The 57,671-nt window shown below is 50.3% G+C and carries 51 protein-coding genes (1 of these 51 running past the window's edge); 29 read left to right on the top strand and 22 right to left on the bottom strand.

Annotation, left to right across the window (positions count from 1 at the left end):
• Positions 1-497: 497 nt before the first annotated feature.
• The 9 genes from F4Y39_16715 (at position 498) to F4Y39_16755 (ending at position 7,542) form a co-directional block, all read left to right on the top strand.
• Complete coding sequence (locus F4Y39_16715; GenBank protein ID MYC15364.1) at positions 498-1,409, top strand: IS1595 family transposase; 912 nt, start codon at positions 498-500, stop codon at positions 1,407-1,409.
• A gap of 274 nt (positions 1,410-1,683) precedes the next feature.
• Complete coding sequence (locus F4Y39_16720) at positions 1,684-2,133, top strand: hypothetical protein (GenBank protein ID MYC15365.1); 450 nt, start codon at positions 1,684-1,686, stop codon at positions 2,131-2,133.
• Between the two features lie 341 nt (positions 2,134-2,474).
• A complete protein-coding gene (locus F4Y39_16725) occupies positions 2,475-2,936 on the top strand; it encodes an NUDIX domain-containing protein (GenBank protein ID MYC15366.1) in 462 nt (153 codons plus the stop codon).
• Between the two features lie 10 nt (positions 2,937-2,946).
• Complete coding sequence (locus tag F4Y39_16730; GenBank protein MYC15367.1) at positions 2,947-3,690, top strand: creatininase family protein; 744 nt, start codon at positions 2,947-2,949, stop codon at positions 3,688-3,690.
• A 34-nt stretch (positions 3,691-3,724) separates the two neighbouring features.
• Complete coding sequence (locus tag F4Y39_16735) at positions 3,725-4,162, top strand: DoxX family protein (protein ID MYC15368.1); 438 nt, start codon at positions 3,725-3,727, stop codon at positions 4,160-4,162.
• 44 nt (positions 4,163-4,206) lie between these two features.
• Positions 4,207-5,229 (top strand): aminoglycoside phosphotransferase family protein, encoded by a 1,023-nt coding sequence (locus F4Y39_16740; GenBank protein ID MYC15369.1) that lies wholly within the window; start codon positions 4,207-4,209, stop codon positions 5,227-5,229.
• Between the two features lie 123 nt (positions 5,230-5,352).
• Complete coding sequence (locus F4Y39_16745; GenBank protein MYC15370.1) at positions 5,353-6,015, top strand: hypothetical protein; 663 nt, start codon at positions 5,353-5,355, stop codon at positions 6,013-6,015.
• 65 nt (positions 6,016-6,080) lie between these two features.
• Positions 6,081-6,773: a 5'-methylthioadenosine/S-adenosylhomocysteine nucleosidase gene (locus F4Y39_16750; protein MYC15371.1), complete on the top strand. Its 693-nt coding sequence runs from the start codon at positions 6,081-6,083 to the stop codon at positions 6,771-6,773.
• A gap of 34 nt (positions 6,774-6,807) precedes the next feature.
• Positions 6,808-7,542: a hypothetical protein gene (locus F4Y39_16755; protein ID MYC15372.1), complete on the top strand. Its 735-nt coding sequence runs from the start codon at positions 6,808-6,810 to the stop codon at positions 7,540-7,542.
• A gap of 89 nt (positions 7,543-7,631) precedes the next feature.
• Here F4Y39_16755 and F4Y39_16760 read toward each other — a convergent pair whose 3' ends face one another.
• The gene (locus F4Y39_16760) at positions 7,632-8,099 is read right to left on the bottom strand and encodes a transposase (GenBank protein ID MYC15373.1); all 468 of its coding nucleotides are present in this window, start codon (positions 8,097-8,099) and stop codon (positions 7,632-7,634) included.
• Between the two features lie 256 nt (positions 8,100-8,355).
• Between F4Y39_16760 and F4Y39_16765 the strand changes: the two genes are divergently transcribed.
• Positions 8,356-9,515 (top strand): IS3 family transposase gene (locus tag F4Y39_16765; protein MYC15374.1). Its coding sequence is split into 2 segments (ribosomal slippage): positions 8,356-8,605 and positions 8,605-9,515, totalling 1,161 coding nucleotides; the frame shifts between segments, so codons are not numbered across the junction.
• Here the strand turns inward: F4Y39_16765 and F4Y39_16770 are convergent.
• Both F4Y39_16770 and tnpA read right to left on the bottom strand, forming a co-directional pair.
• Positions 9,500-9,994 (bottom strand): hypothetical protein, encoded by a 495-nt coding sequence (locus F4Y39_16770; GenBank protein MYC15375.1) that lies wholly within the window; start codon positions 9,992-9,994, stop codon positions 9,500-9,502. The genes F4Y39_16765 and F4Y39_16770 overlap by 16 nt on opposite strands.
• The gene (gene tnpA / locus F4Y39_16775; GenBank protein MYC15376.1) at positions 9,994-10,386 is read right to left on the bottom strand and encodes an IS200/IS605 family transposase; all 393 of its coding nucleotides are present in this window, start codon (positions 10,384-10,386) and stop codon (positions 9,994-9,996) included. The genes F4Y39_16770 and tnpA overlap by 1 nt, the downstream gene beginning before the upstream one ends.
• Positions 10,387-10,616: 230 nt before the next feature.
• Between tnpA and F4Y39_16780 the strand changes: the two genes are divergently transcribed.
• The 7 genes from F4Y39_16780 (at position 10,617) to hflX (ending at position 15,374) form a co-directional block, all read left to right on the top strand.
• Positions 10,617-11,462 carry an aminoglycoside phosphotransferase family protein gene (locus F4Y39_16780; GenBank protein ID MYC15377.1) on the top strand — a complete coding sequence of 282 codons (846 nt, stop codon included), beginning with the start codon at positions 10,617-10,619 and terminating at the stop codon, positions 11,460-11,462.
• A 52-nt stretch (positions 11,463-11,514) separates the two neighbouring features.
• Positions 11,515-12,135: a hypothetical protein gene (locus tag F4Y39_16785; protein ID MYC15378.1), complete on the top strand. Its 621-nt coding sequence runs from the start codon at positions 11,515-11,517 to the stop codon at positions 12,133-12,135.
• Positions 12,136-12,150: 15 nt separating this feature from the next.
• Positions 12,151-12,702, top strand: a complete 552-nt coding sequence (locus F4Y39_16790) for a GNAT family N-acetyltransferase (GenBank protein MYC15379.1) — start codon at positions 12,151-12,153, stop codon at positions 12,700-12,702.
• Between the two features lie 108 nt (positions 12,703-12,810).
• Positions 12,811-13,071, top strand: coding sequence for a helix-turn-helix transcriptional regulator (locus tag F4Y39_16795; protein ID MYC15380.1), 261 nt, complete (start codon positions 12,811-12,813; stop codon positions 13,069-13,071).
• Positions 13,072-13,089: 18 nt separating this feature from the next.
• Positions 13,090-13,557: a GNAT family N-acetyltransferase gene (locus tag F4Y39_16800; GenBank protein ID MYC15381.1), complete on the top strand. Its 468-nt coding sequence runs from the start codon at positions 13,090-13,092 to the stop codon at positions 13,555-13,557.
• A complete protein-coding gene (locus F4Y39_16805; GenBank protein ID MYC15382.1) occupies positions 13,554-14,057 on the top strand; it encodes an HIT family protein in 504 nt (167 codons plus the stop codon). Before F4Y39_16800 ends, F4Y39_16805 begins: the two co-directional genes overlap by 4 nt.
• Before the next feature lie 21 nt (positions 14,058-14,078).
• Positions 14,079-15,374, top strand: a complete 1,296-nt coding sequence (gene hflX, locus F4Y39_16810; GenBank protein MYC15383.1) for a GTPase HflX — start codon at positions 14,079-14,081, stop codon at positions 15,372-15,374.
• 91 nt (positions 15,375-15,465) lie between these two features.
• Here the strand turns inward: hflX and F4Y39_16815 are convergent, their stop codons facing one another.
• The 19 genes from F4Y39_16815 to F4Y39_16905 form a co-directional block, all read right to left on the bottom strand.
• Positions 15,466-15,963: a polymer-forming cytoskeletal protein gene (locus F4Y39_16815; protein MYC15384.1), complete on the bottom strand. Its 498-nt coding sequence runs from the start codon at positions 15,961-15,963 to the stop codon at positions 15,466-15,468.
• Positions 15,930-16,760, bottom strand: coding sequence for a M23 family metallopeptidase (locus F4Y39_16820; protein MYC15385.1), 831 nt, complete (start codon positions 16,758-16,760; stop codon positions 15,930-15,932). Before F4Y39_16820 ends, F4Y39_16815 begins: the two co-directional genes overlap by 34 nt.
• A gap of 59 nt (positions 16,761-16,819) precedes the next feature.
• Positions 16,820-17,314: a hypothetical protein gene (locus F4Y39_16825; protein MYC15386.1), complete on the bottom strand. Its 495-nt coding sequence runs from the start codon at positions 17,312-17,314 to the stop codon at positions 16,820-16,822.
• 80 nt (positions 17,315-17,394) lie between these two features.
• Positions 17,395-17,853 (bottom strand): hypothetical protein, encoded by a 459-nt coding sequence (locus F4Y39_16830; protein MYC15387.1) that lies wholly within the window; start codon positions 17,851-17,853, stop codon positions 17,395-17,397.
• 15 nt (positions 17,854-17,868) lie between these two features.
• On the bottom strand, positions 17,869-19,242 hold the full coding sequence (locus F4Y39_16835; protein ID MYC15388.1) for a TolC family protein: 1,374 nt from the start codon (positions 19,240-19,242) through the stop codon (positions 17,869-17,871).
• Between the two features lie 179 nt (positions 19,243-19,421).
• Positions 19,422-23,462: an efflux RND transporter permease subunit gene (locus F4Y39_16840; GenBank protein MYC15389.1), complete on the bottom strand. Its 4,041-nt coding sequence runs from the start codon at positions 23,460-23,462 to the stop codon at positions 19,422-19,424.
• A gap of 94 nt (positions 23,463-23,556) precedes the next feature.
• The gene (locus F4Y39_16845; protein MYC15390.1) at positions 23,557-24,807 is read right to left on the bottom strand and encodes an efflux RND transporter periplasmic adaptor subunit; all 1,251 of its coding nucleotides are present in this window, start codon (positions 24,805-24,807) and stop codon (positions 23,557-23,559) included.
• Between the two features lie 182 nt (positions 24,808-24,989).
• Complete coding sequence (locus F4Y39_16850; GenBank protein ID MYC15391.1) at positions 24,990-25,781, bottom strand: Mrp/NBP35 family ATP-binding protein; 792 nt, start codon at positions 25,779-25,781, stop codon at positions 24,990-24,992.
• A 102-nt stretch (positions 25,782-25,883) separates the two neighbouring features.
• The gene (locus F4Y39_16855) at positions 25,884-26,318 is read right to left on the bottom strand and encodes a type II toxin-antitoxin system HicB family antitoxin (protein ID MYC15392.1); all 435 of its coding nucleotides are present in this window, start codon (positions 26,316-26,318) and stop codon (positions 25,884-25,886) included.
• Positions 26,291-26,578, bottom strand: a complete 288-nt coding sequence (locus F4Y39_16860) for a hypothetical protein (GenBank protein MYC15393.1) — start codon at positions 26,576-26,578, stop codon at positions 26,291-26,293. The genes F4Y39_16855 and F4Y39_16860 overlap by 28 nt, the downstream gene beginning before the upstream one ends.
• A gap of 69 nt (positions 26,579-26,647) precedes the next feature.
• Positions 26,648-31,813, bottom strand: a complete 5,166-nt coding sequence (locus F4Y39_16865) for a RecQ family ATP-dependent DNA helicase (protein MYC15394.1) — start codon at positions 31,811-31,813, stop codon at positions 26,648-26,650.
• A gap of 50 nt (positions 31,814-31,863) precedes the next feature.
• A complete protein-coding gene (locus F4Y39_16870; protein ID MYC15395.1) occupies positions 31,864-32,982 on the bottom strand; it encodes a PLP-dependent aminotransferase family protein in 1,119 nt (372 codons plus the stop codon).
• A 74-nt stretch (positions 32,983-33,056) separates the two neighbouring features.
• Positions 33,057-34,790 carry a hypothetical protein gene (locus F4Y39_16875; protein ID MYC15396.1) on the bottom strand — a complete coding sequence of 578 codons (1,734 nt, stop codon included), beginning with the start codon at positions 34,788-34,790 and terminating at the stop codon, positions 33,057-33,059.
• A complete protein-coding gene (locus F4Y39_16880; protein MYC15397.1) occupies positions 34,687-35,730 on the bottom strand; it encodes a zinc-binding dehydrogenase in 1,044 nt (347 codons plus the stop codon). Before F4Y39_16880 ends, F4Y39_16875 begins: the two co-directional genes overlap by 104 nt.
• A gap of 160 nt (positions 35,731-35,890) precedes the next feature.
• Positions 35,891-36,109, bottom strand: coding sequence for a DUF2283 domain-containing protein (locus F4Y39_16885; protein MYC15398.1), 219 nt, complete (start codon positions 36,107-36,109; stop codon positions 35,891-35,893).
• Positions 36,106-36,369 (bottom strand): DUF4258 domain-containing protein, encoded by a 264-nt coding sequence (locus F4Y39_16890; protein ID MYC15399.1) that lies wholly within the window; start codon positions 36,367-36,369, stop codon positions 36,106-36,108. The genes F4Y39_16885 and F4Y39_16890 overlap by 4 nt, the downstream gene beginning before the upstream one ends.
• Before the next feature lie 7 nt (positions 36,370-36,376).
• Positions 36,377-37,261 (bottom strand): NAD(P)-dependent oxidoreductase, encoded by an 885-nt coding sequence (locus tag F4Y39_16895; protein MYC15400.1) that lies wholly within the window; start codon positions 37,259-37,261, stop codon positions 36,377-36,379.
• Between the two features lie 17 nt (positions 37,262-37,278).
• Positions 37,279-38,403 (bottom strand): GNAT family N-acetyltransferase, encoded by a 1,125-nt coding sequence (locus F4Y39_16900; protein ID MYC15401.1) that lies wholly within the window; start codon positions 38,401-38,403, stop codon positions 37,279-37,281.
• Positions 38,378-39,337 (bottom strand): TauD/TfdA family dioxygenase, encoded by a 960-nt coding sequence (locus F4Y39_16905; GenBank protein ID MYC15402.1) that lies wholly within the window; start codon positions 39,335-39,337, stop codon positions 38,378-38,380. The genes F4Y39_16900 and F4Y39_16905 overlap by 26 nt, the downstream gene beginning before the upstream one ends.
• A 113-nt stretch (positions 39,338-39,450) precedes the next feature.
• Between F4Y39_16905 and F4Y39_16910 the strand changes: the two genes are divergently transcribed.
• From F4Y39_16910 to F4Y39_16965, 12 genes are all read left to right on the top strand, one after another.
• Positions 39,451-40,353 carry a UTP--glucose-1-phosphate uridylyltransferase gene (locus F4Y39_16910; protein MYC15403.1) on the top strand — a complete coding sequence of 301 codons (903 nt, stop codon included), beginning with the start codon at positions 39,451-39,453 and terminating at the stop codon, positions 40,351-40,353.
• Positions 40,353-41,408 carry a hypothetical protein gene (locus tag F4Y39_16915; protein ID MYC15404.1) on the top strand — a complete coding sequence of 352 codons (1,056 nt, stop codon included), beginning with the start codon at positions 40,353-40,355 and terminating at the stop codon, positions 41,406-41,408. Before F4Y39_16910 ends, F4Y39_16915 begins: the two co-directional genes overlap by 1 nt.
• Before the next feature lie 2 nt (positions 41,409-41,410).
• Positions 41,411-42,496 carry a glycosyltransferase family 4 protein gene (locus F4Y39_16920; protein MYC15405.1) on the top strand — a complete coding sequence of 362 codons (1,086 nt, stop codon included), beginning with the start codon at positions 41,411-41,413 and terminating at the stop codon, positions 42,494-42,496.
• Between the two features lie 12 nt (positions 42,497-42,508).
• Positions 42,509-44,116: a thiamine pyrophosphate-binding protein gene (locus F4Y39_16925; protein MYC15406.1), complete on the top strand. Its 1,608-nt coding sequence runs from the start codon at positions 42,509-42,511 to the stop codon at positions 44,114-44,116.
• A 6-nt stretch (positions 44,117-44,122) separates the two neighbouring features.
• Positions 44,123-46,321 (top strand): PBP1A family penicillin-binding protein, encoded by a 2,199-nt coding sequence (locus F4Y39_16930; GenBank protein MYC15407.1) that lies wholly within the window; start codon positions 44,123-44,125, stop codon positions 46,319-46,321.
• Between the two features lie 54 nt (positions 46,322-46,375).
• Positions 46,376-48,160, top strand: a complete 1,785-nt coding sequence (locus F4Y39_16935) for a hypothetical protein (protein MYC15408.1) — start codon at positions 46,376-46,378, stop codon at positions 48,158-48,160.
• A gap of 396 nt (positions 48,161-48,556) precedes the next feature.
• The gene (locus F4Y39_16940; protein MYC15409.1) at positions 48,557-51,013 is read left to right on the top strand and encodes an FtsX-like permease family protein; all 2,457 of its coding nucleotides are present in this window, start codon (positions 48,557-48,559) and stop codon (positions 51,011-51,013) included.
• A 233-nt stretch (positions 51,014-51,246) separates the two neighbouring features.
• Entirely contained in the window at positions 51,247-51,513 is a 267-nt protein-coding gene (locus F4Y39_16945) for a helix-turn-helix domain-containing protein (GenBank protein MYC15410.1), read from the top strand.
• Between the two features lie 91 nt (positions 51,514-51,604).
• A complete protein-coding gene (locus F4Y39_16950; protein MYC15411.1) occupies positions 51,605-52,786 on the top strand; it encodes a cysteine desulfurase in 1,182 nt (393 codons plus the stop codon).
• Entirely contained in the window at positions 52,786-53,697 is a 912-nt protein-coding gene (locus tag F4Y39_16955) for a DUF4007 family protein (GenBank protein MYC15412.1), read from the top strand. Before F4Y39_16950 ends, F4Y39_16955 begins: the two co-directional genes overlap by 1 nt.
• Positions 53,687-57,034 carry a hypothetical protein gene (locus F4Y39_16960; GenBank protein ID MYC15413.1) on the top strand — a complete coding sequence of 1,116 codons (3,348 nt, stop codon included), beginning with the start codon at positions 53,687-53,689 and terminating at the stop codon, positions 57,032-57,034. Before F4Y39_16955 ends, F4Y39_16960 begins: the two co-directional genes overlap by 11 nt.
• A protein-coding gene (locus F4Y39_16965; GenBank protein ID MYC15414.1) for a phosphoadenosine phosphosulfate reductase family protein crosses the window boundary here: on the top strand, positions 56,994-57,671 show its 5' portion. The gene runs 135 nt beyond the window's last position; 678 of the gene's 813 nt are visible here — the first part of the coding sequence; its start codon is at positions 56,994-56,996; the stop codon falls past the right edge of the window. Before F4Y39_16960 ends, F4Y39_16965 begins: the two co-directional genes overlap by 41 nt.

Raw genomic sequence — 57,671 nt, forward strand, 5'->3', positions numbered from 1 at the left:
GGGAGGGTTTATCCCCAAATTTAAGGCTAATTTAAACATTGCTAATTAATACGTTTTACATCAAATTTAGTGGCAAGGGCAGTCCCATCAAACCACCCTTGCCGTATCCGCATAGCCATTTACCATCTAACCTGGAGTTGTCAGATGAAACAACAAGGAATGTCCATAGCTACGCAGGATTTAGCTAAAGTACTAATTAGCAGAATGGAAATTGAAATGCATTCAAAAGGGTCTATGACGGACGAAATCGAATATCAAATAAACACATTCAGGTATAAAATGCTGAAAGATCACGCAGAAAAGCTGAAAATAAAGCAATGAATTTCCGCTTAATTCGGGCTTGTTATCTTAGTTCTTTTCGCTGTTTGGGCACGTAGAAAAGTGTTGCTTCGCCAGTAATTATTTACTATAACAGCGAAAAGTGGCAAAGGGGCTATTACCAGTAGCCCCTCCGCCCAAACATTCATCCGCCGCAAACGAATGAAAGGAAACAAGCTATGAGCATTATTAAAGTGATGGAAAAGTTCAAAAGTCAAGAGGATTGTATAGAGTTCCTTGAGTATTTGCGATTCAACGGCAATCCTTACTGCCCTCTGTGCGGCAATCACAATGTAAGCAGGAAGAATCCGCAGGATGCGACAGAACGTTGGAGATGTCGAAGCTGTCGAAGTTCATTTAATGTCTTGAGCGGGACGATATTCAGTGGGACGAGGACACCTTTGAGAATCTGGTTTCTTGCAATCGTTTTGATGACGTACCAAAAGAAAGGCATTTCGAGCTACGCATTGGCAGAACTGCTTGATATATCACAAGATAACGCTTGGAGGATACAGGACAAGATAAGACAAGAGATGTATGCCGAAGCCAACGAAACGCTTGTGCAAGCAATCACAGGAATTGCTGAAATGGACGAGACGTATGTGAGCATCAAAACAGAGTATCCACACAGTTCTTGGACGGACAAGATGGCAATTCTCGGTGTGACTTCAAGAACAGGCAAGGTCGCTATGAGAAGAACATACAGTACTGATAACGAGTCTATGCAATGGTTTGTATCTCAATATCTTGATTTGAACAACGTGACGCTCTATACTGACCAATATAGAGGATACGCCAAAATGAAAGAAATTGTAGAACATGCATTTGTGAAAAGAAAATACGGTAAATTTATTGACGATATACATACGAATGGAATGGAGAGTCTTTGGACTGTCGTCAAACGTACGTTCAGAGGGACATATTATCATTGTAGCGAAGAACGGATTAACAATTTTCTTGCTGAAATCTCATTTCGACTTAATTGGAGACACCTGAAAAGAGAGCAGATATTAAAGCAATTCCTCAAATTCTGTCTGTTCAAGCATCGAGATATAACATATCACGTTATAAATGATAGCTGGATGCTGTGACCAACGGGGCATTAGAAGCCTGCTTAGAACAATTATTTATTTTCGTTTGACAATCCATTTTTAGTCGTTATATTTACCGCGTCGCTAATCCGCAGATCCCGTTTAGACGGGTATGTCTGCTAAATAAAATAGCTCTCTCAAAGATTCAGGGTCGCTCCTTGAATTAGAGCAAATAGGCAGGACAACCGCGTTCTAAATTTTCTGCGCGATTGGCGACAAATGCCCGTCATCAAGAGGATGCGAGCAAACGTCAACCCAAGCGGAGGATATAGCGATGCGTCTTTGCATTTTAGCAGTAACAGTTTTCTTTGTGGTATCAGGTTGTTACACAGCAACGATTGACACAGGACGTAAACCCTCAACAATTGTTGTGCAGAAGAATTGGGCACATGGTTGGCTGTTCGGATTAGTACCACCTTCAACTGTCCAAGTTGCCTCGAAGTGTACCAACGGAGTAGCAAAAGTTGAAACTCAACTTTCATTCCCAAATCAAATTGCAAATGCACTCACAGGTGGATTATATTCGCCAATGACTATACGCGTGACTTGTGCAGAGAAATCAGATCTGAGCAAGATTGATAGCGAGACCAATTTCTCAATAAGCAAGGACGCATCAACCGAAGAATATCAGAACGTATTTATGTTAGCAGCCAATGCCGCAAAAGAGTCAGGAGAAACAATATTTGTTAGGATGAAAGACGAGGAAATAAGAATTGACTTCTGACAGATGTTTGAATATTTGGGGGCAGGTGTTGGACGCACCTGCCCCGTAGCCCGATCATTCCAATTTAACCCTTTTCAGAGACATTAAATTTATGACCGAGCAAAATAAAGAAGAATTGAGAAAGCAGCACGAAGAATTAGCGAGAGGCTTGGCAGAGATAAACAATCCTTTGTCTTACCAAGATGTGTTACGCAGACAAACAATTGCGGACTATAAGAGTCAGAGGAACCCAAAGGACTTTTTCAAGAAATAACTTCCAGACCTTTCCCATTTCACACCTGGAAGTCGAGGGCATTGGATCAGTATTGATCTGATGCCTATTTTGTTGCGTCAATAACCCGTTGATCCCGATATATCAGAAGAGGGATTTGATCGTGTTCACAATCGGAGTTTTTGGGATTATTACCGATGACAAAGACCGCGTCTTGTTGTGCCACCGACGCGACTTCGATTTGTGGAATTTACCGGGTGGTGGCGTTGAGGCAGGCGAGAGTCCGTGGGCTGCTCTGGTGCGAGAGATAGAAGAAGAAACGGGTTTGAAAGCTGTGCCCGTCCATCTCAGTGGGGTGTACAGTAAAACAGATAAGAATGAGATCGTGTTGTCATTTTTTTGCCAGGTTACAGGGGGTACAATCCAGCTTACCGATGAGGCGGATCAGATTGAGTATTTTCATTTAGATCGTATCCCGAGCAACACGTCCCTAAAGCAGGTCGAACGCATCAAGGATTACTTCGCGGACAAGACGAGGACCTATTACAAGGTACAAACAGGACCTTCTGCTATTGATTTGATCAACGTTTGAATGAGTCAAGATGAAATCCCATAAATTTACTGATTATACGTACTTAGAAATCAAGGATATGGTTGACGCCGGGTGCCTGGCGATTGTACCCACGGGATGCACCGAGCAACAGGGTCCGCATTTGTCAGTGGATTTCGACACATGGTTTGCGGAAGCTGTTGCGTTGGAGGCAGCGCAGTATGCGGCACGCTGTCACGATGTACGTGCTCTGGTTTTGCCAGCTATGCCATTTGGTCCCACGCCCGAACATCGGGGTTTTGGCTCAGGATATGTCAATATCCCGCACGTTGTTCATGAAGCGTATGTCTATTTTGTCCTTGAATCGCTGGCAGAGCAGGGCTTTGGCACTATTGTTGTCTGGCGCGGCTGCGGTGAGCATCGACTGCAGGAGGCGGTGGACAGGTTCAACGCGAAATTCCATCCGGGATGCAAAGCTTGTCTTCCACCCCTGCCATATCACGACATTTGGTGCCGTGTAGCTGATCCCAGCGTTCCAGGTGGTCACGCCGATAGTTTTACGACTTCGATTGCGATGTATCAACGCCCGGACACGGTTAGACTCGAGAACATCCCTTCGTCCAGTTCAAGAGAAGTGAATTGGGATGATCCGCATCTCGATTTCACAAAATACTCAGATACTGGTGTTATTGGTGATGCGACCAGAGCGAGTGCGGAGTTGGGACGCAGGCTTTGGGATGAGGTCATATCGACTACAGCGGGGATTTTCAGAGATGCTATTGAACTTTCTGAGTAAAGGACGACGTCTGTAAACCACAACAGGGAGGTAAATTATGATTAAGCGACTTGTATTTGGTGGATCGGTTATTGAGTCGATCCCGGCAAATGTCGGGTTGGCGATTCTCAGGGTGTTTGTAGGGTTGAGTATGGCATTGGGACATGGATTGGGGAAGATCCCACCTTCTGAGCGGTTTGTGACCATTATAGAAAATTTGGGGTTTCCCTTGCCCGAGTTTTTTGCCTGGATGGCAGCCTTTTCGGAGTTTGGCGGCGGGCTATTGTTGGCACTGGGATTACTCACGCGACCAGGGGCGTTTTTGATATGCTCGACCATGCTGGTGGCCGGGTTCTTACAACACGCAGCGGATCCATTCAGCACGAAGGAGATGGCATTTCTGTACCTGGTTATTACAGGGATGTTCGTGGTTATCGGTTCGGGAAAATACGGGATAGATCCTCTGATACGATCGCGTGACTCACATTTATAGCACTTCCAATAAATCAGTCAGAATATCCCGCGGAGATAGCACTGATGGTAACAAGACTCGCCAGCATGAAAGATATCCGCGCTCTATTCCGCGATAAGCCGGATGTAACCCGTGGACAGATTGATGCGCTTTTTGAGAAACATAGTTTCAGTTCGTCCCGGTCTATCAGGCGCTTGGAGACTAATTTCACAAACCAGATTTTTCTGGTGGAGACTCGCGTCCACGGACGGGTGATCTTGAAGATACAGTTTCGCCAATCCCTCGGTTTCAGTTTGAAAACCGAGTTCGTTGCCACAAAGGCATTGCGCACCACCGCCGGTGTTCCGGTGTCTGAATCTCTGGTGTACGATGGCGATGGAGAATCAGAATGTCTTTTGATCCCATGCGAGTTGGGGAAGTCGGGACTCAATTACTACCTGGGCGCGCCTCGATCACAGCGACTACAGTTAGGCGCATTACTGGGACAAACAGTGGCACATATTCACAGCCAACAGTGTCCGGGAGAGCTTAAATCACAGAAAACGAGTGATCTTGCTTCGTGGGAAGTGACGATCCGGGAAGCAATGTTTGGCGACGGGGTGTTGGCCTCTTCCATGGCGGCAACCCTGCCGGAACTCTGGAGCAGGCTATTGGTTGCTACGGACCCGGTGTCCGAAGTCAGAGTACAAGGCAGCAACGTATTCCTGTGGGGCGAAGCAGGACTCCACAATGTGCTCGTGGAAAACGGCAACTCACTGCGTATTTCAAATGTCCATGATTTCCAATCAGCTGGCTGGGGGACGGCAGCCTATGACCTGCGGCAAGCCGAAGGAGAATATGTGACCAGGCCGAGTTCGGAGTATTTCGAACCCGGATACGTTGATGCTTTTCGATCTTCCTATAATGCCGTCATCGAAAAGCCCCTTATGGAATTGTCGCCTGTAGAGAAGATGGTCCTGTCAATTGTCGCGAATCTCCGGATGATAAGGTTTTTCTGGGACTGCGGTCGTCTTCTACATCCCAGGACGCCTGAATTCCTGAGCGCGGCGGTTTCCGATCTAGAGCACCTGCATGGCGTAGCTGGGTAAACCAACCCACACTGTTCGTGGACCTGTTTTGTAATATAGAAACCATTTTGTCGCTAAAACTGTCACAAGATTAGAAAATCTTCGTGGTAAAAACACTATCTATCAGAGAAAAGGCGTCATTTCATGCAATCCCATTTGGCTTTTCTTCATACTTCACCAGTGCATATCGGTACTTTCAATCGGCTTATGGAGGAAGCTTCTTTAGAATTACCCGTTAGACATATTGTAGAAGAGCAATTTCTGACAGAGGCTCGTGACAGAGGAATCACTCAAAATCTGGATGAACGTATTCGGGATTGTATCCTCTCCGAAAGAAAAAAAGGCGCAACTGTGATACTCTGCACATGTTCTACAATTGGAGCAAGTGCGGAAAAAGTAAATCATTTAACAGATGGTGTTATTGTTCGAATCGATAGACCCATGGCGGAGAAAGCAGTCGAAATAGGTTCTCGAATTATTGTTGCTGCCGCACTTGAGAGTACGATTGCTCCAACTCGTGACCTTATTCTTGAAACCGCAAAAACGCGCCAAAAGCGCGTTGAACTTATTGAGGTTTTTTGTGCTAATGCTTGGATCAGATTTGAGGAGGGAGACCACAATGGATATTTTAGTGAAATAGCCCGAAATATAAAAGACAAAGCACCTGAAGGAGATGTCATTGTGTTGGCACAAGCCTCTATGGCGGGAGCCGCAAATTTGTGCCCAGAAATTTCAATTCCAATCCTCAGCAGCCCTGAAATAGGCTTAATGTATGCAGCCAATGTTTGGAAACAAGTTGGAGACTGAAAATAGAATCCCTATTTGTAGAGTGATGCCTTCACTATTTCGAGGCTATCCCAAGAGTTTAGTCTATGTTTGTTGTTGTGATCATTTCAGCCAATATTGAATGGGATGCTATCGGGAGAATTTTTTCCGATTCTGACCTACAAGCATCTCCTTATGGACAATGGTTTGAGACGCACCTTGACATTAAGGGTGGGCAACAGCCAGCCATATTTTTTCACGGAGGATGGGGTAAAATTTCGGCAGCATCATCAGCACAATATGCTATTGATCGATGGTCTCCAAATCTCGTGGTGAATCTGGGAACTTGCGGTGGATTTAAAGGCGGGGTTGAGAAGGATACGATTGTGCTGGTTGAGCGTACGGTTGTCTATGATATTGTCGAGCAGATGTTGGATGCCGAGGAAGCGATCAGAGATTATACAACTGAGATTGATCTTTCGTGGTTAAGTGAGCCATATCCCCATCCCGTGTTGAGAACTGTTCTGGTATCAGCAGACCGCGACCTGGTGGCAGAAGATATTTCGGTTTTGAAGTCCAAATATGGTGCAGTAGCAGGGGATTGGGAATCGGGCGCAATTGCGTGGGTAGTAAACCGAAATAAGGTCAGATGTCTCATTTTACGCGGAGTTACGGATTTGGTTGGGTCTGAAGGCGGCGAAGCTTATGAAGGCAATGTGCAGATTTATGTAGAAAATACAGAGAGGATAATGAATGATCTGGTTTTGCATCTTCCCAACTGGATTGAGCAGGCGATATGAATAGCAAAAGTTCACATAAAGGACGTTATTTGTAATGGCAAGGAAGAGACTTTGCATAATCGGTTTTGGCAGAATGGGAAAGCAGGCAGTAAATGCATTCGCAGATCAATTCCAAATTGAAGTTATTTCGAGTCGCGATATAAGCTCTGAACTGGTCGATGTTAGAGCGCGACAGTCAAGCAACAATACTGAAAGTCTTTCCGAGGCAGATGTCATTTTTTTAGCTATTCCGGTCTGGGCACTTAGCAAATGGGTTCCGAAGATCAATGAGCATGCCAAATCTGATTGCGTTGTGATTGATTGTTGTACAGCACGACTTGCTGCAGATAGGGAACTGTCAACATTGAATCGAGAGAGGTTTGGACTATCGCATCTCGGTCCAGGCAATATACCCCTATTTGGAAAAGCGGATCCCGAGATATCAGCGTGTTTGAAGCGAATGGGTTGTAAGCTGATCCCCAGGACTGCAGAAGATGAAGATCGCAGAACTGGACCTGGTATGGCACATTTCATTGGGATGGCTCTTGAACTCTATCTACCGGAGGAAGAGCGCGAGAAGTTGCCATCTGGAGCAGGCAGGTTTCTCCTGCAACTGATTGAACACCTGAATACGAACTCGCCTTCCACATATAGAGAGACGCAATTGCTGAATCCGTTTATGGCAGATGCCCGAAAAAAGGTAATCAAGGCTCTTGTGCAATTCGATGAGGCGCTCAATAGAGGAGAATTTAACTTCCAGGCCTATCCGCGCGATAAGTGGAGAGATTGACGTACTCCCAAAGCTGAAGCATTGGGATTCTTGTTGCTTCAGCAGGGATTGTGGTATCAACGGCAGTAGCCAGCTATTCAAGCCTGGTCTTACGCTGCCTCCGCCAGAGGTGGACGCCCCCACCTGTGAATGTTTATCGCTGCGTTGAGGTCTCTATCTATTTCAAGACCACAGCCACAGCGGAATGTTCTTTCTCGCAATTCAAGATTCTCTTGTAACATGCCACATGCGGAGCATGTCTTAGATGTGGGTAGCCACTGGTCGAGTTGCCGAACTGTCTTGCCTGTCTTTTGTGCGACATACTTGAGGATGGTCAAGAAGTCGGCAAAGCCCAGGTCGTTAATCTTTCTGCCCCACAACTGTTGGATGGCTTTGATATTCAGCTTTTCAAAGCACATTACGTCATATTGCCTGCAAAGATGGTAGGCAAGTTGCCAGTGATAGTCCCTGCGCTTTGAGGCAACACGCCGATGCACTCTGGCAAGGTTTACTCTTGCGCTATGGCAGTTGTTGCTGCCTTTCTGCTTACGTGACAGATTGCGGTTGGCTTTTTTCACCTGTCTGGCGTTGCGAGAAAAGAACAAAGGCGATTGTGTTCGTGTGGTGTCTGAGGCTGTCAGGTATGTTTTCAAGCCAAAGTCAAAGCCTGCGGTTTTACCGTTCTTGGCAATGAATGACTTGATACCTTCAGCCTTTGCAACAACACATAGCCACAAGTCACCTACACGGTCACGCTTGATTGTGACCGTCTTGATACTTGGACTTGACCCGTTTTGGTGGGTACCTTATCAGTAATCAGAAAGGAGCCCCACTATGCCACCAACACGTCCGCCTTATCCAGCCGAGTTGAAACGCCAGATCATTGAGCTTGTGCGCGCTGGTCGCTCTCCATCCGAGTTGGCCAAAGAGTTTGAGCCAACCGCCCAGACGATCCAAAACTGGATACGCCAGGCTGATCGAGATGAGGGCCTTCGAGAAGACGGCCTGAAGAGCGATGAGCGCGAAGAGTTGCGTCGTCTTCGACGTGAGAATAAGCAGTTGCGCATCGAGCGCGAGATACTCTCAAAAGCAGCGGCCTGGTTCGCAGCGGAGACCGACGCGAACCCAAGAAAATCTTCGCGTTCGTGAAAGCGCACCAGGCACTTTGGCCTATCGCCACACAATGCCGAGTCCTGGGTGTTTCCCTCAGTGGGTATTATGCCTGGCGAACACGTCCACCCTCTAAACGAGCAAAGGTCGATATGGACCTGAAGAAGCAGATCAAAGTCTTTCACACCCGATCAGATAGCACCTATGGTGCCCCTCGCATCTTTAAAGACCTGATGGATATGGGTATCCGAGTAGGCAAGAAGCGCGTGGCACGTCTGATGCGTGAGATGACCATTTGTGGCGTTTCTCGCCGCAAGAGCACACGAACGACTGTTAAGGCGCATCAGGATAGAAAGGCTCCCGATCTGATAAAGCGCGACTTCACTGTGGCAACGGTCAATAAACTCTGGGTGGCTGACATCACCTATGTACCTACCTGGTCGGGCTTCTTGTATCTCAGTGTTGTCGTAGATGCCTTCTCCCGCCGCGTTGTGGGCTGGGCAATGGCGAGCCACTTGCAAAGTGAGTTGGTCTTATCGGCTTTAAATATGGCACTTTACCAGCGCCGACCCGAAGACGTGATCCATCACTCTGACCAGGGGGCGCAATATACCTCCATAGCATTTGGAAAGCGTTGTCAGGAGGCTGGCGTACGTCCCTCAATGGGAGCTGCCGGCGACTGCTATGACAACGCACTGTGCGAGAGCTTTTTCGCCACCTTGGAGTGTGAACTGATCAATCGCCGATCCTTCCGTACGCATAAAGAGGCTCGGTTGGCTATCTTCTCCTACATTGAAGGGTGGTATAATCCGCATCGCAGGCACTCTTCCATTGCTTACCATGCACCGATAGCTTATGAAAAACTGCATCAATCACAGGCTTGATACACAAGCCCTAAACTCTCCACCATAGCGGGGTAACTCCAACTATCTACATCGAAGTTTCTGCTTTTATGGTATCTGAATACACGCTTGCCGATACGCACTTTGTTACCAGAAAGAAATTTGTAGCCTGCCTGCGCCAGCGTATAGGACTGATACCGAAAGCGTGACCTGAATGTGGGCGGTCGCTTGTTGTCTCTGGCAAAGAACTTCTGGTAGCCAAAATCTATGCGAAATACCACATCTTGCAATGCCTGAGACGGTAGCGCACTCCAATGACCAAACCGCTCAGTTTTTTTCAGTTTTGTCAGATGCTTCTTCAGTGCATACTTGTTCGGATACTTATTGAAACGCTGATAGTATCTCTTGTGCAAAGCTATGAAGTGGTTATACACGCCCGCAAAAGCGTCTATCTCATAGTGCAGGTACTTGTTGCGGTCACACACCGAATACAGCTTGAATTTGTAAGTTATATAGTCCACTATACGCCCTTTTGATTTTCGACGTAGCGTTTCAGAACTCCAAGCGTCACTTCGCCAGCGGTTGCTACAAACTTACTCCGCGTCCACAAAGACGGCAATCTGCTTTTAAGTTCTGGATATTCAGACCGCAGAATATGAGCCGTATAGCCTTTGAGCCTGCCTACAACACTACTCACTGGCTTTGACGGCGTAACAGAAAGAAGCAAATGAACATGATCAGACAAGATTTCACAACCTTGCACTTCATAGCCATATTCGCACTGCTTCTCAAGCAATAAGTCTTTCAGTCGGGTTTGCATGTCAACAGACAGCACTTGGCGTCGATATTTGGTACACCAGACAACATGATAATGGCAACTGAAAACTGCACTGTGCGAGGTGTGATATTTCATGTCAGGACTTTTCAACTTCACGATCAACCCCTTGTGTTAGATTGTATAGGTTCAATCTAATAAATACATAGCACATTGTCATGTAGAATTATTCGAATAGTCTGGTTGATTCACCACCCATATCGCATATTCGCGATATGCCCCAGGCTAAAGCACCGCCCCATAAATTTTAGCGCGTTACATCCCAAGTCTGAAGGACTTGGGGATTACGCGCATTTCAGCTAAATCGCATGCAGACGTACGAATCAATCATTCGAAATGCGCTAACTGAGCCTGTAGAATCCATTATTCAGTTGGATGAAGGCTGGACGCATGTGGTTTTGGAAGTAAACGCGAAGTGGATATTCCGATTCGTTCGGGATCTATCAAATACTCAGCTTGCTGTTGAACAGGCTTTTCTACCCCTTTTCCAGAAAGACTCACCACTATCGATCCCGGAAATACAGCACTCGGGTAACAACTACATAGCCTATGAAAAGATAGAGGGTGACAAGTTTTCTGAGACGATATTTCAGAATCTCGGTCAGAGGGAGAGAAAGACTACGGCAGAAGCTTTGGGCAATTTTCTGTCTTGTCTTCACGCCGTTGCATTCGAACACCAGTATATCAAGGTTGCTCCATTTGGAGGTAAAGATTTTTGGCGGGAATTGTGGCCTGCCGTGTCTCCGCGCCTGCGAGGGCATACTCGGGAGAAAGCCGAAGACTACTTCCAACGAGCAATACCGAAAGTCACGTCTGCCACATATCAGAACGTCATTGCTCACTCGGACTTTGGTACCAACAATGTCCTGATTGATGCGGCACAATCAAAGATTGTTGGGGTGATTGATTTCGGCGATTTGAGTATCAGCGATCCTGCTGTTGATTTTGCAACGTTTTACCGCAGGTTCGGGAAGCAGTTTGCCGAGGATATGGTTGAACACTACCAATTGCCTTTGGGGAAGAACTTCTGGACGCGGGTGGATTATGAGTCAAAGCGGAAGCTCTTTTTTGTTGTTTTTTTTGCTCTGAATTACGGATTTGAGCAGTACGTACCTGGTGTTGTCAGGGCTATTGAATCCCAATTTGTAGATTGATGCCTTCACTATTTCGAGACTATTCCAAAAGTTCAGTCAAAAGGTGTGGGAAATGAAGGTCGGTGATCTGAGCAAGTTCAAGTGCGTTGTTTTCGATTTTGGTTTTACGTTGTCCTCGGATCTCTATTTCAAGGTATCCCCACCAGAATGCCCCGAGTGGCACGATATTATTCAAGAGCATGTGTTCGCCAATCGGCCTGTCTGCAGGATGTGGATGACGAATACCCTGGGTCTTAGAGATATTGCGGCCATTGTCTCCGATCACGCGAATATGGATATTTCTGCGGTTTTGGAAACTATGGAGTTGGGATGCAGGGATCTTGACTTTAACGAGGCAGTCCTGAATTTCGCGCTTGCGCAGAGAAGTCAAGGGAGACGTACCGCGATTGTAACTGCCAATATGGATGTTTTTTCAGATGTCGTTGTTCCATCGCATAGATTGGACGAGAAATTTGACGTGATTATCAATTCTTCCGATTACGGAGAAAACGATAAGCGCGCACTCTGGCCGATTGCATTTAAGGCGCTGGGAGATGATATCCACTATGGAAATAGTCTTTTGATTGAAGATGGCAGCAAGGAGCCAGAGTTGTTCAGAGGTTGTGGTGGTTTTGCCTATGAGTACACTAATGACGAGAGTTTTCTCAGGTGGTTGGACGAGGATGTGCTCTGACTGGAAAAGAGAGATATGGAAATGCTGTCGGAACTTATTCAAACAGACCGATTGATACTCAGGCGGTTTAGCCTTGTGGATGTTGAGGATGTTTTGTTATACGCATCTGATCCGGAATGGGCACGCTTTCTTCCGGTTCCCCAGCCCTATACGAGATCAGATGCCGAAAAATTTGTAGCAGGTCAAGTGTTGCAGGATCGCAAAACACGCGTGTCCTGGGCGATTGAACACGCTGGCTCTGTTATTGGTGGGATTAATATTGGATTTGATTTTGATAATCGCGTTGGCGAAATGGGCTATAGCATTGCCCGACGCTTTTGGGGAAAAGGATTGACTACGGAAGCTGTGGGTGCTGTTATCGACGAATCGTTTTCAGGCTATCCAGATTTGAATCGCATTCGCGCTACAGCCGATGAGAGAAATGTGGGTTCTCTCCGAGTAATGGAGAAGCTGGGCATGGTCCGTGAAGGTGTCTTGCGCCAGGATATCTATCTAAGAGATGAATTTAAAAACATGGTATGGTGTGGGTTATTGCGTGATGAATGGGAGGCTCGAAAAAATAGGTGAAGTGTCCCCTCATCTTTTGCGTAAATTCGGCAACCCGCGGGCCGGTATCAGCTATTACCCAACCCCTGCAAAGTAGCCATTCTTGACCGTTTGATCGGAGACAGTGAAATGGAAAATTACCGTCGTGCTAAGAAGCATATTGAGGTATCCGTAGGAGAATCTGTCCGTATTATCCGCGAGCTTCAGGAACTTAGTCAAAATGAGCTTGCCAGACGCACAGGCATTCCCCAATCGACTATTTCGGCCATCGAAAATAACCGCATCCAGCTTGGAGTTGAGCGCGCCAAGGTACTCGCTCGGGCGTTGGAGTGCCATCCGGCTGTTCTCGTTTTCCCCGGTTGGGAAATTAGACAGATCACCGCCGCTTGAACGGCAGTCTATTTCATTATGCGAATCAGTTTAAAGAAAGCATCTATTAGAGATGCCGAAGCTATTCACCGGCTTCAGATTGAGTCATTTTTGCCACTGCTTCGCAAGTATCGGGATTACGAGACTAATCCAGCCAATGAAGATGTTGAACGGATTATCGACAGATTAAAGCAGCCCCATACCACTTATTACTTCATTATGCTTGACGGCGTGCGAATCGGAGCGATCAGAATTATCTACGATGACGAGGTGAGACGGGCGAGGATTAGTCCCATGTTTATCGTTCCAGAGCATCAGGGGAAGGGATATGGTCAAGATACCATCGGGCTTGTTGAGGATGTTGTTGATGCGGAGCGCTGGGAGCTTGAGACGATTTTACAAGAGGAAGGTAACTGTTATTTTTATGAGAAAATGGGATACAGGAGAACTGGCGTTACGCGAGAGATCAATGACAGAATGACTATTGTTTTTTATGAGAAATTATGATGAGTGATACTGTTGCCGAATTTGAGATGCCGATGTTGGATCCCTGTCCATTTTGTGAAAGAGTTGCTGGACGCGGTGAAAGTAGGCATGTTATCAATTCGACAGAAAAGACGCTTACGTTGCTCAATCCCAGGCAGTTTGAAATCGGACAGCTTCTCGTTATCCCTCACCGACATGCACCGACGATATTGGATCTGACGGATGATGAGGCTGGTGAAATTATGAAGACTGTCCGAATAGCATCAGAAGCACTTGTTAAAACTTTCAATCCGGATGGGATTACGGTCTATCAGAATAACGGTGTGGCCAGCTTGCAAGAGGTGCCGCATTTTCACATGCACGTTGTTCCTCGCCGGAAGTCGAGCAATTGGGGGAGTGGACCACCTCATATCGCTGCCTTACAGCCAAAAGATGGGAGTTTGAAGCAGAAGGTGACCGTGTCATGGGAACGGGCGGAAGAGATTGCGTCTATTATAAGGCCGAATTTTAAGACGATTTAGATAGGACAGTATATGGCAAATATGCATGATCTCACAAAAGAACACGCGCTTGAGCGGGGCATACTCGTCGGGCTTGCGCTGCCCGGCATTTCACTGGGCGAAGCACAGGACACGCTTGACGAACTCGGGCTTTTGGCGGATACGGCGGGTGTTGATGTTGCCGTGCAGGTGCTTCAGGAACGCGGGCGCAGAGACCCTGCGTACCTGATTGGTCGCGGCAAGGCCGAAGAACTCGTCGAACAGGTCGTAGAACACCATGCACAAGTTGTTATTTTTGACGAAGATCTCTCGCCGGCACAAACCCGCAATCTCGAAACCCTGCTTGAAGTTAAAATTATCGATCGCAGCCGACTCATCCTTGATATCTTTGCCAGTCGCGCCAAGACTCGAGAAGCCCAGACTCAGGTCGAGTTGGCTCAACTTATCTATATGTTGCCCCGGTTGACCCGTCAATGGACCCATCTTTCGCGGCAGGCTGGCGGTACTGGTGGCACTGGCGGGGTGGGTACGCGCGGCCCGGGTGAAACGCAGCTCGAGGTGGATCGGCGCGCGACCAATCGCCGCATTACTATTCTCAAACAAGCACTGGGCCGCATTGCCAGACAACGCGAGATTGCCCGCAAACAACGCACCGATATTTTTCGCGCAGCACTTGTCGGCTATACCAATGCGGGCAAATCCACCCTTATGCGTGCCCTTTCTGGCGCCGATGTGTTGATCGAAGACCGGCTCTTTGCCACGCTTGATTCCACTACGCGGCGCGTCTCCCTCGGTTATAACCGCGATATTCTTTTGTCCGATACTGTTGGTTTTATTAAAAAGCTGCCCCACCATCTGATCGCTTCTTTTCACAGTACCCTTGAAGAGGCAATCGAAGCCGATCTTTTGCTGCATGTAGTTGACGTCAGTCATCCAGCTTGTGAAGAACACATCGCTACGGTGATTGAGGTGCTTGGGGAACTCGATGTGGCCGATAGACCGACTATGATGGTGTTTAACAAAAATGATCTGTTAGACGATCGGGCCAGACGCAAATATCTAAAAGCGACATATCCCGACGCGGTCTGGCTTTCTGCTGAGACGGGCGATGGACTCGAAGACCTGCGGTTGGCGATCTACAACCACCTTGAGGGCGACCGTCTGACGCTCGTGGTTCAGATTCCGCAACGCGAGGGCAAACTCCTGTCAGAACTCTACCGCATTGGCGAGGTTTTGCACACGGACTACAAGGGCAATGATGTTTTAATGGAGGTTAAACTCAGCCAACACAATGCACGGCGTCTTTTGCCCAATGGTCGTTATCAAATCATGTGCTGAATGCGATTCGGTATCAGCGGGTCAGCCTTTCGGATAGGCATAAAAAAACGCGCGTCATAAACGCGCGTTTTTTTGTCTATTGCAGTGTCGATCAATCTGCTACCTGCTCGACTTCTTCCTGCTTTTCTATATCCATCTCTTCTTGTTTTTCTATATCGCCCTCTTCCTGTTTCTCTTTGTCCTCTTTCTGGTTTTTTATATCTACAGCATTGGGTGCTACAGCGCATGTCCCGCGCAATACAGCACCTTTTTCGACTATCAGCACCTGAGTTGTAATATCGCCATCAACCTCAGCACTGGGGCCAAGTCTTACGGAGTGCGAGGCGTCCAGAGGTCCTTTGACACATCCGTCAACAACCGCATCTTTTACCTGAATCAAATCGGCATCTACTTCTCCCTGAGTACTGACGATCAGTGAACCAGAAGACGTGATTTTTCCGCGAAAAGTCCCATCTACTCGGATACTATCGGCGATCTGAAAATGCCCTTCCACAACCGACCCCTCGCCCACAATTGTATCGATGGCTTCTACGTGGTCTTGTTTGTTCAACTTCGCTAATTTTGAGGTAAGAAATCGTGCGGATTGCATGCCCGTCCCCCTTCGATAACTTCGTAGTGTAAATGAGGTTCACGGCTTTGCGTTGAGGTGCCTACCTGTGCAATATATTGCCCTTGTCTGACATAGTCCCCTTCTTTGACCAGCAGTGCGCGGTTGTGACCATACCGCGTCGTATAAATACCACCGTGATCAATAACCACCATATGTCCCAACTCGGGATCGAAATCTGCAAATGTCACCTGTCCATTGGCTGTGGCCTGCACGGGTGTCCCTGCACTGGCGGCGATATCAATCCCCGAGTGGCATTTTTTTAATACGCCACTCGGAGATAACCCATTGACGCAGTTGTCTCCCACTTCAAATGCGCGTGCCACCCACCCAAGAGAAGGGGGTACAGGCCAGATTGCGGGAATCCAGTGCATTTCCAGACCACTACGTGGCTTGTTTTGCACCAATAGGGTTGATATTTCATAGTATCCTTCAACGTACTGCGCTTCATCGGGTATTGGCGACAAGCCCATGTGACCTGCCAATATAGAACGCAATTTTTGCTCTCCGACCTGCATGCGCATTACCACTTGCGCCAGTTCATCCACGCGGGCAACGTCGGCGTATAGACGCTCATTTTCCTGTTCAAGAGTTTCTGCAGTGTTTTTCCAGGATAGGGCCTGCCAGAAAAAAAATAGACCGATAAATATCATACACAGCGCAAAGGCCAATCCCGAGCCTATCCCCAATAGCATGCGATAACTGAGCTTAAATTTCAGGGTCCTTGAACCATCGTCTGGAATGACCAGCACTGAAAAATTTTTGCGTTGCCAGTTCAACACGCCTCCCAATGATTTGAGCTGTGGGGTGTGCAATATAAGGGGCACTAAACCAGAAGTCAACGGGCGTTTTTAAGTGTGTGATCGGCCAAAATGTGAAAAAGATCGGGCAAACACAGCCCCGCGAGTGCCCATATAACGATTTTGAAATCCAGGTCTTTCAAGTCGTCAAACGACATTTTCCAACCCAGATCAAAGAATGCGTTGGCTATAGCTGCGATTGCGTACACAACTATGAAAATATAAAGCACCCGGGTCAGGGTGCCCACAATCGGCGTATGAGAAAGTCCTCTGTGTTTGAAAATATGAGAATAAGGCCGCCACAGCAAACGCAAAATCCCCCAGTTTTTCAACGGGTCACTGGCTTTTAAGTCCAGGTCGGGCGATAGTAAAAACGTGCCAAATAAGTAGGCAACCACAAAAACAGTTCCGTATTCGACCATTTCATCGCGTCCGAAATATTCGACGAGGGGATTCCAAAAGCAGGCTCCTATGCCGATAATGATTACCAGCAAAAAAAGATCAATCCGAGTATGTGTTTTACCCGATGGCATGTCAAACGCCCTCCACAAATACCATGCAAAAAAGGGTCAACACTCACGCGAGCATTGACCCTTTTTTTATTTTTTATGCTTTAAAACCCTTTTTTTAACTGAACCTGCATCTTTCTCTGAAACACATCGCCTTTTATATCTAATGCCACACCTTTGATATTCACGATGCCTCGATTCATTTCCGGGGGAGGCAAACCACTCTCGTCTTCTTTCATAAACAGATGCACGGAAAAAAGAATCGCTGCGCCACCGGCAACGCCCAATACTGCGGCGCGGGTGTCATGGCGCTTGGAATTATCGTAAAATTCTCGTGCCAATGCAGAGGTGCCGGCTTGTTTGTAAAGATCATAAGCATCATTGGCCTCTTTTTTTGCATCGAATGCTTGCTTAACCAGAACGCCACCCAGGCCAAACATCAGTGCACTGTGAAATTTTGATCGCATCAAAAAGTCCTTACCTACAGCCTGGGCAGGTACAGCCATGCTCAAGATCAGAGCAGCCGCAACCAATCCCACACCAGTTCGATAAAACATACCCATAAACTCGCCTCCGTATTATTCAGGATTTCCGACAACAGGTGTGCCGACTTCGCTTTCCAAATTCGCCATTTCGATCAGATAGTTGTATTTTGACTGCACGAGATTATTGCGTGCATCAAACAAATCGCGCTGAGCGGTCAATCGCTCGAGAAAAGTTCCCCCGCCAAAATTATACCGCTCTTCTTCCAGCTTAAAATTTTCTTCAGCCGCTTGCACTGCCACTTCATTTGCTTCGATCAAACGCCGAAAGCGCTCCAGGTTGAGATAGCGCAGTCGAAGGTCCAATGCTTTTTGTCGTTTGGCCTGATCTAACTGTTCCTGACTGCGCAAATACAGCAACTTTTGCCGTTTCAGGTTGATGCTCGTATTGAAGTTAAAAAGGGGCATGGTCACGCCGATACTAAAACTGTAATTATAGTTCTTGAGGAATATGTCTTCTATACCGCCAAATTCCTCATCCTTACCAATGCTCCAGCTATAAGCACCCGTGCTCATCGTTATTCTGGGATGGTACAAACTCTTTCTCGTCGCATTATAAGTGTCCCGGGACGCCAGCATACTGTACTTGGTACCCAGAATGTCGGGGTGTTCTTTAAGGGCTATAGATAGTGCATCGCTTTCAGAATATTTCGGAGTCAGAAGTTCAAACTCTTCTTCTGATGGAATAATATCCACATCCGTGCCCAGGCCCATTGTAAATGCCAGGTTTGACTGGGCGATGAACACGGCATTTTCTCGCTGAATCAGAGTTGCGCGCAAACCCGCCAGATTTGATCTTGCGTTCGTTACCTGCAAAATTGCAGCGGACCCAATTTCGTACAATGTCTCTGCCCTGCGCAGACTTTCTTCGGATACTCGCACGCGCTCTTGCTGGACTTCCAATAATTTAATGGCTTGCAACAATAGAAAGTAGCGCTGCTTGGTTTGAAAAATGATCGTTTGGCGAGTGACTACTTGTTGCATTTGCGTTTGCATCAGACTGTTTTTTGCGCTCGATAGCAGGGAGATGATCTGACCGTCATAAATCGGCATTGACAGTCCACCAATTCTGAAGTTCTGCCCACCACCAATTCGATCTTCCCCCAATAACTGCACCAGAGTACCGGTCGTCTGATCCAGAACTTGTCCTTCACGCGGTCCCTGAACACTTCTATTGAGCCCCCAGTTCATCGTAGAATTAGTCGGGAAAAAACTATTTCGCGCATTATCTACCTGGGTCTCAGCAATCGCAACCGTGTATTTAAATTGCTCGATCTGGGCACTGCTCGTCAGCGCGATCTCCACACACTCGTTTAGCGTGAGGCGCATTTCCCGCCGCTCTTCTTGAGCATTGGTATTCACACTGGCAAAGATAATTGCCAATACAGCAATATATTTAACGCAACGCATCGTTCAAATCTCCATGTTTCGGCAAATAGGATGACTATCGTTGTTACAAGGGTTAGACGACAAAACGCCCAAAAAGTTACCGGGTATTTGCTTCCTGGCCATAAAGAACTACAAGTGTTTAAGAAAATGGAAAGTTGTCAAAAGTCAATTGGAAAAAAATCTTAGGAGTTGGGGACTGGTCATTCGCTGCGGTCCATTAGAGAATATACGGTTGGAATAATTACCAGTGTTAATAGGGTGGAACTGATTAGTCCGGCAACGACGGTGATCGCCATTGGCGTGCGGATTTCTGCGCCATCGCCCAGGCCGAGTGCCATGGGCAATAATCCCAGCACGGTTGTCGATGTGGTCATCAAGATGGGGCGCAATCGCACTTCGCCGGCCTGCGCAATTGCTTCCAATTTGGACAGACCACTGCGCCGCAGATGGTTGATATAATCTACGAGCACAATGGCATTGTTCACCACAATGCCCGCCAGCATGATAACGCCCAAAAACACCACGACGGAAAGAGGTATGCCCGTGAGAAATAGAATGACGATTACGCCAATCAGTGCCAGTGGAATGCTAAACATAATTACGAATGGATGGAGAAATGATTCAAATTGCGAGGCCATTACGATGTACACGAGAAAAATTGCGAGAGCCAATGCAAAGGTCAAACTGTTCAACGATGTCTCCATTTCTTTGTTTTGCCCGCCAATGACCATCGACACATCCTGGGGTACTTCCATTGTTTCCAGTGCCTGCTGAATCATAGCGGTCATTGTTCCCAGGTCTATACCGCTCACATTGGCTGAAATCAGAACTGCGCGCTGTTGATCTATGCGCCGAATTTCACTCGGTCCTTCGTGTACTTCAATTTCGGCTATCGCAGATAGGCGAATGGGCACTTGCTGTCGTCCCGGGTTCACCACCAGCCGACGCAACTCAGTTACTCCGGCGCGGTCGGCCTCATCTACGCGCACCAGCACATCAATGCGTCGGTCGGCCTCTCGAAATCGCGTCACCACATTGCCCTGTACTTTTTCGCGCACCAGCGAGGCTACCTGACGCACATTCAAGTTGTATTTTGCTAACAATTCACGCTTATAGACAATTTGCACTTCCGGGTTGCCGCGCTGAAGGCTCGATTTCACATCGTAAAGTCCGGGAATCTCGCTCATTACCCGCTCGGCTTCGCGCCCCAATTGGGTCAATGTTGGCAAATCATAACCGCGAATTTCTACTTCTATAGGTGTCTTAAAACTAAATAGTGCAGGACGTGAAAAATCGGCTTTTATCTGCGGCAAATCCGAGAGCCTGTTTCGCAAATCAGCCATCAATGCGTCTTCGCGCTGTGCCAAAACACTTTCCCCTTTGATGCCGCCCCAAATACGTGCGGGCAATGTCAGGAGGTCTTGCCCCCAACCCGCCATTACATTTTGGGGGATCTCTGTTTCGATATCCTCCAGCACTACAGACACAACTCCGGTGTGCTCGCCCTGATCAGACGATGTGATATCGGTTTTATCCACGCCAACTGTCGAAGAAATCGCGCCCACATCATAAGCATCCATCACCCGCGATTCGATGAGCTTCAGGGTTTCATCGGTCATTTCGAGCGGTGTGCCTACGGGCAAACCAATATCCACATTAAACTCGCCCTGATGCACCTGTGGGATCAATTCATTGCCCAATCGGGGCAACAAGACCATCCAGCATATCGCAAAAGGCACCACAGCACCCGCTACAATGCTCAGTCTGTTGTGCAAAGCCCAGCGGATAAAAGGTGTGTAAGCGCGCCGAATGGCTGCAAAACCGCGCTCAAACAAAAACAGTACTGGCGCGAGGATGGGCAACAGGACAAGGGCGATCACCAGCAATGCGACCAATCCGGTTAAAAATACAAACATGAGTGCCAGAATCAGTATTTTGCCGACCAAGATGAGTGTTGTAAAGATCAGAAATCGAAGAAGAAAATAAACCGCACCGAGCACAAAGAGCAGCAAAACGCCTACTGAGCCAAGGAGCACGGGTGCGATTTTTAAGACGCGCTTCCAGATCGCGTGCTTCCCGACCCAGCGGAACAGACGCTTCAATGTACTCCCTGTCCATCGCATTTGCACACTCAAGTCGCGTCCCAAATTTTGGGGCGTTACAAATGCCAGCAAATCATCCCATATGATCCGCACCCATGCTTTGCCAAACAGGTCGCGATCCTCAGCCCAGGTGCACAGAGGTCCCCACAGGCGATTTATTTCCCGACGCCATAAGGGTCCGGAACCGAGCCAGCAATAAAATCCCCATCCGGGATAGATGATGGGGTATAGAAGAGCGGCCAATACGGTGAATACGGCTTTGAGTGCCACGATCGCAATTACACTTGCAAGCCACAATGTGCGGGCGATGTATTCGCCCAGTAAATAGATAAAGCCAATTGGCACGCGCATCAACAGCGTGCTAAAATTCATGGCGTGATATTGAAGCGCATTTTCGCCCCTGTTTTTCAGGCCCATGCCTTCGAGTAGCCACGCGACCGAACGCAATTGCAATACTTCAGACTGCATTAGACGCTCGCCTTGTCCTTCGCTATTGCCGCGTGCCAGATGCACTTGCCGAGAAGCCAGCATGGGGATAAAGAATAGCGCGACGCCCAGAGATGCCAGGAGTGAAAAAACAACGGTTAGTGCCATGTCGCCAAAAATCTGCCCGGCCACGCCTTCGACAAATACAATGGGAAAAAACACCGCCACAGTTGTCAGCGTGGATGCAAAAACCGCTCCGCCGACTTCCCCGGTCCCCCGGATGGTAGCCGAAATCATATCGTCGCCTTCTTCGCGACATCGAAAAATGCTTTCCAATACCACAATGGCATTGTCAACCAGCATTCCAATACCGAGTGCCAGCCCTCCCAGAGACATGATATTCAGGGATACGCCAAAAATGTTCATGGGGGCAAATGTCGCCACAATTGAAATCGGGATGGCGAGGCCCACAATAGCTGTGTGAGATGGATTGCGAAGGAAGATGTACAGGACCAGTATGGCCAATAACCCGCCTATCAGCGCGGTTTGCTTGACCTCATTGACCGATGATTCAATAAATGTCGATTGATCGGACAGCATTTCCATGGCCACGCCTTCGGGCAATGTAAAGGCGATAAAACTCGTCATCTCCTTCATCTGCACAAATTGCCGCACCTGTTCCCGCCGGTCGTTGGCTTTGGCTTTTTCGATCTCGCCCGCTTTGAGTTTTTCTATGTATGCCAATTGTTCGGGTGTGCCGAACAGGCGGTCGCGCACGCGCTGTGCTGTGGCTACGATATTGGCGTCGGCTTCCTTAAAAATTTCGATTTCTACACTTTCTATGCCATTGACCCGCGTGATGATCTCCCGCTCCTTGTGCGTGCGATAAACTTGCCCCACATCTTTTACCCGGATTTCAATGTTGTTGCGGTCGCCTACCACCAGATTGGCAATTTCGTCAATGGTGCGAAATTCATTCAGCGTACGCACGAGGTACTGCGTTTGTCCGTCCAGCAAACTGCCGCCGGCCAGGTTGACATTTTCCTCTTGCAACCGCCGGTTGATGGTGTTGATATTGAGTCCCATCAGTGCCAATTGCCGTTCGCTGATTTCAACCCGAATTTCTTCTTCGAGTCCGCCTTTTACACGCGCCGCTGCTACGCCTTTGAGCGCTTCCAGTTCTTGCTTGATTTCTTCTTCGGCGATATGGCGCAATACATACATATTTTCGGTGCCGTAAATCCCAACGCGCATGATTGGGTCTTGCGTGGGGTCGTAGCGCAATATCAATGGGCGATTGACCCCGCGCGGCAAGTTGAGGCGGTCGAGGTTTTCGCGCACTGTTTGCACGGCGTCATTCATATCGGTGTCCCAGCCAAATTCCAAAATGACATCGGACATGCCGGGTCTGGAGATCGATGTAATGCTTACGAGATTGCTCACAACCCCCAGGCGCTGTTCAATGGGCCTTGAGATCAAATTTTCAACTTCTTCGGGTGCGGTATCGGGATATTCGGTACGCACTGTTAATGTTGGATATGAAATGTCGGGCATCATGTTTAGCGGCAGTTGCTGATAAGACACATAACCAAATACGGCAACGGCCAGGACGACCATAAAAATCGCTACGGGCCGCCGGGTTGTAATCTCAAATGTGCGAGAAAAATCCCGTTTTACATTGTCCCGAACTTCCGATTCCATATTGTTCTCCATGTGTCGCTCCGCATAAAAAATCAGCGAACCGCCCACACATTAAGGTCTGCGATTCGCTATTTTATACAACGACAGGCAAACAAAAGATACCTCATCACGTCTTTTCTGCCTGTTCCCCTGTTGAATCTGGCTTCGCGGGAATGCGCAATCCTTCACCTTCGATGATTCGCACTTTGGCTTTGTCCTTCAAACCGTTTTGTCCCACCACGACTATCTGGTCGCCTTTTTTTACGCCCGCGAGTACTTCGACAAATTCGGTGTCGTCAAAGCCCATTTCAAATCGCACTTTATTGACTGTGCTGTCCGACACGACGAATACGTGCGGTAGTCCATCGTCGTACACCACAGCCCGCTTGGGTACGAGTACAGCCTGGGGGTGGGTCGCTGTGACGATGTGTGCATTGACAAACATACCGGGCCGCAGCAACCGATTCTTTGATTTCAGTTCCAGGGTTACCTTAAAGGTGCCCGATCCGGGATCCACGACTGGGCTGATACGCAATATTTTTCCGTCAAATTTTGTACCGGGTAAGAAATCTGTTGTTATGAGTGCGGGTTGTCCAACTGCTAAATTGTGCATGCCCTGTCCCGGCACATGTACATAAGCGATCAAGCGACTCAAGTTGACCATTTCGTAGAGCTTGGTGCTGGCACCGATGCGGTCGCCCAGCTTGACCGAGCGCCTTGAAATGACCCCGCTTACCGGCGCGCGCACGCGCGCGTAATCGAGAGATAATCGGGCGCGTTCCCACCGAATTTTGTTCTGTTCAACATTGATTTTGAGGTCTTCGTATTCTTCTTTTGCCAAAAGTTGTCGATTAAATAACTCTTCTTTTCGTTTGAGCTGGCTTTCCAACTTCTGATACATCAATTTCGCCTCGGCTTCGTTGAGCTTTAATTCGTCGTCAACCAGTTCGATCAGCACCTGGCCCTCGCGCACACGCTCCCCTTCTTCGACCAGTACGCGTCGCACCAATCCGGAGCCTCGCGCGTAAATGTCGATGGTTTCTTCGGCTTCTACTGCGGAGCTGTAGAGCACATGCTGGGAGATTTCGCCCGTTCCTACGACAGATACTTTTACGGGTACCCCTTCGGCGACTCTCGGTTTCTGATTTTTGCGGTTGGGATTTGGTTGCTTTTTGGCCTTTGGATTCGGTTGTTTGGTGCGCTGCTTCCTTGCGGCAACTTTGGCAGAATCAGCTTTGGCAGAATCGGCCTTGGTCGAACTGGTCTTTGCCGTGCTATCAGCAGATGCCTTGTCGGCAGTGGCTTCCTCACTGCACCCCGAAAACGCCCAGAGAAGAATTAGAATTCCGAGTATAACCGATATACGTTGCAACATCATTTATCCTCACGGGTTGGAATATGCCTGAATTCTACAAGACCTTTGACGCACCAGTGGGAAGACTGGTTTCGGAAAACATTATTAAATATACTGAACGGGTGTGTAGTTTTCAAGAAAGAAATAAAATAAGGTGCTCGCATAACGACCACCTTATTTATGATACGCGATTGTGGATGCAGTTTTCATATTTCCAGGGATCGCCAGATGCTGTCGGCGATGTCGCGGTATATCTTTGCCAGAGGCGAGTCGGGATCAGAGGCTACGATTGGTTCTCCCGTGTCACTTCCCATTTGTACCTGTAGATGCAGGGGGATTGCGCCCAAAAATGGCACGCTATAGGCTTTTGCTGTGCGCTCGCCACCTCCCTGACCAAAGATCGGCGTTTCTGTGCCGCACTTGCTGCATATATACGTGCTCATGTTTTCAATTACACCGAGTACGGGTACTTCAACGGTGTGAAACATTTCGACGCCGCGCCGCACATCTTCCAGGGCGACCAGAGGAGGTGTCGTCACGATGACCGCGCCGTCCAATGGGGTCGATTGGGTCAGGGTCAGTTGCACATCGCCGGTGCCCGGAGGCAAGTCGATGACCAGACAATCGAGCGGTGCCCAGGCCACATCGCGCACGAATTGGGTGACCATTTTGGCTAACATTGGTCCGCGCCAGATGATGGGTACGCCATCGCCGGCGATCAATCCCAGAGATACCATTTTTACACCGTACAGCTCAAGGGGTTCAATTTTTTGCTCCGGTGTCATTTGCGGCTGCGCTTTGCTACCCATCATGATGGGTACATTGGGACCGTAAATATCCGCATCCATCAATCCCACCGCGTGTCCCGACTGTGCCATTGCCACAGCCAGATTTGACGCGGTCGTGGTTTTGCCCACGCCGCCTTTGCCACTGGCGATTGCGACGATGTGTCTGACACCCGGGATGGGGGGGCGCTCTGGGATTGGTGGTGCGCTCACATTATACTCCTATTTTTATTTTTTTGCCTGCTACTGTATATGCAAGCCGTCATCGCGGCATGGTTTTGAGCCGCGATCCAGATTTTTTTTAGATATGGGCAACTATGCCGCTCTGTCTTCTATGACCAGGCTGCGCCCAACGGTTCGGAGTGCTTTCATGATCTGACTGATATGGGAGAAACAGTCCGGATCGAGCAATTTGCGGATGGCGGAATCGCTCAGGTTTAGACGAACGGCGAGCGCGTCCCCAGTGATTCCCTGCTCGCGCATGGCCGTATAGAGAGCCAACTTGGCGGCGGCAATAGGCGGGAGTGCGACGAGTTCTTGATCGTCGGCAACAGGGCTTGGCGTTGGGATTTTCCGTTGCTGTTGGACGTACACAGCGAGCATGGCAACGAGAGCATCTTCGGCTAAGAAAAGAGATTCTTCCCTGGTTTGCGCCCCTGTTATGGCTCCCGGTACGTCGGGGAAGGTCACGACGAATCCCTCACCTTCTTCGTGATCGGGAATCAGATTGCATGGATAGGCATATTGCATGAATCAGAACTCCTTCCAGTCATGGTTGCCAAAACGCCTTTCGAATCGGGGTGGGGCGCGAATCGGTCGTGTATAGCGCGTGCTAAATTGATGGGAGGCGTGTGCTCCATAAGCGCAGCACGTAAAATTATCCGCGCTTCCTCTTCCATTGAGTGGCCATGCTCAGCCGCCTGGATGCGCAGACGCTGCTTAATGTCGTCGCTAAGATTACGTATTGTCATGCTGGCCATCTTCTTTACCTCCAATTTGAAGTCACACATCGCGTATAAAGTGTACCATTAAGACGCCAAATCATCAAGGAAAATTCTGAATAAACAGATTTTGGTGTGCTACTCGCGTTCTGGCTCGAACACCAGTTCCGGCACCACAACCTCCCAGGCATCGCATTTCGCGTGGTCGCGGTATTGCGATTCCGATGCTTCGCGACTCCAATCCACGACAGCGAAGACTGTGGCAGACTTGCACCGCATGCCCGATGGGGGTTCAAACGCCTGGGCAAGACGCCCCACCACCATTCCCGACTGGTTCAGCAATTCCCAGGAGCCAGTTTTGGCAATCCGCGTCTCTATTGGATCACCGGGCGACAGAGAGGCTATCGCACGATGCACCGGATGGTTGGTGTAGTAACGCCCTGCGAATCCCAGATTGACCTCGCGCAGACTGGGTCGTCGATATTGACGTGCGAGTTCCAGGATTTCCGGCTGCGAGTCACCGGATGTGCGGTGCAGAACCGAGCCATTGTTCGGAAAGGTATATGGCAACGAGTGCAAGCGTCCGTACACTGGAGGTTCAGATTCCATTACGAAATCCGGTCGTGTACCTCCTGCCGGGCGCGATCCTTGAAAACGCACGAGCGCGAGAGTCTGCCGGGCGCGCGTCATAGCCACGTAGTAGAGCCTGCGCGATGCATCCGGGTCTTCGCTTCTGTCGATTTTGTTCCAGCCTCCATCGAGTACCGCTATGTGATCAAATTCCAATCCCTTGGCGCGGTGTGCGGTCAATAGCAAGAGCCCGCGCTGGCGGCGGCGTATATCTCGCCCCCATTCGGCCAGCCACTCGATGAAGTGGTCCACCGGTACTTCTGCGCCGCCAGTTTCCAGGGTGTGCTCGTCCAGGGCTTGCCGCAGTAGCTCAATCCAGGGTCCTGAGGGGTGTGCATCTACCCAATTGTTCAGATCCGCGCTATCTACCAGACGGGTATCTCGTCCACGTAGCCATTCAACAAATTCCCGAGTTTCCCGCAGGTGCCAGAAGCTCGGAATTTCTTCGTTTCCCATCTGCACCGGGATATGGTGGGTTTCGCAGAATGCACGTACCGGATCCAGATATTTCCACTCGCGTGCGATCACTGCACATGTGGACCAATCCCAATTCGGAGAGAGTGCTGCGAGACGCTGCAACTCTGCCATAGCGACCTGCGCTTGCGAGATCGGATCGCGCCAGGTAGATAGAATCTGGACTCGACCGCGAGAGATCGGATCCAGCGCATCCCAGTCGCCACCGGGCGGATTCTTCGCACGCGCCCGGTCAATGCGGATGGGATGTCCGGTCTTCATCCGTTGGCGCGCCGGGTTGATCAGCGCGTTGGCCGTTGCGATGATGTGGTCAGTGGATCGGTAGTTGTCGATCAGGTAGGTGGGCTTTGGCCCGTAATCCGCTTCGAAACGACGGATGAACTCCACTGAAGCACCGTTGAAGGCATAGATGTTCTGGTCGTCGTCGCCTACTGCGAAGAGGGTGAGCTTGCGGTCTTCATCTTTCAGGGTTCGTCCGGCCAGGGCAGATATCAACTCGTATTGATCCGCGCCAATGTCCTGGTATTCATCTACCAGAATCCAGCGGAAACCCGCGAGGAGCCGTTCCCGCTGATCATCCGCTTCCTCCGGCTCTAGCCCCTCGCCGCGCAGCAGTGCCGTTGCCTGGCGCAAAACTTCGCGAAATGCATCGTCGTCGAGTAGCCGGCGTTCTCGCTCTTGAAAGCTGACACCTACCAGTCGCATGGCCAGCGCGTGACAAGTGAGCACAGTTACTCCGCGGGCGTCGTCGCCGATCAAATCTATGAGGCGTCGCCGGATCTCGACTGCCGCGTGTCGATTATAGGCCAGCGCCAGAATACCGCGGGGATTTTCGCGCCTTGCGCGTATGAGGTAGGCGATGCGGTGAACCAGCACTCGCGTCTTACCCGAGCCGGGACCGGCGAGCACCAGCACGTTCGTCTGCTCCCGATCATCCGCAACGATGCGCTGCTGAATGGGATTTTTCAGACTTTCGACGATGGCTCTCCACGATTCGGGCGTGGTCTCCCTTGCTATTTCCTTATCCCGATCTGGTAGCCAGCGGCGAAGGAAATCCTCCTGCTTCAAACTGAAGTAGTCAATAGCCAGACGCAGAGCGTCGGCCATGTTGTCGAGGCCCCGCTGCGCGAATTCCACCATTACATGGATCTGTAACACCTGCCCTTTGTAGTGGAAATCGAGTGGTGCAAAGTCGGCGGTGGCAAAGCCGCGCCTTTCCTCCTCCAGCCGGATGGTCATGGCCGGACGAAATACCGCAAGGCCCTTGTTGAGACGAATGATTTCCTGCTCGTGCAGCCACAGGAGCGCGCGATCCAGCAACTTCTCAGGATTCCTGCTTTCTATAAACAGGTCGGACGTGATCGCTTCCAATAGTTTGCCAAGGGTGGTCTCCGCCAGTAGATCCAGGCCTCGACTCCCGGGTGGCAGACAGGCGAGTAAGTGATCTAGCAGGCGCTTTGCCCCTTCGCGCCGACGCGACGCGAGTTCCTCCAAATCCGACCATTCGCGTCGCAACATTACCTGCACTGTCTCTGCGTCTCGTCGTCGTACCCCGAGGCTGCCAGCGTCGCCCTCTTCGCCGCGTCCGTCGTTGGCGATACTGCGGAGAATGCGCCATAGTCGTTCCGGCAGGGGATCGGTCACTCCCTCATCCCTCAGAGTTTGCGCGGCGACGCGCAAATGCAGGATTGAGGTGTCTCCCTTGCCCATATCCGGTGCGACTTCGCGCATCTGCGAGATCAGGGCGGTCTCCAACTCCGCCGCCTCATCAAAGCGCTTGAGCGAGTTGCGCACCACTCCCGCATGGACAAAGGCGGTCAGCACTGTATCGTTGCTGGCGATGCCCAGCCGCTCCAGATTGTATAGGGCACTGCGTACGCCTTCGGCACTCAGGCCGGATACGCCCATCAGTTCGTCAGTGGAGATGCCTTCATCGGGGTCGGCATCGATTAGCGTTTCGGCGATTCTGAGTAGTCGTCTCCGGTGGTTGTCGGTCATGGACGCCTTCGCCAACCGGTTGCGTGCTTCCTCTACCGAATCCACCCGGAGAGATGAAGGAAATACCTGCACCCGGTTCTCATCTCTGGTCAATAGTATCGCCTCCTCAAGCCAGGATATGGCGGTTCGCACGCGGGTATCGTCGGTGGTTGAGTCTCGTTCGAATACCTTTTCGTCGTCCTCGCTGAGGATTTCGCCTGCTGTGGCCACGACCTCGCCGTCCAGACGTTTTTTTCGATCCAGGTTGCGCAGCGCTCTCAGGACGCCGTGAATCTCCCGCCGGGTGAGCCGCGAACGCGCCGACAAGCCGAACTGTCTCTCCACATCGTCCGTCGTATAGAGAAGTACGCAGCGCGCCATCTGCCGATCTCGTCCGGCGCGGCCTGCCTCCTGCAGGTAGTTCTCCAGCGACCCGGGAATATCGGCGTGGATTACCAGACGCACATCCGGTTTGTCGATGCCCATGCCAAAGGCATTGGTAGCCGCGATCACGCGTAGCTCGCCGCTGATGAAGCACTGCTGCACATTCTTCTTGGTCTCGGGCTGTAGCCCCGCGTGAAAGTAGTCTGCCGCGATCTCTTTGTCCTGCAGGAATTCCGCTACCTCTTCGGTCTGTCGGCGTGTAGCACAATAGACGATGGCTCCTCCGGGCAGGTCCGGTGGCAAGTCAGTCATTAGAATCTGGTGGATGTGCGAGAACTTCTCTCCCCCGGTTGTTGGCACCACTATGAACTCCAGATTGGTGCGATGAGAACCGCCATCGAAAACCTTCAGTCTTATACCGAGTTCGTCCTGAAAATATTGCTTGATGTCCGCTACCACATCGGGCTTGGCGGTTGCGGTCAGGCATAGCACTGGTGGGATCGGATCCTGTCCCGCCTTTTTGCGGATGACGCGTCCTATGTAGCGATAATCGGGCCGAAAGGTGTGTCCCCACTTTGAGAGGCAGTGGGCTTCGTCCAGCACCCAGGCACCGATTTCGCGTTGATCCAGTACCCTGTGCAGAGATTGATTGCGGAGTTGCTCCGGTGAGATGATGAGGATGCCTGCGTCCCCGAGTCGAACCCGGTCCAACGCATCGGCTCGCTCGGGCATGGACAGCAACCCATTGATAGCCACACAGGAGCCGATTCCGTGTGCCTCCAGCCCCGCCACCTGATCCGCCATGAGCGCGACCAAAGGCGAAATTACCACCGTGAGAGCACCGGTCTTGTCATAGCGGGATAAAGCTGGGATCTGGTAGCAGAGCGATTTGCCGGTGCCGGTAGGCAGAATGCCTAGAGCGTGCTCCTCAGCCATTGCTGTCTCGACGATGGTCTGCTGCATGGGCTGGCCGTCTTGATCCACCGGTTCTGGACGAAAATCGTCAAATCCAAACCAGCGTTTAAGCTCTTTGCGTGGATTGTGTCTCTCCCCACACCAGTCGCAGTCCGACTCGCCACAGGGCATATCGCGTAGTTGGCGAACCAGCTTACTGGCTTCTGGAAACTGATGTCGTACCCACGGAGGCATCACAGAATTACCGCCGGAAACTGATAGCCAGGCCAGCGCGTAAGCCAGTGGCCAGCCGCTTTGAGCGACATTCTCGAGAATGTCCTGACCGCGATTCTGGCAGGCGATGCCCGCAAGTCGCTCGCGGATCGCCGCGTTGGCTGCTGCTTCGGTTGACAGGGGCGAGTACCTTATGGCAGCGAATACGGCGTCGAACCCCGCGCTGTCAGGTCCTGTTCCGGTCAACCAATGCCACGCAGCGAGTAAGCTAAAAGGTGCATCGCGCAAGGCGGTTTGTTGACTGTCGAAGACTTCCAGCGCGAGGCAGGCGTCGAGTTCCGGGTCGTTTAATCGCCCGCGTTTGAGCTGTCCATCCTGATAGTGTTTGACGAGGTGGTGATAGGGATTACGGGGAAAGGCGAGGGGGTTGAGCCACAATGTATCTACCGGCGGTAGCTCCAATATCCGTAGATCGGACTTCGCGGCTTTCAGATGTGGTAGATCGAAAGTGATCAGGTTGTGGCCGAGCAGGAAGTCCACGCCATCAGCGAAGTCGTCGAGTTTCGCCAACGCCATTGCCAGGTCGCCGCCGTGGAAGACCAACGGTTGATCAACGTCCGTACGCACTGCGGCAAATGCGCGAATGCGGTGATCTTGCTTGCCGACTTCAAGGTCCAGAGAGAGAAAGTGGGGAGATTGACTTGGGACCATAGCGATGTTCACATTATTGAAAGACCAATAAGTGGCTCAAAAATGCGACTTCATTTCTGCGTTGCCATGACGCATTCTGCCAGCTTGGGAATACCTTCTCGGATTTGTGCGAGGGATGCGTAGCCAAATGCGAGGCGCAGGTAGGGCACGTCGTCGTGGTGTACGTGAAATGCTTTGCCGGTGGCGTAGTCGATTCCGCGGGATTCGGCTATTTGTTCGCATTCGATCACATCGGTGGCATCGGGCAATTTGACCCAGATAAATAATCCGCCTTTGGGACGGCTGAACCATTCAAAAGCGTCGGGAGATTGTCCCAGCATTTCAAACATCAAGTCGCGCTTTTCTTTTACGATTGCGTTGATGTTATTGACATGGGTCCACAGGTGCTCGCGAAAGTATTCGTACACAATGGCTGCGGCGAGCGAACTCGTGCCGCCGTCTCGACGAATTTGCAAAATTTTGCCCAGGAGGGGTTGTTTGGTGAAAAAGCACCCCAGGCGCACACCTGGCCCCAGAATTTTGGAGAGGGATTCAATATGTACTACGGGCACTTCCGCTGGGAGGGTATAGAGGGAAGGTACGTAATAATCGTCTTCATACACCGTGTCGGCATAGCAGTGGTCTTCGACGACGGGGATCTCGTACTGTGCGGCAATTTGCAACAGTTCTTTTCGCCGTTCGAGGGGCATGATCGCACCCGTGGGATTTTGGAATGTTGCGAGTACATAAATGAATTTGGGCAGTTTCCCGTTACCGGCTCGTTTTTTTAATTCGTCGGATAGTGCGTCCATCCGCATGCCGTGTTCATCCACGGGAATGCTCACCAATTCTGCGCCTTCTTTGTTATATGCGCCAATTGTACCGGAGTAACAAAATTCCTCCATGACGACGCCATCGCCAGGCTGATCGATAAACATCTGCGCCATCAGGGTCACGGGCTGCATTGAGCCATTGGTCAATGCGATTTCTTCAACGGGAGGGGCGATCCCTTCGCGTCGCAACAGGCGATCAGCCAGGACCTGTCGCATCGGTTGATATCCCAATGTGCCGGGATAAAGTGCCAGTTCATTGCCCATTTCGGGCAAGATACGCATGGCGGCTTCGGCCAATTCCCGCTTGGGAAATGATGCCGGATCGGGACGTCCGCTGCCAAAAGGATATCGCTCCATGTGATTTATCTCCAGTTAAAAAGGTGAGACGTAAGACGTGAGGGTAGGTGGCGGTTTGAAACCGCCACCTACATTTAATAGCCTTTTTCTCGCGCCTTCATGCGCGGATCGTACATGGCCAGCAATCCGTCTTCCACAATCTCAATCATCCGAACACGGGCGGCTGCCGCGCCCTTTTTGTTTATTTTGTATCCGACTGAACTCAGATAATCTGGCGCGGCTTCGCCGAACTCTTCTTCTATGCTTACCCATTCATTGCCCTCTGAATGTACTCGAGGGGCTGCGATGGACCATTCGGGATCTTCGTCGAGTACGAGCCTTCGCGCCAAAACCTGAAAGACAGACGATGGGATCCGCGTTCCGCCAGACGCGCCCACAGTCAGGACGGGTTCACCATCTTGCAACACAATGGTTGGTGCCATGTTCATGATGGGTGCTCTGCCGGGGGCAATTGAGTTTTTTAAGCCCGAGCCGGGGTCAAACCGCGACATGCCCGCATTCATCAACAAGCCCATGCGGGGAATTGTTACAAGAGAGCCATAGCCCGGTCCGTGCGTGAGGGTCAGGGCGACCATGTTGCTTTGCGCGTCTATTGTGCAAATATGCGTCGTGCCGCCCGTATAAAATGGCCGCAACAGCGATTGTCCGCGTTTTCCTTCGGCAATATATGTGGCAATTTCTTTGGCATTTGCACCGAGATTGATATCCGACATCAGCATGTCTGTATCTACATGTATTTGCTTTGGATCGCCAAAATGCCGGTATCGGTCCATCCAGGCTGCGCGAATGATTTCGACCATGCCATGGGCCAACCGGGCGGAATCTCGTGCGTAGAGGTCTAATTCGGCTTCGTCGGCAATGGCACACATTTGCGCCAGGCTCAATCCAGCACTGCAAAGGGGCGAGCTGTACATATCGTATTCCATGCAAGCCGTTTGTACTGGTTCAACGACTTGAGCTTCGTAATTTGCCAGATCATCTCGCGATAAGATCCCACCGTTATCCCGAATGTGTTTGACAATACGCTCTGCGATGCGTCCCTCATAAAATTCGCGTACGCCTTTGTCTGCAACTTGACTGAGCATTCTGCCCAAATAGGGGTTTTGTGCACGGTCGCCGCTTTTGGGCACTTCGCCGCTGATCATCAATAAGCGGGTTGTTTCTGGGAACTCGCGAATGCGCGCTTCGCTTTGGGCAACGCCTGTAGCGTAGTTTGCCGATACCCGAAATCCGCGTTCACATGCGCGAATAGCAGGTGCGAGTACTTCAGATAGTGGCATTTTGCCAAATTTTTCCAGGGCCAGAGCAAGACCTGCCAGTACGCCGGGTACGGAGATGGCTTTATAACCGGTTGAATTGGCATAACCGCTGACAGCAGAACCAAATCGCCCGTCGGAGCGCGTTACGCGAAACATCCGGTCATGGGCCTCTTTGGGTGCGACTGTGTTAAAGTCAATGCAGACGACTTCGCCGCCAATATAGGCGGTCATCGCGCCGCCATAACCGCCAATGCCGCACGATTTAGGTGCCAAAACACAGGCGAGGAATGCCGCTGTAACAGCGGCATCGACTGCGTTCCCACCCTTTCTCAATATGCTTACAGCCGCAGAATCAGATTCGGGTTGTCCAACTACTGCGCCGTATTCAAACGTTGCTGCCACAGGTAAAAACCCCCTTTTGTGTTTGTCAAAGTTGTCCCGCTGGTCAGGTTCGCAGCGAATTGTAATCGATAACCACTTTAATGGCCCCATCGAGGCGATCGGTGAACAGCTCATATCCGTGCTGAATCTCTTCAAAGGGCAATACATGAGTTACCAGAGGTGCCATGTCAACACGTCCTTGTGCGATCAGGTCGCGGGCAAGAGAAAAATTGGGCACCACATTGGGACCAACTGTGGAGATCAGGTTGAGATTTAATCTGAAAAATTCGGGATATGCAAATGGGTAATACGCATCGTCGGGTACGCCAAAGCACAGCAGTGTGCCCATGTGGCGCACGAGTTTCATGCACGAGTTGAGTGTTTTTGTCTGATGGCCGACTGCTTCGACTACCAGATCCGCCATTTTGCCGTTTGTGATCTCGCGGATGGCTTCCACAGGGTCGTCTTTATCGACGTTGACCGTATGGGTTGCGTGCATTTTTTTTGCGGTGTGTAAGCGGTAATCCAATTTGTCGAGTCCAATTACGGTTCGCGCGCCCAAATTTGCCAGCATGCGCGTGAACATCAATCCCATAGGACCTTGTCCGACTATTGCCACGTCACTGTCGACGATGTTGCCGAGTTTTTGGCACGCCCATACGACTGTGCCCAGGGGCTGTGTCATCAGAATTTGTTCGTCGGGTACAGCCCCTTTGGGCAGTGGAATGGTTCGGCTGTCGGGAGCGCAAATATATTCGCACAGTCCCTTTTGTGCGTCGGGTAGTGCAAGGACAAAATCGCCGGTTTGAAATTGGTCAGATGTCGATTCAACGACTGTGCCCAGGCATTCGTGAATCGAGAGGCCAACGCGCAGGGGATACGGGTCTCCGTTGACGTAATCGACAAATGGTGCGCGTTTTGCTTTGCGCGGATTGAGTCGCGCTCTTTCTGCCAGTTCGTTGTGGTCGTAATCCCATAATGGCACGTCTGAACCGCAAAGACACGCCCGTTCGAGTTGGATTTTTACTTGCCCAGCACCCATGAGTTGTGGTTCGTCTGTTTCGACGACCACAATGCGTCTGGGTGCGACGATTTGTGCTGCTTTCACTTACATCTCCCGGTTTAAATTTCCCCACTGTTTTTTAGAACGCGTAATATAGCTTGTCACAATCGAAAAGTCAATCTGCCATTGGACATATGTTTATAAAAAATAACCCCTTTCCCATTAAGTATAGAAAAGGGGAATGTTTTGCGTCACAGTGTTGACCTTAACGCGCCAACTTTTTCGGTCGTGTCTCAAATTGAAAATCCATAAGATTGATCGGTTGTTCTCTCTTGGAGAGGTACAAAATTTCAAGACCCACGACCTGTTCAGATGCATCGTAGTCGATGATGACACCAGGCGCAACCTCCTCCGACTCCTCAACAGGAATATTTACCAGTTGAAGGTGAAGAGCGTCAGCTTCTTCATCTATTTTTAATTTCATAATTTCCTCCGCATCGTGCGATCAAAATAGCAGGTGATGATTTTTAACGGAAATGTATCTTTTTTTACAATCACACGCAATACTCGATCATCATATTCCCGAATTCGCCCTAATCGGTGTTCTAATTCTGGATCATGTTTGTCGGGGTCCACGCGCTCGGGATGGTCGAGTACGCTTTCAATCCACTCTGTACGAATATTGGGACGCTTACGCAAACTATCACGCGCATGTTCTGTCAACTCATACGCCATATCAATAATTTGTAATCTATTTACTTTTTGATTGCTCGGCAAAGATATTGATGACCTGCGCGAGTGTTCGGCTCCTGTCTCGCGTTTCGGGTGCTTCGTCTGCCAGTGGTGTTTCACTGACGAGGCGATACATGTCTGCTGCGCCTTCGTATATTTTGGGCGTGAGTCCCAAATCGCCAAAGGTTTTGGCGATTTCCTCCATTTCACCTATCCACCGCTTTGCTTTGGTCGGCATTCCCGGCAAGCCCCGCTCCATGCCCGCCAACCGGTCTTGCTGACTCATTTCCCACTCTGCGATCAATCCTTCGTACAGGCCCATGCGCCGCGCGGCGATGAGCAATTCCGTTTGTAGCGCGGTCGTTCCTTTGGTCTGCGCGGCATAGCACATTTTCAAGCCCGACGCCTGTCCGATTTCATCGCCTACTTTTCGCGCGTCCAGCCCGTAGTCGTTCAGTTTTTCAAAGACCGATGTGTCTGGTCCCGAACAGTAAAACCGCGTGCCTCCAGGCTGACGCGGCGGTCCGCCGATAATACCCGCATCGACAAATACACTGCCCGCGTTTTCGATTATTTTGCCAATGCGCACGGTTGTTGCCGGAGCTATTGCATTGCAATCGGTATATACAATTTGTTCATTCGTTTCTTTCAGGGCGTCAGCCACGCGAGCGGCTACCGATTCTGCTGCTGCGGGGACGAGAATGCATATTACGAGTGAAGCTTCGCGCACGAGGTCGGAATATGTGGGTACGTCTTCGATTCCCGCTATTTCTGCGAGCTTGCGCGTGCGCTCACTGCGGCCATTGAGACAGGTTATTACCCGGGCGCCAGAGGCGATTGCCACTTGTCCAACGACGTGTCCCATGTCTCCGGGGCTGAGTAAACCAACTGTGAAGGTTGACATTGCTCTCTCCTTTCGTACTAAAATCGATCTGTCCACCACATATAAGGATTGCCTTTGGGAAACAGGATATCCAGCACAGGTAGCAGTTGTCTGGATATTTTTATTCCATCATTATAAGCAATATCTACTACCTGTCGATACCCCATTACCAGTTGTGTCAACGCCATTTGAGGCATTGACACCTGGGCACGGCCACCAACATCGGTCATGACAATATCCGATTCGGAAATCTCGAAGCCCACGCGCCCAATGTCTGTATCAATGGCAAATTCACCTGTCCAATTCAATTCTGAGTGCGCCCATCGTTTTTGGAATACGGGCAGCAATTTTTTCATTAGACGATTCAGATGGATAATGCGTCCCATTGCGCTTTGATTAAACGGATACGCGATCAAACACGTACATCCCAGGGGTATGCACAGCGAGATAAATGGATCATCGCAAGGCAGATGAAAGAGTACTTCTTCTGCGCCCGCACGTTTTGCTCGTCTTGCGATGGTTTTCCCGATAGAGGCAAGTGCTTCGCGGTCCTTTCCGCAGACTTCTGTTACCACGGTGCGCCCCGCCTGTATGTCGTAAACTGCATATCCGCGCACCCGGTCCCGAGCGTCATACACCACCAGAAATTTTCCCGCACGGCGAACCGTATCTTTGCCCAGGTTTGGCATATACCATCTCGGCTTCCAGTTCTTTTGACGTGCGTCCATGCCTGAGCGTGCGGCATTGTAATTTCTGTACAATCGGCGCATTGCCTCGTGATCAGCCCTGCGCCCTCTCCGCGCTTTCAAAGGGCCGTTCAGCGACAATAATTGCGATGTTTTCAACCACATAGACTGATCGGCAAATACCACGGCATACCCATATCGATGGTAAAAATCGTCAATGCCAAACAAAATGCTCATGTCGCAGTTCTGGCGCTCCATCAGTGCAATCGATTCCCACATGGCCTGACTGGCATATCCTTTCCGGCGATGATTGGAATCCGTCCATACACCGGCAATGCCACCCATTTTTACAACAGCAGAATCGATCTGCATGTGTTTTTTTACCACACCGAGACCACTGACAGCCTGCTCGTCCAACAACAGACTGATCTGCCACCGGCTTTTGCGGTCTTCAATCGCGGTTCTCAATGCAGCCATCTACACTGTCCTTTTGCATCAACCACAGTCGCACGTAATGCCGTCTTTGATCTGGATCTGGATGGTCTTCAAATGCCGTTCGATTGTGCAGGATCCAGTTGTTGTTGGTAAATAGCATTTGTCCAGGCGCGAGATCAAATTCCACGCACATTTCGGGATGCTTTAATATGTCTTCAACGGTTTGTAGTGCGCGCTCTTGTTCTGGCGTGAGTGGCACTCCTGCTTCTCGATGTCCCACCTGGATATAATAATGCAGGTAGCGCATCATTAGTGTTTGTTTGTCCCAGGAAAACACAGGGGTCTTTTTTACAGGTGCTTCGTTCGGGAGATATTGTCCGCGTCGGTCAAAATAGAAAGATGAGTAGAGCGCGTTTAGAACATTGGGCGCTTGTTGGTGTAATATATTGTGTACTGCACAGGCACTGATCAGTTGACTGCGCCCACCCGATCGCGCGGTTTTGATACATAACAGGCCGACTATTTCGGGTACTTGTGTTCCGAATGCGCCATCTGTGTGAAACGAACTTTCTGCGTTGGTTACAGAAAAACGCGCGCCCGATTTTACATCTCGCCCGGTGTCCCGTACGTCGTAGAGTAGCGTGCCTTCGATATTTTGTTCAAAGGGTACGCCCAAACACTGTCCAATCATCCAATATGCGGCTCGCGCTTCGTCTCGTGTGTAATGTTCTACAGGCAGGCGCTCGATGATGGCAAATCCGCGTCCGATTTGCAATGCCTCTGAGACGGGCTGGAGACACGGCGCACAAGCGATGGCGTCGGAGACGCGAAGATCAGATATTGCGTCCGCATGTTTTTGCACTTCGCTGTCGAGCGCAGACAAATAGCTTTCAGACAGGGGGTAATACCAGTCAGAAGACGCATCAATTGTATCAGCAGTCCACGCACGGGCGTCTGTTATTTGTTTGTTTAACATGATGAAATTCTTTTACCTTGCGTTCTACAAGTTTCTCCTGTTATTTTTTATTGATATTCTAAGGGACAAATTGCACTCTGTCAAGCGTTTGGCATTTGGAGGAGCATCGCGCTATGGAGATTGAAAAAGTCGTTATTCCGGTTGCCGGTTTGGGCACGAGTCTGTTGCCTGCGACCAAATCTCAACCCAAAGAGATGTTGCCCGTGGGGAGAAAACCCGTGGTTCAGTATGTGGTTGAAGAGGTGATTGAGCAGGGGTTAAAGAAGATACTCTTTGTGACGGGAAAGGATAAGCGCACGATAGAAGATCATTTTGACCGGGATCCGGAATTGCAGAATTATCTCTCGGAGAGCGATCACACACTCGATGAACTCGATTATGAAAGAGAAGGGGTCAAATTTTTCTATACGCGACAAATTATTCCTTCCGGTCACATTACGCCCGCGGGCATAGGCGATGCCATTAGCAGGGCTGAGGACTTTGTTGCCGGCGAGCCATTTGTGGTCGCGTTTGGCGATACGATTATCAAGTCGGGCAATCATGCGGGTCTCTTGCGGCGGATGATCAAATCGCACTGCGAAAATGGGTCCAGTTGTACTATTGCGGTTGTTGAAGTGCCCGGGGGCGAAGAGAACCAGTACGGTATTGTCGAGCCTGTGAACGGCGAGTCTGAAGACGATTTTGAAATCGCGCATATTGTGGAGAAGCCCGCTCCGGAAAATGCACCGAGCAATCTCGGCGTGGCCGCGCGTTATATTTTTAATCCCGAAATTTTTACTGCTCTCAAACGCACATCTCCCAGTTACAGAGGCAAGCTCGAGCTTACAGATGCGATTTCGACGCTTATTAAAATGGGACATACTGTTCGCTGTATCAAGTTGTATCCCGAAGAATTGCGCTATGATATTGGCGATTTTGAATCGTATTTCAAATCCTTTATCGATTTTTCCCTTTTCGATCAGCGCTATGGGTACCTTCTCCGCCAGTACCTGCAAAAGCGCCTGAGACAATTCTAATGACCCATGCGTTTTTTTCCACTGCCCCAGGGCGGTGTGGCATTATTGGAAATCCCACCGATATGTACGGCGGTAGCGTTATTTCGTGTTCGACGCGAGAACGCGCCGCGGTTCTGATTGCGCCGTCCGATGTGCTCAGTTTTGAAGTCTCCGGGCAACGCTTTGAAGTGCATTGCCCGGAGGATCTGTATCCGGATGGCGGTTATTTTGATGTGGCGAAGGCTATTGTTCATTTTCTGGATCTCGGTAGTGCGAAATTTTCTCTACGCTGGGCGTGCAATGTGCCTTTTGCCGCCGGGCTTTCCAGTTCGTCGGCTATGAGTGTGTCTATTCTCAACGCGATTTTTGCATTTCTGGGACGCGATGAGCATCCTTTTTTTTGCGCTGAGATGGCGCGGCATATTGAGTTGAACTATATGGCTTTATGCGGGTATCAAGATGCGTATATGTGCATGTTTGGCGGTCTGAATTATATGGATTTTAATGGCAAGCAGTTTTACCGCGCATTTGGCGATGAACCTTATGCGACTGTTGAACCGCTCCACGAATATGTCGGGGATTATCCCTTTGTGTTGGGGCATACGGGTGTCCAGCGTTCGTCGGGTACTGTTCATTTGCCGATTCGAGAGCGCTGGTTGGAGGGCGATCGAGAGGTCAGGCGTTGTTATTTGCGGATTGCCCATCTGGCGCGTATGGGCAAACGCGCGATTCTCGCCAAAGATTGGGCGCATCTGGGCGCGCTGATGGTTGAGAACCACGAGATTCAGCGCGATTTGGGAGGATCGGGTCCGGAAAATGAGCGGCTGATTCAGGCTGCATTGGATGGCGGCGCTCTGGGCGCAAAGCTCGCTGGCGCAGGGGGTGGCGGCACGATTATCGCGCTTGCGTGCGATACAAAGCCGGTTGTCGAGGCTATGGAACAGGCCGGTGCCAGTCGCATTATGTATCCCAAACCCTGTCCCGGCGCGACTGTTATTCCACTTGAAAACGCAGCGGACCGCGAGCAGGCGGAACGAGAATTGATTCAGCGTAGTGAGCAGGCGGATATTGCATAGTTATGTCTTCTAAAAACAACTTCCGCATCCTTTTTCTCGCGCGTCGCTATCCGCCCAGTGTGGGGGGTATTCAGACGCATTGTTATAATCTCTATCATCGTTTGATGGAGATGTGTTCGGTTAAACTGGTCGCACTGGGCAGAGATTCGCTTTTGCATCTGATCTGGTTCGTGCCTTATGCGTTTCTGATATCATTTTGTTGTGTTATTTTCAGGCGGGTTGATGCGATTTATTTTAGCGATGGCGTGATTTGTTCTATTGCGCCATTTCTGAGGTTGTTCACGCGCGTGCGTTTTGTGGTGACTATTTACGGTTTGGAGATGACGTTTTCCAATCCGATATTTAGCCGCATGATGCGCTTTGGTGTTTCGTTTTGTGACAGGGTGGCTGTTATCAGTCAAATTACCAGAGAACTTTCCATTCAGGCTGGTGTGCCCGCTGAAAAAATTGATATTATTTATCTCGGTATCGATCCGCCCAGTATTCCCAGGGCGCAGCGCGAGGCTCTCAAAGCGCGATTTGAAGCCGAACACGGTGTTCAATTTGGACGGGACAAAATTGTTCTGAATTTTGGCAGGCAAGTGCCCCGGAAAGGCGTGGCTAAATTTTTGGCATGCGGCGTGCCTTTGCTCGACCGAGATATCAAACTGATCGTGAGCGGTTCTGGGCCAGATGCCGAGCGCATTCGCGAGATTTGGGAAGAAAACGGTCTTCAAGATCGGGTGTTGTTGCTTTATCTGAGCGATGAAGAATTGGGATTTATTAGAGGCGCAGCCGATCTTTTTCTTATGCCCAATGTGCCCTATCCCAACGATGTGGAGGGGTTTGGCATTACCCATCTCGAATGTATGCACGATGGTACGCCCGTGGTTGCTTTTGCTGTGGATGCGCTTACGGAGAGTGTTAGCAAGGGGGGGTATCTCATCCCGTCCAATGATTATCAGGCGTTTGTCGATCAGATTCACGCTTTTTTTCAATTGCCCGCAACAGAGCGCGAGGAAATAGAACGCGAAGCCCGCGAGTATGTGCGTTCTGGGTTTACGTGGGATAAGACTGCTGTAGAATATTTCGATCTTTTTGTGCGTTGAAAGGAACTTTTTATGACTGGTGCTGATGTTCTTATCCAGAGTCTGAAAGCGCAGGGTGTTGATACGCTTACGGGTATGCCCGGCAATCAGAATATTCACCTTTACGACGCGGTGCTGCGCGCCGGTGGTATTCGCCACCTGCTCATCCGCCACGAACAGGGCGCGACTTTGATTGCGAATGGGTATGCGCGTGCTTCTGGGCGCGTTGGTGTCGCGCTTACTGTTCCGGGTCCCGGTTCGACAAATGCTTCTACGGGTCTGGTGGATGCCCATACGGATTGCGTTCCCGTGCTGTTGATTACCGGGGGTACAGAGGTGGCTTTTGACGGGCGGGATCGCGCCAAGTGTTTTCACGGTCTGGATCAAGCGTCTTTTTTTAAGTCGATTACGCACTTTTTTGCGCGTCCCAGGTCTGTTGCTGAAATTCCCGATGCGGTTGTCGGTGCGTTCAAGGCACTGCGCGCTCCGCGCCCCGGTCCTGCGGTTATTGAAATACCGACCGATGTCGCCGCAGAGGAGGGGATGGCGGATATTCCACCTGTAGTTGAGGGGGACCGCCTTTGTCCCGATAGTGTGGATATTGACCGCGTGGCTGAGGTGCTTCGCGCAGCAAAACGCCCGGCTATTCTGGCGGGTAGTGCGGTTATTCACGCCAATGCCACCGATGCGCTCCGTTCTCTCGCAGAGGATCTCAATATTCCCGTTGTTTATACCCGTCTTGGAAAGGGGGTTATGCCAGATGGCCATCCCCTGACTGTGGGGCATTGTTCGGCACAGGCGGGCAAGACGATTCTCGGCAGTGCCGATTTGCTTCTCGCGATAGGCTGTCGCTTTACGCAGATCGATACGCGGAGCTGGTCACTTCCTCTGCCGGAGCGCAAGGTTCAACTCGATCCCGATCCGCGAGAGCTTGGGCGCGAGTATCCGATTGAAGCGGGTGCTGCGGGCGATCTGGCGCTGTCGATTCCCCAGCTTGTCGAGGTGGTGGGTGATTATACGGCGGATTGGGGCGATTTTGTCGATCGCACGCGGGCCGAAGCCGGGGCCAACCGCGCGCCAGTGCCCATTATGGGGGTTACGCGCAAGTCGCTTCCAGATGATGCGATTATTGTGGTGGATGTTACGTCTATTGGGTATCGCGCGTTTGACGAGTATCCGATTACTGTGCCGCGCACGTTTCTCTATCCCAGTCATTCGGTTACGCTGGGTTTTGCGGTTCCCGCTGCTATTGGCGCGAAGCTCGCGTGTCCAGATCAGCAGGTTGTCGCGTTTTGTGGCGATGGCGGGTTTCAGATGACGGCGAGCGAGCTCGCTACTGCGGCCGAACACGGCGTTGAGACAGTTTCGGTTGTTTCCAATGATGGCAGTCTTTCGGCGATTCGCGGTGCGCAGGCGCAGGCTTTTAATGGTCGGGTGATCGATACGGATATGAAGACGCCTCGTCTTGCAGATCTGGCGCGGTCTCTGGGTGCACGGGGGATCCGCGTGGATGATCCCGACCGTTTTGAAGCGGTTTTTGCCGATACTCTGGGGCTGGAAGGTCCTACTGTGATTGAGGTGATGATGGAGGAACAACGCGATTATCTCATCAGCCGCGTGCCGTGGCTTTACCCGGAATAGGTCAGGATGATCAGGATAGATAAGATAAGACCCTATATTGATCGTATAATCCATTGGATAAGGCCCCATCTTTTCCGTATGGCGATCTATTGTGTGATTTGCGCGGTGGGGTATTTGGGCATTGCTGCTGCGGTGATTTACGCGTACAAGGATGGTTTGCCGTCTTTTGATAAGTTAGAGGATGTGGATCCCGCGCAGACGACTAATATTTTTTCTCGAGATGGGGTCGAGTTGAAGAAGTTCTGGGTGCAGAGGCGCGATCCCATTGCGTTTGAGCAGTTGCCGCGTGCTGTGATTGATGCTCTGATTGTTACGGAAGATCAGCGTTTTTGGGGGCACTGGGGTGTGAGTGTTCCCGATATTATCCGCGTGGTGTTCCGCAATGTTTATACATCGGGTACTTTGAAAGGGCACGGTGCGAGTACGCTGACACAACAATTGGCGCGCAATATTTTTTTGACGCTGGATCCAACATGGACGCGCAAAATTCAGGAGCAGTTGACTGCCGTGCTCTTGGAGCGCACCTATACCAAGCGCGAAATTATTACGATGTATTTTAATCAGATGTATTTTGGCAATAGTGCGTACGGTATTCAGACGGCTGCGCGTCGTTTTTTCGGGAAGGATGTCGAGCGTTTGACGCTGGATGAGGGGGCGTTGTTGGTCGGGCTTTTGAAGGGACCAACGCCCTATTCTCCGATTTACCATCCCGAGCGCTCGCTGGATAGGCGCAATAATGTGGTGTTGTACAATATGCGGGGGTCGGGTAAGATTACGGCGGCAGCATACGATTCGATTGCGCAGCGTCCGATTGTTTTGAAGGAGGTCCGAGAGGAGACGGGAGAGGCGCCCTATTTTACAGAGGATATCCGCAAGTATTTGGAATATACCTATGGGCTGAGTGTGCTTTACGATGGCGCGACTGTTACTACGACGCTGGATAGCAGGTTGCAGGAGATTGCAGAAGATGTGGTGTCGCAAAACTTGATGGAGCGGATAAAAGATCGCGTGGCTGCCAATTGGAAGCGCAATCCCCCGGGTGCGGCTTTTTTTGCGAAGATTAAGACGCATCAGGATACGCTGGCGAATCTGGTGTTGCAGGGGGCGCTGGTCGCGCTGGATCCGCATACGGGACATGTTTTGGCGATGGTGGGTGGGCGCGATTTTGAAGAGAGTAAGTTCAATCGTGCAACGCAGGCGTTGCGTCAGCCCGGGTCTTCTTTTAAGCCTTTTATTTATACGGCTGCGGTTGATAAGGGCCATACGCCTACGTGGCGGTTGCCCGATACGGCTGTGTCGATTAAGATGTTCGACGGGACGTATTGGCAGCCGGAGAATTACGACCGAAAATTTTTGGGGTGGATGACGATGCGCGAGGGGCTTGCGGGTTCTCGCAATGTGGTGACGACTCAGGTGTTGGAAAAGGTGGGGCCGCAGACGGTGGTGGATTACGCGATGAGGATGGGTATTGACTCGCAGGTTCAACCGGTTTTGTCTTTGGGGATGGGTACGAGTGAGGTCAAGTTGCTGGAATTGGTGTCGGCTTATGGCACGCTGGCGAATAAGGGTATTCGGGTGACGCCGGTGTCGATTTTGAAGATTGAGGATAAGAATGGGAATGTGCTCGAGGAGAATGTGCAGGGGCGCGAACAGGTGGTGTTGAGTGAAGAGTCTGCGGCTGTGACTGTGAATCTGATGCGGTCGGTTCTGGATATGCGGGCGGGTGAAAATTACGCGGTTTTGACAGGTACGGGACGGATTGCGCGCACGGCTTTTGGTTTTCGCCGTCCAGCAGCGGGGAAGACGGGTACGACGCAGGAGTATGCCGATGCGTGGTTTATCGGGTTTACGCCGCAGATTGTGTGTGGGGTTTGGGTGGGGTTCGATTCCAAGGTGTCGATGGGTAGCCGAATGTCGGGTGCGGCTGTGGCGTTGCCGATTTGGGCGGAGTTTATGAGGCGCGCGCACACGATGCTCCAGTTGCCGGTTGAAGATTTTGTATTGCCAGAAGATATTCCAAAGGTGGAGGTTTGTGGGGAGACATACCAGGTGGCGTCTATTTATTGTTCCAGGCGCTATACGGAGGTGTTTAAGCCGGGTACAGAACCTAGGCGTCCGTGTCCTGTGCATACTTCGAATCCGCAGTCTTTGCCCTCGCCCAGTCAACCGAAAAAGCCGAGGACTAAGCGGGAATATCAGTTTTGATTGCTGTGGGATGATCCAAAAACGGGTCATCCCATATTTTTTGGGAATGTAAATATGTCTTCTGTCCATACTCTTGGCGTGCCGATCCGCAGTGTCAATTGGGTGCGTATTTTTCCGGTGCTGGATGCAGAGGGTCGCGATTATCTGGTGGCTGTGATGGGCCAGCAGGCAGATGGTTTCATGGTGGTGAAGGTAGATCCGGTTACGGGGGATACGGATCAGGTGACGGCGACGCTGCCTTCGGCGCATTATCCGACGGCGACGTTGCTGAGTCGCAGTGGCGTGATTTATATCGGGGCGGCGTACGCGGGGTATTTGTTTTGCTATGATCCAATGGCGGGGCGTTTGGATAATTTGGGGGCGATTAATTTGCCGGATGATACGTTTCCCTGCCGTATTGATGAGGATGCCCAGGGGGTGCTGTGGATCGGGTGTTACGGTTCGGCGGGGCTGACGAGTTACGATCCGAGGACGGGTGTGTTTGTGCGGTATGGACGGATGGATGAGACGGATATGTATTGTTATCCGATGTGTGCGCCCGATGGGACAATTGCCTGCGATATTAAGATGACGCGGCCCCATGTGGTGGTGTTGGATCCGAAGACGGGTGTTCGGGAGGTGGTGGGACCGGTTGTGGCAAAGGAGGATGGTGGGGCGTCGGCGTTGGTGCGGGCGTCCGATGGGGTGCTTTATATCGCGTCGTCTGAGGGCAATTTTCGTCTGGAAGGGTTTGAGGTGGTTCGGGTGGCGGCGCTTCCCGAGCCTGAACCGCTGCCGACGATGTCCGATGGCGCGGTTGTTGATTTTGCCGATCGGGATACGCAGATGTACCGCGTGGTTGGGATTACGCATCCCAGGACGGGGACGACGAGGCAATTGCCCATTGCATACAAGTCGGCGGGGAGTGAGTTGTTTTTGATGCATCGCGGGCCAGACGACAATATTTACGGGTCGAGTATTTTGCCGTTGCATTTGTTTCGGTATGTGCCTTCTTCGGGCGATATGACGGATCTGGGGGTTTGCTCCACGGCGACTGGTGAAGCATATTCGATGGGGAATTTGGACGGGAAGCTCTATATTTGTTCTTATCCCGGTGCGAGGCTGTCGGTGTATGATCCTTCGCGTCCGTATGAATTTGGGGTGGTGGCTGATAGCAATCCGCGCGATTTGGGGCGTGTGGATGAGGTGTCCTATCGCCCCCGTGCGATGATGACGGGTCCGATGGGGCGGGTGTGGATCGCTTCTGTTCCGGATTACGGTTTGTGGGGCGGTCCGTTGTCGTGGTTCGATCCGGGTACGGAGCAGTTTGGGTCTTACCGCGATATTGCCGGGGAGGCGAGTTGCTGGTCGCTGGCATGGCTGGTTCGCCAGGATTTGCTCGTGGTGGGGACGACGATTAACGGGGGGTCCGGTACCCGTCCGCGGGTTTCACAGGCGGTGTTGTTTTTGTGGGATTATGAGCGGGAAGAAAAGGCGTGGGAGGGGACGCTCGATAGGCATATTTCGGCGATTAATGCGCTTGTTGTCGGCGAGGATGGGTTGCTTTACGGTACGGCTCTGGGCGATGAGGGTCCTGTTCTGTTTGCGTTTGATCCTGTTTCGCGAGCTTTTCACTATGCGATTCCCTTAGATGGCCGTCCTCTGGATCTGGGGCTTCAGAATGGGCCAGATGGGAAGCTATACGGTTTTACGACGGGGTCTTTTTATGCGTTCGATCCCGCCCACCGCGCTATTACGCCTCTGTACGAGGAAGAAGACGCTTTTCAGGTCCCCGGTCCTGTGATGGGGAATAATGTGTATTTCGCCAGGAAGCACGAGATGAAGCGGTTGGTGATTTGAAAGGCTATGCCTGCGCCGTGTGCGTGTCGGTCCAGGCAACGTCATTGCGGCATGTTTTAAGCCGCAATCCAGAAGGTTTTTAGCCGCTGCGTGCAGTTGTACACCACTTTTTCTGCTCTCTACAGGTAATACAGCAGGCACATTGAGATCAAAATAATGTGCCTGCTTTTATTTCAGGTGTTCATTTTCGGACACCACTGTATCAAAATCGGACACTTATTGAACTGTGCCCATGGCACTAATTTTTATAACTCCTTGTAAAACATAGAGAAGAGGGTTTTGGCACAGAAATTGCTTCCTCTTGGGATGGAAAACTTTCCACCCCATTATTTACCAGGTGTGTCTAATGGGTTAATAGTTTTTAATTCGTTCTGCTTGTAACGGGGGAGGGCTATTGTGTTTAGAAATTACCTGATTATCGCGCTGAGAAATCTCAAGCGGCAAAAGACCTTTAGCGCGATTAATATTTTGGGGCTTGCCATTGGTCTGGCTACGTGCATTTTGATCGTGCTCTATATTCAGGATGAGTTGAGTTTTGACAGTTGGCATGCAAAAGGAGATCGGATTTATCGCGTGATGCGGGAGACTAAGGCTGGGGGACAATCGAATTATTTGCCCGATACGTCGGGCGCACTGGCAGAGGCACTTGAGCGGGACTTTCCCGAGGTGGAGAAAGCCGTGCGCGTATGGATTGATTTCATAGACGTAAGCCTGGGAGAAAAAGAATTTCCACTGAGTATCTGTATTGCCGATCCCGAGATATTTGCAATTTTCGATTTTCCATTTGTGCGTGGCAATCTCGAAACTGCATTTCTCAATCCCAATGCTATTGCTATAACAGAATCAGCAGCAAAGCGGTTATTTGGAGACGAAGACCCGATTGGCAAGACCATCACCTCTGAAAGCAAGCATCACGGAGGTGAGCGCACCATCACTGCTATAATAAAAGATGTGCCCCGCAACTCTACACTCAGCCGCTACGGTGAAACCGATTATATCGATTATATCGGAACAGGCAGTTTCTCGTCCGAAGGCGCGAAATATCTCTGGGAAGATTGGATACCAACCGATGGTTGGCGTCCGGTCAATACGTATGTTTTGCTGCGGGAAGGGGCGGATCCAAAGGCGCTGTCCGCGAAGCTTTCCGAATTTATGGATCGCTATATGGGTGCAGAGATCGCGCGCACAAATGCATATCATCTCCAGCCTCTCAATCGCATTTATCTCTATTCGAGGCAGGACTACAACCTGGATTGGTACGGCGATATTGACCGCGTTTATCAATTTGGGGCTATTGCAGTTCTGGTGCTTGCGATTGGATGTATTAATTTCACAAATTTGACGACGGCGCAATCGGCTCGCAGGGCGCACGAGGTGGGTTTGCGAAAGGTATCGGGTGCGTATCGTTCACAACTGATGGGGCAGTTTTTGGGCGAGTCTGTTCTCACGGCAATGGTCGCGCTTGTGCTCGCGCTTAGTGCCGTCGAACTTGTGCTTCCCGAGTTTAATGCCTTTTTCTATAAGCAGATTGAGTTGAATTTGTCGAGTGATCCTTTGCTCGCCATTTCTTTGATTGGTATTGCCGTATTTGTCGGGCTGTTGGCTGGTGTTTATCCCGCATTTTTTCTTTCGGCGTATGAACCCACAGAGACGTTAAAGGGGGCTTTTCGCGCGGGTTCTCGGGGGCAGTGGATTCGGAGGGGATTGGTGGTGGCGCAGTTTGCTATTTCAATTATTTTGCTCGCGAGTACGGGGGTGATCTATCAGCAACTCGACTATATCAAAAATAAGCATTTGGGTCTTAATATGGAGCAGATGGTACTCATGCCCATATTTGTTCTCGATCAGGAGACAAAATTGGACCCGGGGAAAAAGCTCGCCGCCCGTTATGCCACGGTAAAGCAGGCATTCCTCGCCCATCCGAATGCGCTCGAAGCAACGGCGTATCGCTGGCGGGTTGGTTGGAGTGGGGGGATTATCCGGACCATTCGGGCAGAGGGACACGAGGGCACGGACTGGCGCATGCCTCTCTTGGAGGTCGATGAAGATTATCTCGATGTGTTTCAAATCGAACTGGTAGAAGGGCGCAAATTTGATCCGATTGCATTTCCCACAGATACGTCAAAAGCCTTTATCATCAATGAAACAGCGGTTGCGCGGCTCGGTTGGGACGATCCTGTTGGCAAATCTTTTGAGTGGGTTGATCGAGAGAGGAATCGGAAGGGGACGGTGGTTGGCGTAGTGAAAGATTTTCACTACGGTCCGTTGCAAGAAGAAATTGGTCCTGTTGCACTAACGCTTCGGCACCAGCAATTTTACAGTTTGGGCGTGCGCGTTAAAGCCGGAGGCATGGAAGAGACGCTCACTTTTTTTGAAAAGACGTGGAAGCGTTTCGCGCCTGCAGATCAGCCTTTTGACTATTTGATGTGGGATCAGCAGTTTGAATATATGTACTCTGCAGAACAACGGGCGCAGGCGCTGACGTTGCTTTCCTCAGGGATGGCAATTTTGCTCGCGTGTATGGGGCTTTTTGGCCTTGCGGCATTTACGGTTGAGCAGCGTGTGAAAGAGATTGGAGTGCGCAAGGTGTTGGGTGCGAGCGTGTCCAATATTGTGATGTTGATTTCCAGGACATTTGCCATTATGGTTTTGATTGCGAATCTGTTTGCATGGCCGGTTGCGTATTTTGCGATGCGAAGTTGGCTGGATGGTTTTGCTTATCGCACGGATCTTTCGTGGTGGATATTTGTTTTGAGTGGCGCGGTTGCCCTGGCGATTGCGTTGTTTACTGTGAGTTTCCACGCTCTTCGCGCGGCGCTGTCCAATCCGGTGGAAGCCTTGCGGCATGAATAGATTAGGATAGTGAAAATAAAAAGCCCGGTGGATAATTGGATCCATCGGGCTTTGTTGTGTGGAACTGTCTGTCAACTTGCGGAATTTCAATCCTTTGTGTATATTGATTGGTGAACATTTGAGCAGTTTGAGCAATACAAATTATTGTTGACCGCAGCCCTTTAGCGTCTTATATACACAAATGTTACATAAAGAGACATACGCAACGCTTTGAAACACTGCGAGACATCAATATGCCCATTCAGATTGACAATGTAACCTATTATTCAGCAACCGAAGTGATAGGTGACTTGAATGTGTCGCGCCAAACGCTCTGGCGGTGGCGAAATGAGGGCAAAGTTCCTGCCGGGCATCGGTATCGCAATAGGAGCGTTCTCTTTACCTCTGATGAGGTCGAAGAGATTCGTCAATTTGCCAATAGAATTGAACCTATTGATCAATCCGATGCAAATCAGTTGAAACTTTTTATCCATAAACGTCCTGATTTGTCTAAGGTCTGAAATCTATAAATGGTCTTAGATCGAAAAATTACAGGGGTTTAGAGAAAGTTTCAATTTCAGGTATGAATTTTGCTTTTAATGAGAGTTGATCATGCGAGAAGTGTATTTAGACAATAATGCGACGACGCGACCTTTCCCCGAGGTGCGCGAGGCAATGATGGGTGTATTGGGTGAGGATTTTGGCAATCCGTCAAGCGCACATTCGGCTGGCGACCGAGTGCGTGAAGCAATGGTCTCAGCACGTGAAGCTGTTGCACAGTTGGTCGGGGCTGAGCCGGATCAGATTGTGTTTATGGGGAGTGGGACTGAGGCGAATAATACGGTGTTTAATTCTGTTGTTCAACGCGCCCCAACCGGAAAACGGGTTCGCATTGTGACGACGACTGTAGAACACTCGTCAATTGTGAAGATGTGTGACTATCTCGGCGCAAGAGGCGTTGAAGTGGTATCTGTTCCGGTGGATCGTTGCGGGCAGTTGGTTTGGGAAGCATTGGATGAGGCTATTACGCCAGACACTGACCTGGTTTCCGTGCAGTGGGTGAATAATGAAACAGGCGCGATTTTGCCTGTTGAGGAGATTGCTCGGCTTTGTCAATCCCGAGGGGTGTTATTTCACATCGATGCGGCGCAGGCTGTTGGCAAATTGCCCATTTCTGTAACAGAATCGCCCGTTGATTTTTTGACTTTTACTGCACACAAATTCCACGGACCACAGGGGATCGGAGCACTTTATGTGAGGTCGCCCAAAGGATTATTATCATTGCTTTGGGGCGGATCGCAAGAAGGCGGGTTGCGACCAGGGACAGAGAATGTGCCAGGCATTATTGGCATGGGAACCGCGGCTCAGGTGCGATTGGAGCGATTGAAGGATGTACAGGGGCTTATGGCTTCGCTTCGGGATAATTTTGAGCAGTCTGTCATTGATCGTGTGCCTGATGTGGAGATCAACGGTAATCCCAATATGCGGGTTTGCAATACGACAAATTTGCTGTTTCGTAATGTAGATGGTCAGGCACTCGTGGCGCGGTTGGATCAAGAAGGAGTGCGATGTTCACAGAGTTCGGCATGTACCAATCAGCGACCCGAGCCTTCGTATGTGTTGCGAGCTATGGGTCTGTCTGAGGCTGAGGCTTATGCGAGTATCCGGTTTAGCTTTTCAGAGTTCAATACAATTGAAGATGTCGATGAGACGGTTGCATATCTGGCGCGATTGTGTGAACAATTGCGGAGGTTCAGTCAGCGGCGATTGTCGCGTTTAGCGGAGGTGGGTTGATGAAGTTTAGCGGACACGAAACTTTTGCAATTCGAGAAGGGTGGCTTCACAAAGGACTCAAGTTACTCATTGAGGAACCCGAGTTGCTATATGATGAATATGTTGCGGATTGGCTCGGCGTTGGAAAAAATATGTCCCGTTCTATTCGTCATTGGCTGGCGGTAACGGGACTGGCGGAGCGCGTGACAGGCAGTGGGCGTCAGACCAGATTGAAAGAAACGGAGCTTGGCAGGCTTATTTATGAGCGAGATTGCTATTTTAATGAAGTGGGAACATGGTGGGCTTTGCATCTGAATCTGGTTGCCCCTAAGACACAGGTATATACATGGCAATGGTTTTTCAACCATTTTAACTTGCACCGATTTGATCGGTCAGTGTGCCTGGAGAGTTTACGCCGACATGTGCTTATGTCAGGGGTCCGTTCGCCCAGGACATCGACTTTGGAACGCGATCTCGCATGTATGTTGACCAGCTATGGGCGCGTGATTCCCGTTGAGCACGACGATCCAGAAGAGGCTCGGGAATGTCCATTTGTCGAATTGGGGTTGCTGAACCATTTTCGGATGTCGGGATATTATCAATTACATCAAGGAGCGAAGGATGTGCCTCCCCATTTGTTCGGTTATGCCCTGGCTCAGGCTTTTCCAGACTTGACCGAAGGCGAGGGGACCGTAGATATTCCGCTACTTCAGGCTGCGCGACAACCCGGGGGCCCCGGTCGGGCATTTGTTTTGACAGGTGAATCGCTGTTTGACTTGACCTCACAAGTCGAAGCCAATCTGGGTTCGCGGGAGATTCAAATTGCTGGCCTGGCTGGTAGTCGTATGATTCGTGTGAGTAAGAAAAAGTCTCTCGATTGGTTGCAAAACTATTACGCAGATTTGGAACGAGGAGATCGTCGTGCCGCATAATGAACAGACTGCCGAAGCGTTTTTGCGCTCTATCAATATCCAATACGATGCCAATTATCCCGAGCGGGTGTCTCACTACCGTCCAACGGGGAAGAGTGTGTCACTGCTCAAGGCCCTGGCGGGACAGACGCCTGATCGCGCCTTTTTTGTGGTCGCACCCTATGGAACGGGAAAGTCAATTACAGCGACCTATTTGTTGCATTTGGTTGAAAATCGCTCCGATGCCGATGAAACACTATCTGCCGCTGAAGACAAGTTAAAGGTAGTTAGTCCAGATTTGGGTAAGTTTTCCAAAGAACGTCGCAAAGCGAAAGACAAAGGGCTTGTGCTTGCATTGCAGGGCTATTGTCGGGATTTAAGTGCGAGCCTGAAAGATGCCGCGCTCAAGGGGATGTGGCGTATCAAGCTCGGTCGTCAAGCGCGTGCGATTGACGCCATGCCGTGTGAGACGATTGATCAGGCAATAGAATTGCTCGTCGAAGTTCGGGATAAGGCGCGTGCATCAGGCTGTGATCGGATTGTTATTTTGTGGGATGAGTTTGGGCGCCATATTGAGTCTTTGATTTCCGAGGGACGTTCCGCTGCTTTGAGTGAAATTCAGTCGTTGGCCGAGTTTGTAAGTCGGTCTAAGGCTATTCCCGTAACACTCGGATTGTTATTGCATCAAGAGTTGTTGCAATATGCAGGTAGTATGCCGCAGGCGGTGCGAACCGAATGGCGAAAAATTGAAGGGCGGTTTCAGACAATTCAGTATATTGACGATAGTAAGGAGATTTATCGCCTGATTGCTGAAGCCGTGTCTGCCCGATCGCAATTCGATAAGATCGACAAAAAAGCGATTGAGAGGGCTGTGAATCAGTGTCGTAAGTTGGATATTTTTTCTGATTTTGCTAGGAAGGAATTGGCAGATTTATTTGTGCTCTCTTGTCCGCTTGAGCCAGTTGCGTTGTATTTGTTGCCTCGTCTCTCAGCACGTGTGGCGCAAAATGAACGCACGTTATTTAGTTTTCTCTATCATGTAGATTTTACGACCTTTGTGAAACCCGATGCGCTTTACGACTTCTTCTCTCCAGATATGCGTGCAGATTCTGCTGTTGGGGGGACGTATCGGCAGTGGTTGGAGACGCAGAGTGCGTTGACAAAGGTCGGTCACGATGAAGATGCGGTCATTGCATTAAAAATTGCGTGTTTGTTAGGGTTGGGTACGAGTGGAGAGCGGTCACGTGCGGGTCGTGAACTTTTGGAATTTGCTCTAAAAGGGTATATTGAATCAAAGCGTGAAACCGCAACAATTGATCGTTTGATTGAGCACAAGCTGCTGCTCCACCGCAAGCACAGTGATGAAGTGGCTGTGTGGCATGGCACGGATATGGATTTGCGAGGGCGATTGGAAGAAGAGAAGAATCGATATCGCGATACCTTTCAGTTATGGGATTTTTTGACAGAAGAAGTGCGCCCTCCAGCTTGGCGGCCTGTGCGTTATAATGACGAGTTTCGCATTCGGCGGTATTTTGTCGGTGAATTTCAAAACCAGAGTACCTTGCGTGGGTTTTTGAGTCCAGAATTTCAAACAAGTTATGTTGAAGATACGAGTGATGGCAAAATTGTTTATGTAACGGCTGAGACACATAGCGAGTTGGATTTCGCCGAGGATACTGCACGCAATCATTCGGATCACGACCGCGTGATACTGGCAATTCCACGAGAACCCCTGCCGCTATTTGAAGCCGCGCTTGAAGTGTGGTGTTTGTCACAAATGCAGTTTGATGCTGACCTCGTCGATTCCGATCCTCTCGTAGTGCCCGAGTTACATCAGATGGCCGATGATGCGCGGGGGCTTATGCAGCGTTTGATTGACCGGCTCGTGCATCCTGCGCCCAATGGCCCACGATGGTTTTATCGCGGGGCAGAGCTTGATGTGCAGAGTCCGAGCGCGTTGCGCAGTGCTTTATCTGAGATCGCAAAGCAAGTCTATCCTCTGACGCCAAAGATCAATAATGAACTCATCGTGCGTAACAAGCCCTCTGCCACTATTGTGAACGCCCGCAAGAAACTGTTGCTCGGTGTGCTGGAGAGGTCAGGGCAGGAGATGCTGGGTATAGAAGGCAATTATCCGGATGCGTCTATGTTCCGCACGGTGCTGTTGCACACTGGATTGTATAGAGACGACGACGATGGACGCTGGCGTTATGCGATGCCTAAGGAGGTAGAGGACGAAGGGCTAAGAGGTGTTTGGGATGAGGTTCGCTCATTTTTGACAATACCGGCAAAAGAGCCGAAGGATATTCAGGGATTTTTCAATACGCTTATGGCACCGCCTTATGGGGTTCGCGCTGGATTGTTGCCAATTCTATTTGGGACGGGCTTAAAGGCATTTCCGAGTGCATTATCTCTGGCGTACGAGGGCGAATATGTGGCTGATGTATTGCCATCTGTTATCGAGCAGCTATGCCGTGAGCCAGACCGCTATCAATTGATTGTTTTGGATATAGATGCACCCAAACGCGACTATTTGCTCGGGTTTTACCAGTGCTTTGCTGGCGAACAAACAGAAGATGTCCCGGATGGCGATCTCATACGTCGGTGTTACGATGCGCTGGAAGCATGGAAGGCGCAATTGCCCCCAGCGGCATTGACAACAAAGCAAGTATCTGAACGAGCACGTCGTTTTCAGGTAGCGATTCAACGATCATCTGACCCCGTGCAGTTGTTGTTCAAACAAATTCCCGGTGCACTGTTGGGCTATTCATTGGATGATTGCGATGCGTTTTTGGATGCCTTGGAAACGCATAAGCAAGAGTTGGATGATGTGGTGGGTATTTTCCGTAAACACGCTGCAACTTCATTGCGCCGTGCGATTTCTGTTGGGGTACGAGATCGAGAAGATAATATCCGCGAGTGCGCGATGCGTTGGGCAGAGTGTTTTCCGCGAGATTTTGTGATGCAGTTGACAGATGGTGTTGCAAAGGGATTGCTGTCTCGAATGCGGATGCCTTATGAGACTGATGCTTTGTTTTTAGATTCGTTGGCGAGTTTGTTATCGGGTAAAACCACATCGCGGTGGGATGATAGCACGATTGCGAATTTTGATCGTGAAGTTCAAAATGTGGTGCGACGTATAGAGGAAGCCGCTCTGTCCGCAGATGCGAATATGAAAGACAATGGGGAAGCCGTTCAAGGTCTTGCCAATCTCGTAAGTGGGAGGATTGGTGAATTGATCGGTCGTCTAAAAGATTTGGTGGGGGAAGAGCAGGCTCACGCTTTAATTGCAGAGCAACTAACAGGGGAGGCTGAAAATGGCAACGCTCAAGGAAGCACTGGCAAGCTTGCAGGATAATCCCGAGATGCGCCACATTGTTAGTGTATCGGGCGGGAAAGATTCTGCTGCATTGGCGATTTATATGCGTCAGTATTATCCAGAGATTCGTGCGGAGTATGTATTTTGTGATACCGGATGCGAGTTGGATGAGACATATCAATACCTGGAGCGTTTGGAAGCCTTATTAGGTGTGAAGATCGTGCATTTGAACGCACTCGACGGCTTAAAGGTGGAGAAGAAACCCGGTCGCAATCCGTTTGATATGTATTTGAATGAAATATACGGTGGCTATTTGCCCAGTCCGAGGTCGCGGTGGTGTACGCGCGTGCTGAAAATTGAGCCTTTTGAGGATTATGTTGGTGATAGCCAGGCGTATAGTTATATTGGTATCCGCGATGATGAAGACCGGGATGGGTACATCGCAAAAAAGCCACCCTCAATTTCTCAACAACCCAATATCATTCCCGTTTATCCATTTAAGGACGATGGACTTGGTCTGTCTGATATTAAACAGATTCTGGAGGAGTCTGGGTTAGGACTGCCTGAGTATTACAAGTGGCGGTCACGGTCAGGGTGCTACTTTTGCTTTTATCAGCAGATTGGGGAATGGCAGAGGTTGAAAGAAGAACACCCAGATCTATTCGAGAAAGCAAAG

It is taken from the genome of Gemmatimonadota bacterium (genome assembly GCA_009838845.1).
Taxonomy (GTDB): Bacteria; Latescibacterota; UBA2968; order UBA2968; family UBA2968; genus VXRD01.

Excerpts from the sequence above, each read along its gene's own strand:
- F4Y39_16715 (MYC15364.1), top strand. The coding sequence starts at position 498 with ATGAGCATTATTAAAGTGATGGAAAAGTTCAAAAGTCAAGAGGATTGT.
- F4Y39_16720 (MYC15365.1), top strand. The coding sequence starts at position 1,684 with ATGCGTCTTTGCATTTTAGCAGTAACAGTTTTCTTTGTGGTATCAGGT.
- F4Y39_16730 (MYC15367.1), top strand. The coding sequence starts at position 2,947 with ATGAAATCCCATAAATTTACTGATTATACGTACTTAGAAATCAAGGAT.
- F4Y39_16740 (MYC15369.1), top strand. The coding sequence starts at position 4,207 with ATGGTAACAAGACTCGCCAGCATGAAAGATATCCGCGCTCTATTCCGC.
- F4Y39_16745 (MYC15370.1), top strand. The coding sequence starts at position 5,353 with ATGCAATCCCATTTGGCTTTTCTTCATACTTCACCAGTGCATATCGGT.
- F4Y39_16750 (MYC15371.1), top strand. The coding sequence starts at position 6,081 with ATGTTTGTTGTTGTGATCATTTCAGCCAATATTGAATGGGATGCTATC.
- F4Y39_16755 (MYC15372.1), top strand. The coding sequence starts at position 6,808 with ATGGCAAGGAAGAGACTTTGCATAATCGGTTTTGGCAGAATGGGAAAG.
- tnpA (MYC15376.1), bottom strand. The coding sequence starts at position 10,386 with ATGAAATATCACACCTCGCACAGTGCAGTTTTCAGTTGCCATTATCAT.
- F4Y39_16780 (MYC15377.1), top strand. The coding sequence starts at position 10,617 with ATGCAGACGTACGAATCAATCATTCGAAATGCGCTAACTGAGCCTGTA.
- F4Y39_16785 (MYC15378.1), top strand. The coding sequence starts at position 11,515 with ATGAAGGTCGGTGATCTGAGCAAGTTCAAGTGCGTTGTTTTCGATTTT.
- F4Y39_16790 (MYC15379.1), top strand. The coding sequence starts at position 12,151 with ATGGAAATGCTGTCGGAACTTATTCAAACAGACCGATTGATACTCAGG.
- F4Y39_16795 (MYC15380.1), top strand. The coding sequence starts at position 12,811 with ATGGAAAATTACCGTCGTGCTAAGAAGCATATTGAGGTATCCGTAGGA.
- F4Y39_16800 (MYC15381.1), top strand. The coding sequence starts at position 13,090 with ATGCGAATCAGTTTAAAGAAAGCATCTATTAGAGATGCCGAAGCTATT.
- F4Y39_16805 (MYC15382.1), top strand. The coding sequence starts at position 13,554 with ATGATGAGTGATACTGTTGCCGAATTTGAGATGCCGATGTTGGATCCC.
- hflX (MYC15383.1), top strand. The coding sequence starts at position 14,079 with ATGCATGATCTCACAAAAGAACACGCGCTTGAGCGGGGCATACTCGTC.
- F4Y39_16815 (MYC15384.1), bottom strand. The coding sequence starts at position 15,963 with ATGCAATCCGCACGATTTCTTACCTCAAAATTAGCGAAGTTGAACAAA.
- F4Y39_16825 (MYC15386.1), bottom strand. The coding sequence starts at position 17,314 with ATGCCATCGGGTAAAACACATACTCGGATTGATCTTTTTTTGCTGGTA.
- F4Y39_16830 (MYC15387.1), bottom strand. The coding sequence starts at position 17,853 with ATGGGTATGTTTTATCGAACTGGTGTGGGATTGGTTGCGGCTGCTCTG.
- F4Y39_16835 (MYC15388.1), bottom strand. The coding sequence starts at position 19,242 with ATGCGTTGCGTTAAATATATTGCTGTATTGGCAATTATCTTTGCCAGT.
- F4Y39_16840 (MYC15389.1), bottom strand. The coding sequence starts at position 23,462 with ATGGAGAACAATATGGAATCGGAAGTTCGGGACAATGTAAAACGGGAT.
- F4Y39_16845 (MYC15390.1), bottom strand. The coding sequence starts at position 24,807 with ATGATGTTGCAACGTATATCGGTTATACTCGGAATTCTAATTCTTCTC.
- F4Y39_16855 (MYC15392.1), bottom strand. The coding sequence starts at position 26,318 with ATGCAATATGCCTATCCATGCAATCTGATTCCCGATCACGAAGAAGGT.
- F4Y39_16860 (MYC15393.1), bottom strand. The coding sequence starts at position 26,578 with ATGTGTGACTTCAAATTGGAGGTAAAGAAGATGGCCAGCATGACAATA.
- F4Y39_16865 (MYC15394.1), bottom strand. The coding sequence starts at position 31,813 with ATGGTCCCAAGTCAATCTCCCCACTTTCTCTCTCTGGACCTTGAAGTC.
- F4Y39_16870 (MYC15395.1), bottom strand. The coding sequence starts at position 32,982 with ATGGAGCGATATCCTTTTGGCAGCGGACGTCCCGATCCGGCATCATTT.
- F4Y39_16875 (MYC15396.1), bottom strand. The coding sequence starts at position 34,790 with ATGTATTGCCCTTTGAAGAGATTCAGCACGGATATGAGCTGTTCACCG.
- F4Y39_16885 (MYC15398.1), bottom strand. The coding sequence starts at position 36,109 with ATGAAATTAAAAATAGATGAAGAAGCTGACGCTCTTCACCTTCAACTG.
- F4Y39_16895 (MYC15400.1), bottom strand. The coding sequence starts at position 37,261 with ATGTCAACCTTCACAGTTGGTTTACTCAGCCCCGGAGACATGGGACAC.
- F4Y39_16900 (MYC15401.1), bottom strand. The coding sequence starts at position 38,403 with ATGGCTGCATTGAGAACCGCGATTGAAGACCGCAAAAGCCGGTGGCAG.
- F4Y39_16905 (MYC15402.1), bottom strand. The coding sequence starts at position 39,337 with ATGTTAAACAAACAAATAACAGACGCCCGTGCGTGGACTGCTGATACA.
- F4Y39_16910 (MYC15403.1), top strand. The coding sequence starts at position 39,451 with ATGGAGATTGAAAAAGTCGTTATTCCGGTTGCCGGTTTGGGCACGAGT.
- F4Y39_16915 (MYC15404.1), top strand. The coding sequence starts at position 40,353 with ATGACCCATGCGTTTTTTTCCACTGCCCCAGGGCGGTGTGGCATTATT.
- F4Y39_16920 (MYC15405.1), top strand. The coding sequence starts at position 41,411 with ATGTCTTCTAAAAACAACTTCCGCATCCTTTTTCTCGCGCGTCGCTAT.
- F4Y39_16925 (MYC15406.1), top strand. The coding sequence starts at position 42,509 with ATGACTGGTGCTGATGTTCTTATCCAGAGTCTGAAAGCGCAGGGTGTT.
- F4Y39_16930 (MYC15407.1), top strand. The coding sequence starts at position 44,123 with ATGATCAGGATAGATAAGATAAGACCCTATATTGATCGTATAATCCAT.
- F4Y39_16935 (MYC15408.1), top strand. The coding sequence starts at position 46,376 with ATGTCTTCTGTCCATACTCTTGGCGTGCCGATCCGCAGTGTCAATTGG.
- F4Y39_16945 (MYC15410.1), top strand. The coding sequence starts at position 51,247 with ATGCCCATTCAGATTGACAATGTAACCTATTATTCAGCAACCGAAGTG.
- F4Y39_16950 (MYC15411.1), top strand. The coding sequence starts at position 51,605 with ATGCGAGAAGTGTATTTAGACAATAATGCGACGACGCGACCTTTCCCC.
- F4Y39_16955 (MYC15412.1), top strand. The coding sequence starts at position 52,786 with ATGAAGTTTAGCGGACACGAAACTTTTGCAATTCGAGAAGGGTGGCTT.